This window comes from Arthrobacter sp. SX1312 (genome assembly GCF_002929295.1).
In the GTDB taxonomy this organism is placed as follows: Bacteria; Actinomycetota; Actinomycetes; order Actinomycetales; family Micrococcaceae; genus Arthrobacter_D.
In genome coordinates this window covers 929,768-984,908 of the sequence record NZ_PJIM01000002.1, presented here as the reverse complement: position 1 = coordinate 984,908, position 55,141 = coordinate 929,768, and the positions used below count along the sequence as shown (strand labels likewise).

The 55,141-nt window shown below is 68.7% G+C and carries 54 protein-coding genes, 1 tRNA gene, 2 pseudogenes and 2 riboswitches (2 of these 59 cut by a window edge); of the genes and pseudogenes, 37 read left to right on the top strand and 20 right to left on the bottom strand.

The window, feature by feature from the left end; all coding sequences use genetic code 11:
- Positions 1–1,764 carry the 5' portion of an efflux RND transporter permease subunit gene (locus CXQ92_RS12175; protein ID WP_104167960.1) on the bottom strand. 390 nt of this gene lie to the left of the window's left edge, so 1,764 of the gene's 2,154 nt are visible here — the first part of the coding sequence; the start codon lies at positions 1,762–1,764; its stop codon lies beyond the left edge, outside the window.
- 102 nt (positions 1,765–1,866) lie between these two features.
- On the opposite strand from CXQ92_RS12175, the gene CXQ92_RS12170 reads away from it, so the two are divergent.
- The 6 genes from CXQ92_RS12170 to CXQ92_RS12145 all read left to right on the top strand — a co-directional run bounded on the left by CXQ92_RS12170 (position 1,867) and on the right by CXQ92_RS12145 (position 8,341).
- Entirely contained in the window at positions 1,867–2,355 is a 489-nt protein-coding gene (locus tag CXQ92_RS12170) for a MarR family winged helix-turn-helix transcriptional regulator (RefSeq protein WP_104167959.1), read from the top strand.
- A 10-nt stretch (positions 2,356–2,365) separates the two neighbouring features.
- Positions 2,366–3,163 (top strand): methyltransferase domain-containing protein, encoded by a 798-nt coding sequence (locus tag CXQ92_RS12165; RefSeq protein WP_104167958.1) that lies wholly within the window; start codon positions 2,366–2,368, stop codon positions 3,161–3,163.
- A 25-nt stretch (positions 3,164–3,188) separates the two neighbouring features.
- On the top strand, positions 3,189–3,683 hold the full coding sequence (locus CXQ92_RS12160) for a low molecular weight protein-tyrosine-phosphatase (protein ID WP_104167957.1): 495 nt from the start codon (positions 3,189–3,191) through the stop codon (positions 3,681–3,683).
- Positions 3,684–3,722: 39 nt separating this feature from the next.
- Positions 3,723–4,340: a LysE family transporter gene (locus tag CXQ92_RS12155; RefSeq protein WP_104167956.1), complete on the top strand. Its 618-nt coding sequence runs from the start codon at positions 3,723–3,725 to the stop codon at positions 4,338–4,340.
- A gap of 3 nt (positions 4,341–4,343) precedes the next feature.
- A complete protein-coding gene (pabB, locus tag CXQ92_RS12150; RefSeq protein WP_104167955.1) occupies positions 4,344–6,425 on the top strand; it encodes an aminodeoxychorismate synthase component I in 2,082 nt (693 codons plus the stop codon).
- A 278-nt stretch (positions 6,426–6,703) separates the two neighbouring features.
- Positions 6,704–8,341: a hypothetical protein gene (locus CXQ92_RS12145; RefSeq protein WP_104167954.1), complete on the top strand. Its 1,638-nt coding sequence runs from the start codon at positions 6,704–6,706 to the stop codon at positions 8,339–8,341.
- A gap of 47 nt (positions 8,342–8,388) precedes the next feature.
- Here the strand turns inward: CXQ92_RS12145 and CXQ92_RS12140 are convergent, their stop codons facing one another.
- Complete coding sequence (locus CXQ92_RS12140; protein WP_146067463.1) at positions 8,389–8,850, bottom strand: DUF1573 domain-containing protein; 462 nt, start codon at positions 8,848–8,850, stop codon at positions 8,389–8,391.
- Between the two features lie 349 nt (positions 8,851–9,199).
- Between CXQ92_RS12140 and CXQ92_RS12135 the strand changes: the two genes are divergently transcribed.
- From CXQ92_RS12135 to CXQ92_RS12090, 10 genes are all read left to right on the top strand, one after another.
- On the top strand, positions 9,200–10,543 hold the full coding sequence (locus CXQ92_RS12135) for a DUF2254 domain-containing protein (protein ID WP_219815716.1): 1,344 nt from the start codon (positions 9,200–9,202) through the stop codon (positions 10,541–10,543).
- A gap of 85 nt (positions 10,544–10,628) precedes the next feature.
- The gene (locus tag CXQ92_RS12130; protein WP_104167951.1) at positions 10,629–11,198 is read left to right on the top strand and encodes a cysteine hydrolase family protein; all 570 of its coding nucleotides are present in this window, start codon (positions 10,629–10,631) and stop codon (positions 11,196–11,198) included.
- A 538-nt stretch (positions 11,199–11,736) separates the two neighbouring features.
- Positions 11,737–12,714, top strand: coding sequence for an ABC transporter substrate-binding protein (locus CXQ92_RS12125; RefSeq protein ID WP_104167950.1), 978 nt, complete (start codon positions 11,737–11,739; stop codon positions 12,712–12,714).
- Between the two features lie 96 nt (positions 12,715–12,810).
- Positions 12,811–14,334: a sugar ABC transporter ATP-binding protein gene (locus CXQ92_RS12120; protein WP_219815715.1), complete on the top strand. Its 1,524-nt coding sequence runs from the start codon at positions 12,811–12,813 to the stop codon at positions 14,332–14,334.
- The gene (locus CXQ92_RS12115) at positions 14,331–15,362 is read left to right on the top strand and encodes an ABC transporter permease (RefSeq protein ID WP_104167949.1); all 1,032 of its coding nucleotides are present in this window, start codon (positions 14,331–14,333) and stop codon (positions 15,360–15,362) included. The genes CXQ92_RS12120 and CXQ92_RS12115 overlap by 4 nt, the downstream gene beginning before the upstream one ends.
- Entirely contained in the window at positions 15,362–16,375 is a 1,014-nt protein-coding gene (gene yjfF / locus CXQ92_RS12110) for a galactofuranose ABC transporter, permease protein YjfF (protein ID WP_104167948.1), read from the top strand. Before CXQ92_RS12115 ends, yjfF begins: the two co-directional genes overlap by 1 nt.
- Positions 16,376–16,408: 33 nt before the next feature.
- On the top strand, positions 16,409–17,287 hold the full coding sequence (locus CXQ92_RS12105) for an aminodeoxychorismate lyase (protein WP_104167947.1): 879 nt from the start codon (positions 16,409–16,411) through the stop codon (positions 17,285–17,287).
- Between the two features lie 107 nt (positions 17,288–17,394).
- Positions 17,395–17,512: riboswitch (SAM riboswitch) on the top strand.
- A gap of 170 nt (positions 17,513–17,682) precedes the next feature.
- Entirely contained in the window at positions 17,683–18,597 is a 915-nt protein-coding gene (locus CXQ92_RS12100; RefSeq protein WP_104167946.1) for an ABC transporter substrate-binding protein, read from the top strand.
- Between the two features lie 10 nt (positions 18,598–18,607).
- Positions 18,608–19,372 carry an amino acid ABC transporter permease gene (locus CXQ92_RS12095; RefSeq protein ID WP_104167945.1) on the top strand — a complete coding sequence of 255 codons (765 nt, stop codon included), beginning with the start codon at positions 18,608–18,610 and terminating at the stop codon, positions 19,370–19,372.
- On the top strand, positions 19,369–20,106 hold the full coding sequence (locus tag CXQ92_RS12090; protein WP_104167944.1) for an amino acid ABC transporter ATP-binding protein: 738 nt from the start codon (positions 19,369–19,371) through the stop codon (positions 20,104–20,106). Before CXQ92_RS12095 ends, CXQ92_RS12090 begins: the two co-directional genes overlap by 4 nt.
- Before the next feature lie 127 nt (positions 20,107–20,233).
- Here CXQ92_RS12090 and CXQ92_RS12085 read toward each other — a convergent pair whose 3' ends face one another.
- The 3 genes from CXQ92_RS12085 to CXQ92_RS12075 are packed head-to-tail and all read right to left on the bottom strand — an operon-like array spanning position 20,234 to position 23,123.
- Entirely contained in the window at positions 20,234–21,031 is a 798-nt protein-coding gene (locus tag CXQ92_RS12085) for an energy-coupling factor transporter transmembrane protein EcfT (RefSeq protein ID WP_258069888.1), read from the bottom strand.
- Positions 21,028–22,518, bottom strand: a complete 1,491-nt coding sequence (locus tag CXQ92_RS12080) for an ABC transporter ATP-binding protein (RefSeq protein ID WP_258069887.1) — start codon at positions 22,516–22,518, stop codon at positions 21,028–21,030. Before CXQ92_RS12080 ends, CXQ92_RS12085 begins: the two co-directional genes overlap by 4 nt.
- Entirely contained in the window at positions 22,515–23,123 is a 609-nt protein-coding gene (locus CXQ92_RS12075) for an ECF transporter S component (RefSeq protein ID WP_104167942.1), read from the bottom strand. The genes CXQ92_RS12080 and CXQ92_RS12075 overlap by 4 nt, the downstream gene beginning before the upstream one ends.
- 47 nt (positions 23,124–23,170) lie before the next feature.
- Positions 23,171–23,295: riboswitch (TPP riboswitch) on the bottom strand.
- 137 nt (positions 23,296–23,432) lie between these two features.
- On the opposite strand from CXQ92_RS12075, the gene CXQ92_RS12070 reads away from it, so the two are divergent.
- Complete coding sequence (locus CXQ92_RS12070; RefSeq protein WP_104167941.1) at positions 23,433–23,693, top strand: DUF4235 domain-containing protein; 261 nt, start codon at positions 23,433–23,435, stop codon at positions 23,691–23,693.
- 54 nt (positions 23,694–23,747) lie between these two features.
- Here the strand turns inward: CXQ92_RS12070 and CXQ92_RS12065 are convergent, their stop codons facing one another.
- The gene (locus CXQ92_RS12065; RefSeq protein WP_104167940.1) at positions 23,748–24,875 is read right to left on the bottom strand and encodes an aromatic acid exporter family protein; all 1,128 of its coding nucleotides are present in this window, start codon (positions 24,873–24,875) and stop codon (positions 23,748–23,750) included.
- Positions 24,876–24,942: 67 nt separating this feature from the next.
- On the opposite strand from CXQ92_RS12065, the gene CXQ92_RS12060 reads away from it, so the two are divergent.
- The 6 genes and pseudogenes from CXQ92_RS12060 to CXQ92_RS12035 all read left to right on the top strand — a co-directional run.
- Positions 24,943–25,590, top strand: coding sequence for a 4a-hydroxytetrahydrobiopterin dehydratase (locus CXQ92_RS12060; protein WP_104167939.1), 648 nt, complete (start codon positions 24,943–24,945; stop codon positions 25,588–25,590).
- A gap of 21 nt (positions 25,591–25,611) precedes the next feature.
- On the top strand, positions 25,612–27,183 hold the full coding sequence (locus CXQ92_RS12055) for an FAD-dependent monooxygenase (RefSeq protein ID WP_104167938.1): 1,572 nt from the start codon (positions 25,612–25,614) through the stop codon (positions 27,181–27,183).
- Complete coding sequence (locus CXQ92_RS12050) at positions 27,180–27,521, top strand: UBP-type zinc finger domain-containing protein (protein WP_104167937.1); 342 nt, start codon at positions 27,180–27,182, stop codon at positions 27,519–27,521. Before CXQ92_RS12055 ends, CXQ92_RS12050 begins: the two co-directional genes overlap by 4 nt.
- A gap of 133 nt (positions 27,522–27,654) precedes the next feature.
- Positions 27,655–28,947 carry a glycosyltransferase 87 family protein gene (locus tag CXQ92_RS12045; protein WP_104167936.1) on the top strand — a complete coding sequence of 431 codons (1,293 nt, stop codon included), beginning with the start codon at positions 27,655–27,657 and terminating at the stop codon, positions 28,945–28,947.
- Between the two features lie 202 nt (positions 28,948–29,149).
- On the top strand, positions 29,150–29,506 hold the full coding sequence (locus CXQ92_RS12040) for a LexA family transcriptional regulator (protein WP_258069931.1): 357 nt from the start codon (positions 29,150–29,152) through the stop codon (positions 29,504–29,506).
- A pseudogene (locus CXQ92_RS12035) lies at positions 29,499–29,810 on the top strand (DNA polymerase V subunit UmuC); the annotation flags it as partial. The gene CXQ92_RS12040 and the pseudogene CXQ92_RS12035, both read left to right, overlap by 8 nt.
- Before the next feature lie 683 nt (positions 29,811–30,493).
- Here the strand turns inward: CXQ92_RS12035 and CXQ92_RS12030 are convergent.
- From CXQ92_RS12030 to CXQ92_RS12025, 3 genes are all read right to left on the bottom strand, one after another.
- The gene (locus tag CXQ92_RS12030; RefSeq protein WP_104167933.1) at positions 30,494–31,060 is read right to left on the bottom strand and encodes a hypothetical protein; all 567 of its coding nucleotides are present in this window, start codon (positions 31,058–31,060) and stop codon (positions 30,494–30,496) included.
- A gap of 890 nt (positions 31,061–31,950) precedes the next feature.
- Positions 31,951–32,280: a hypothetical protein gene (locus CXQ92_RS17865; protein WP_181033645.1), complete on the bottom strand. Its 330-nt coding sequence runs from the start codon at positions 32,278–32,280 to the stop codon at positions 31,951–31,953.
- A 258-nt stretch (positions 32,281–32,538) separates the two neighbouring features.
- Positions 32,539–32,886, bottom strand: a complete 348-nt coding sequence (locus CXQ92_RS12025) for a TetR/AcrR family transcriptional regulator (RefSeq protein WP_181033644.1) — start codon at positions 32,884–32,886, stop codon at positions 32,539–32,541.
- 172 nt (positions 32,887–33,058) lie between these two features.
- Here CXQ92_RS12025 and CXQ92_RS12020 point away from each other — a divergent pair, with 172 nt between their 5' ends.
- The 7 genes from CXQ92_RS12020 (at position 33,059) to CXQ92_RS11985 (ending at position 39,358) form a co-directional block, all read left to right on the top strand.
- A complete protein-coding gene (locus tag CXQ92_RS12020; protein ID WP_104167931.1) occupies positions 33,059–34,027 on the top strand; it encodes an NAD(P)-dependent alcohol dehydrogenase in 969 nt (322 codons plus the stop codon).
- Positions 34,028–34,400: 373 nt separating this feature from the next.
- Positions 34,401–35,150, top strand: coding sequence for a DUF2306 domain-containing protein (locus CXQ92_RS12015; protein WP_104167930.1), 750 nt, complete (start codon positions 34,401–34,403; stop codon positions 35,148–35,150).
- 54 nt (positions 35,151–35,204) lie between these two features.
- Entirely contained in the window at positions 35,205–35,669 is a 465-nt protein-coding gene (locus CXQ92_RS12010; protein WP_104167929.1) for a hypothetical protein, read from the top strand.
- 122 nt (positions 35,670–35,791) lie between these two features.
- On the top strand, positions 35,792–36,460 hold the full coding sequence (locus CXQ92_RS12005; protein WP_258069886.1) for a DUF4386 domain-containing protein: 669 nt from the start codon (positions 35,792–35,794) through the stop codon (positions 36,458–36,460).
- Positions 36,457–37,464: an NAD(P)-dependent alcohol dehydrogenase gene (locus CXQ92_RS12000; protein WP_104167927.1), complete on the top strand. Its 1,008-nt coding sequence runs from the start codon at positions 36,457–36,459 to the stop codon at positions 37,462–37,464. The genes CXQ92_RS12005 and CXQ92_RS12000 overlap by 4 nt, the downstream gene beginning before the upstream one ends.
- A gap of 225 nt (positions 37,465–37,689) precedes the next feature.
- Positions 37,690–38,412, top strand: coding sequence for a DUF305 domain-containing protein (locus tag CXQ92_RS11995; protein WP_104167926.1), 723 nt, complete (start codon positions 37,690–37,692; stop codon positions 38,410–38,412).
- 754 nt (positions 38,413–39,166) lie between these two features.
- The gene (locus CXQ92_RS11985; protein ID WP_219815714.1) at positions 39,167–39,358 is read left to right on the top strand and encodes a hypothetical protein; all 192 of its coding nucleotides are present in this window, start codon (positions 39,167–39,169) and stop codon (positions 39,356–39,358) included.
- 298 nt (positions 39,359–39,656) lie between these two features.
- Here the strand turns inward: CXQ92_RS11985 and CXQ92_RS11980 are convergent, their stop codons facing one another.
- From CXQ92_RS11980 to CXQ92_RS11945, 9 genes and pseudogenes are all read right to left on the bottom strand, one after another.
- Positions 39,657–40,031, bottom strand: a complete 375-nt coding sequence (locus tag CXQ92_RS11980; RefSeq protein WP_181033642.1) for a response regulator transcription factor — start codon at positions 40,029–40,031, stop codon at positions 39,657–39,659.
- 150 nt (positions 40,032–40,181) lie between these two features.
- Positions 40,182–40,331 carry a BBE domain-containing protein gene (locus tag CXQ92_RS18815; protein WP_306738621.1) on the bottom strand — a complete coding sequence of 50 codons (150 nt, stop codon included), beginning with the start codon at positions 40,329–40,331 and terminating at the stop codon, positions 40,182–40,184.
- Between the two features lie 729 nt (positions 40,332–41,060).
- Positions 41,061–41,468: pseudogene (locus CXQ92_RS18810) on the bottom strand (FAD-binding oxidoreductase); the annotation flags it as partial.
- Between the two features lie 297 nt (positions 41,469–41,765).
- Entirely contained in the window at positions 41,766–42,170 is a 405-nt protein-coding gene (gene mnhG, locus CXQ92_RS11970; RefSeq protein ID WP_104167922.1) for a monovalent cation/H(+) antiporter subunit G, read from the bottom strand.
- 4 nt (positions 42,171–42,174) lie between these two features.
- Positions 42,175–42,432: a monovalent cation/H+ antiporter complex subunit F gene (locus CXQ92_RS11965; RefSeq protein WP_104167921.1), complete on the bottom strand. Its 258-nt coding sequence runs from the start codon at positions 42,430–42,432 to the stop codon at positions 42,175–42,177.
- A complete protein-coding gene (locus CXQ92_RS11960) occupies positions 42,429–42,977 on the bottom strand; it encodes a Na+/H+ antiporter subunit E (RefSeq protein ID WP_104167920.1) in 549 nt (182 codons plus the stop codon). Before CXQ92_RS11960 ends, CXQ92_RS11965 begins: the two co-directional genes overlap by 4 nt.
- On the bottom strand, positions 42,974–44,584 hold the full coding sequence (locus tag CXQ92_RS11955; protein WP_104167919.1) for a Na+/H+ antiporter subunit D: 1,611 nt from the start codon (positions 44,582–44,584) through the stop codon (positions 42,974–42,976). Before CXQ92_RS11955 ends, CXQ92_RS11960 begins: the two co-directional genes overlap by 4 nt.
- On the bottom strand, positions 44,581–45,126 hold the full coding sequence (locus CXQ92_RS11950) for a Na(+)/H(+) antiporter subunit C (protein ID WP_104167918.1): 546 nt from the start codon (positions 45,124–45,126) through the stop codon (positions 44,581–44,583). Before CXQ92_RS11950 ends, CXQ92_RS11955 begins: the two co-directional genes overlap by 4 nt.
- A complete protein-coding gene (locus CXQ92_RS11945) occupies positions 45,123–48,119 on the bottom strand; it encodes a Na+/H+ antiporter subunit A (protein ID WP_104167917.1) in 2,997 nt (998 codons plus the stop codon). Before CXQ92_RS11945 ends, CXQ92_RS11950 begins: the two co-directional genes overlap by 4 nt.
- 153 nt (positions 48,120–48,272) lie before the next feature.
- On the opposite strand from CXQ92_RS11945, the gene CXQ92_RS11940 reads away from it, so the two are divergent.
- Positions 48,273–49,667: an MFS transporter gene (locus CXQ92_RS11940; RefSeq protein WP_104167916.1), complete on the top strand. Its 1,395-nt coding sequence runs from the start codon at positions 48,273–48,275 to the stop codon at positions 49,665–49,667.
- A 9-nt stretch (positions 49,668–49,676) separates the two neighbouring features.
- On the opposite strand, the gene dcd is transcribed toward CXQ92_RS11940, so the two are convergent.
- Complete coding sequence (gene dcd, locus CXQ92_RS11935) at positions 49,677–50,252, bottom strand: dCTP deaminase (protein WP_104167915.1); 576 nt, start codon at positions 50,250–50,252, stop codon at positions 49,677–49,679.
- Positions 50,253–50,296: 44 nt separating this feature from the next.
- Positions 50,297–51,151, bottom strand: a complete 855-nt coding sequence (locus CXQ92_RS11930) for a tryptophan 2,3-dioxygenase (protein ID WP_104167914.1) — start codon at positions 51,149–51,151, stop codon at positions 50,297–50,299.
- A gap of 77 nt (positions 51,152–51,228) precedes the next feature.
- On the opposite strand from CXQ92_RS11930, the gene CXQ92_RS11925 reads away from it, so the two are divergent.
- The 6 genes from CXQ92_RS11925 to CXQ92_RS11900 form a co-directional block, all read left to right on the top strand.
- The gene (locus CXQ92_RS11925; protein ID WP_181033641.1) at positions 51,229–52,290 is read left to right on the top strand and encodes a M4 family metallopeptidase; all 1,062 of its coding nucleotides are present in this window, start codon (positions 51,229–51,231) and stop codon (positions 52,288–52,290) included.
- On the top strand, positions 52,287–52,652 hold the full coding sequence (locus CXQ92_RS11920; protein ID WP_104167913.1) for a protealysin inhibitor emfourin: 366 nt from the start codon (positions 52,287–52,289) through the stop codon (positions 52,650–52,652). The genes CXQ92_RS11925 and CXQ92_RS11920 overlap by 4 nt, the downstream gene beginning before the upstream one ends.
- Positions 52,653–52,678: 26 nt before the next feature.
- Positions 52,679–52,749: transfer RNA gene (locus tag CXQ92_RS11915), tRNA-Gly, on the top strand.
- 99 nt (positions 52,750–52,848) lie between these two features.
- Positions 52,849–53,280, top strand: a complete 432-nt coding sequence (gene panD / locus CXQ92_RS11910) for an aspartate 1-decarboxylase (protein ID WP_181033640.1) — start codon at positions 52,849–52,851, stop codon at positions 53,278–53,280.
- A gap of 247 nt (positions 53,281–53,527) precedes the next feature.
- On the top strand, positions 53,528–54,766 hold the full coding sequence (locus CXQ92_RS11905) for an extracellular solute-binding protein (protein ID WP_258069930.1): 1,239 nt from the start codon (positions 53,528–53,530) through the stop codon (positions 54,764–54,766).
- A 56-nt stretch (positions 54,767–54,822) separates the two neighbouring features.
- Positions 54,823–55,141, top strand: partial view of a carbohydrate ABC transporter permease gene (locus tag CXQ92_RS11900; RefSeq protein ID WP_306738619.1) — the 5' portion only. Its footprint extends 629 nt past the window's final position; the window shows 319 of its 948 coding nt (coding positions 1–319); its start codon is at positions 54,823–54,825; the stop codon falls past the right edge of the window.

Genomic DNA, 55,141 nt, shown 5'->3' with positions numbered 1-55,141 from the left:
GAACACCACCGCCGAGACGCCGAGCGCCGTGGCATAGGAGAGCGCAACGCTGGCCACGAGGAGTACCGGCGCGAGCACGGAACGGAGCAGGATGATCAGCACCACGAGGATGACCGCCAGGACGATCGGGATGATCTTGACGAGGTCGGCGAGCGCGGTGTCGTTCGTGTCGATCGCCACCGCCGTGACGCCGCCCACCAGCGCGTCTCCTCCGCCGACGTCGTCGAGCGCGGTCCGCAGCCCGCGGACGACGTCCTCCGCCTGTTCGGAGTCGGCCTGGTACTCGAGCGTGCCGCTGATGAGGACCTGCCCGTCCTCGACGACGGCGGCGCCGCTCGGGTCAGCGGTCACGGCGGCGTCGGAGATGCCCTCCTGCGCCGAGACGACGTCGAGCGCGGCCTCCTGGTCGGCCTCCGGGGCGACGACGTAGACGGGGCTCCCGGAGCCGGCGTCGAAGTGGCGGGCGAGGGCCTCCTGGCCGTCGACCGCGTTGGACGGCGTCAGGATCAGGGCGGACTGCGGGACGCCGTTGGCCTGCAGCTGGGTCAGCCCGAGGGCGCCCGCCACCAGGACGAGCAGCGACGCGATCCACAGCACGCGCGGGCGGCGGCCCACGAGCAGGGCCACGCGCCGCCAGAGTCCCTTCAGCCGTTCGAGCCCGGTCTCCGGCCCGGCGCCGGTCGCCGCGGCGTGCCTGCCGTGGTGCGGGGCGACGACGGCGGCCGACGCGGGGTTGTAGCGCGGGAGCAGGGGCCAGAAGGCCGCCCTGCCGAACAGGAGGAGGAACGCGGGGAGGAGCGTGAGCGCCGCGGCGAGCGAGAAGGCGATGCCGATGGCGGCGATCGGCCCGAGGCTCTGGTTCGAGTTGAGATCCGAGAAGAGCAGGCAGAGCAGGCCGAGGATCACGGTGGCGCCGGAGGCGAGGATCGGCTCGATCGAACCGCGGTAGGCCACGCGCATGGCCTGCCACTTCGTCTCGTTCTCCGTGAGCGCCTCCCGGAACCGGGCGACGAGCAGCAGCGCGTAGTCCGTGGCGGCGCCGATCACGAGGATCGAGAGGATGCCCTGGCTCTGGCCGCTGAGCTGGATCACGTCGAGCGTCGCGAGCCAGAAGATCAGCAGGATCGACGTCGCGAGCGCGAACACCGAGGTCAGCAGGACGAGGAACGGCAGCACGATGGACCGGTAGACGACGAGGAGGATGAGGAACACCGCGCCGAGGGCGACGGCGAGCAGGATGCCGTCGATCCCGCCGAAGGCCTCGACGAGGTTGTTGGTGAACCCGGCCGGGCCGGTCACGTAGCCGGTGACGCCCTCGGGCAGGTCGTCGTCGAGGATGGTGCGCAGCTCGCCGACCACCTCCGCGAGTTCCGCGTCGGAGGAGACGAAGCCGATGTACTGGACGGCGAACCCGTCCTCCGACGGGATGGGACCGGCAACCGCCGGCGCCCCCTCGGCCGGGGATTCGAGGCCGTCGACACCGCCGAGCGTCGCGCCGAGCTCCTCGTAGGCGCCGAGGTCCCGCGGATCGATCGCGGTGTCCGATTCCGCCACGATCACGGCGGGAACGGCGTCCGAGTCACTGAACCTCTGCTGCAGTTCCCCGGCTTCCGTCGACTCGGCGCCGGCAGGCAGGAAGGACGCCTGGTCGTTGCTCGAGACCTCCTCGAGCCGCCCGAAGGTCGGGCCGCCCACCGCCGCTCCGATCAGCCAGATCAGGACCACCACGACGGGCAGCAGCACCCTCAGCCATCTGTTCTTCATCGCACTCCACACCTCTCCAGGGGTATCTCTACAGCAAAGTATATCTATGATGGAGATAGTTGGGAACGGGCCTAAGCTGGGAGGGACAGGAGGCGAGGATCCATGGCCACGAGGGACGAACTCATGGCACTCATGCGGCAGTTCACCATCGAGACCGAGCGCTACGTGGAGGCCGCCAGTGAGCGCGACAGCCTGTACCGCACCGATCTCCATGCCCTGAGCATCATGATGGGCGCTGCACGGGCCGGCCTCACCGTCACCCCCGGCCTGCTGCGCGAGGAGCTGAACCTGAGCTCGCCGGCCACCACGGCCCTGGTCGACCGCCTCGATTCCGCCGGCCACGTCACACGGCGACGCAGTGAGGTCGACCGGCGGCAGGTCCACCTCCAGCTGACCGAGAAGGCCCTCAGCACCGGCGCGATGCTGTTCGCCCCGCTCGCCCGCCACATCAACGGCGTCTTCGACCAGTACACGGACGAGCAGCTGTCACTGCTGCGCGACATGATGCAGAAGATCACCGACGCCACGGTCGCCGCGAAGGACGACGCCCGGGACGGCGTCGGGCTGGCTGCGGACCGGTCCGCCGGTTAGCCTTCCAGGCATGAACAACGAGGTCTATTCCCACGGACACCACCCGAGCGTGACGGCTGCACATGCGATGCGCACGGTGACGTCGTCGGCCGCCTACCTCGAGCCCTTCCTCGAGGCCGGCATGGACCTGCTGGACATCGGGTGCGGACCGGGCAGCATCACCGCGGGGTTCGCGGATCTCGTGGCCCCCGGATGGGTGACCGGCATCGACCGGTCGGCCGACGTCGTCGCGCAGGCGTCCGCCACCCACGCGGACGTGGCCAACGTGGAGTTCCGCGAGGGCAACGTGTACGACCTCGACGTCCCCGACGAATCGTTCGACGTCGTGCACGCGCACCAGGTGCTGCAGCACCTCGCGGACCCGGTGGCTGCGCTCCGGGAGATGCGGCGCGTCGTGCGGCCGGGGGGCATCGTGGCCGCCCGCGAGGCGGACTTCGGCGCGATGACCTGGTACCCGGCGGTCGGCGAGCTCGACGAGTGGCGGGAGCTGTACGGGGAGCTGGCCCGCGGGAACGGCGGTGAGCCCGACGCCGGCCGGCGATTGCCGGGGTGGGCGGCCGCGGCCGGCTTCGCGGACGTCGAGGTGTCGTCGTCGAACTGGGTGTACGCCACTGCCGCGGACAGGCGTGCGCATGCGGAGTCCTGGGCCGAGCGCGTGGAGCACTCCGCCTTCGCCGAGCAGACCATCGAGCGGGGACTCGCCGACCGGCAGACCCTGCAGCGCCTGGCCGAGGGCTGGCGCAGGTGGGGGCGTGCCGAGGACGCCGTGTTCCTCATGCCGAGCGTCGAGATTCTCGCCCGCGCCTGAGCCGGTGCGCCGATAGGCTGGCGGGATGTACCGCATCGTCACCGTCTGCACGGGCAACATCTGCCGCTCGCCCATGGCGGAGCTCATGCTCGCGCACGCCTTCAGGCAGGCGGGACTGCAGCAGTACGTCGCCGTCGATTCCGCGGGGACCACCGACTGGGAGGCCGGGAAGCCCATCGACGAGCGGGCGGCCGCGAAGCTGGCGGAACTCGGCATCGAGAGCCACCTGCACCGTGCCCGACGCTTCGAGGCCGTCTGGTACCGGGAGCGGGACCTCATCCTCGCCCTGGACCTCGACCACTACCGGGAGCTGCGCCGGGACGCCCCGGACGGTGACGCACGGGACAGGATCCACCTCCTGCGCGAGTTCGATCCGACGACGACGGACGCCGACCTCGAGGATCTCGGGATCTACGACCCCTGGTACGGCGACGCCAGCGACTTCGAAGCCACCTGGCGGATGGTCCACGGCGCGGTGGAGGGCGTCGTCCGGTTCGTGCGCCACGAACTCGACGCCTGACGTTCCCGCGCCCCGACCGGCAATGCTTACCATGAACGGGTGAACCCCTCCCTCTGGCTGGCGCTGCTCGGCGCCGGGACCCTGATCAGCTTCGTGCCCGGGGCGGGTGCCGTGAACACCATGAGCAACGCGCTGACCGTCGGTTTCCGCCGCTCCATCTGGGGGATCCTCGGCCAGCAGGCGGCCCTCCTGGTACACATCGGTGTCGCGGCGGCGGGCGTGGGGCTGCTCGTGACCAACTCGCCGCTGGCGTTCGACGTCATCCGGTACACCGGCGCCGCGTACCTCGTGTACCTGGGCGTGCGGAAGTTCCTGCAGAAGCCCGAGCACGACGAGGCCCGGGCCCGGCAGGGCACCGAGGGCGCGCTCTCCATGGTCCGCCGCGGCCTCTGGGTCAACCTGCTCAACCCGAAGGCCATCGTGTTCTTCCTCGCCCTGATCCCCCAGTTCATCCGCCCGGACCGCCCGCTGCTCGGCCAGTACGCCGTCCTGGCCGCGACCGTCGTCGTCATCGACGTGCTCGTCATGTGGTTCTTCTACGCCGGCGCCGCCCGCTCGTTCCGGCGCTTCACGCAGGACGACCGCGGGCAGGTGGTCCTCAACCGCACCTTCGGCTCGCTCTTCGTCGGCGTCGGCGCCCTGCTCGCCGTGGCCTGACCCGTGCCCTCCGACGCGCCCCTGCTCATCGCCGTCGACGGGCGGTCCGGGGCGGGCAAGACCACCCTCGCCGTCGAGCTCGCCGCCCTCCTCCGGGAGCACCACAGCGTCAGCCTCTTCCACCTCGAGGACATCTACCCGGGCTGGGACGGGCTCGACGACGGCATCGGCGCCTACGTGGAGCGCGTCCTCCTCCCCCTGCGGGACGGGCGGCCCGCACACTGGAACGCCTGGGACTGGGACCGCGGGCAGGACGGCGCCGAACGGACCACGGCGCCGGCCGAGATCGTGCTCCTGGAAGGGGTGGGCGCCGCGGCTGCTGCAGCGCGGCCCCACCTCGACGCGGTGATCTGGATCGAGGCGGACGCCGGGATCCGGCACCGGACCGCGATCGAACGCGACGGCGAGGCCTACGCGCCCTTCTGGCAGCGCTGGGCGGACCAGGAGGACGCCTGGCTGGCGGGCGACGATCCCTGCGCCGCCGCCGACGTCGTCGTGCAGGGCCACCGCGGGGTCCCGTCACCGCAGGCCGTCCGCCTCGCACTCACGGGACTGCCGGCGTGCGCGATCCTGCTCGCGCCGGAGCGCGCGGGCCGGCGCGGGCTCCGGCTGGACTGCGAGCGCATCGACGCGACGCCGGACACCGCGGCGCTGTTCTCCACCCTGTACGGCGCGTCCCCCGCCGCGGTCTGGCTGGACAGCTCCGACACCGGGACCACGACGGCCCGGCCGGAGGGGCGCAACCGCTTCAGCATCCTGGCGGACGCGTCCGGCGCCTTCGGGCAGCAGGCCCTGCACCGGGACGGCATCACGGAGATCACGGCGGGCCCGGTCACCACGCGCATCCGCGAACCCTTCTTCCGCTGGCTCGACGACGTCTGGGGACGCCGGGCGGTCCGCCCCCCGGAGGGCTTCGCCTGCGGGTTCGGCCTGGGGTGGCTGGGCTACCTCGGCTACGAGCTCAAGCGGGAGACGGGCGGCGCCTCCGTACCCACCCCGGCCGATGCCCTCCCGGACGCCGCCCTGATCTTCGCGGGCCGCGCCGTCGTCGTGGACCACGCCGAGGCGGCCGTGTTCCTGCTCACGCTCACGGACGGGCGGCGCGACCCGGACCGGGAGTCCTGGCTGACGGAGGCCCGCCACGCCGTCGCGGCGCCGTCCCCCGTCCCGCCGTCACCGCCGCCCCCGGCACCCCGGTTCGTTGCCCGGGACTCCCGCGAGGAGTACCTCGCGAAGACCCGGCGCGCGCAGGCCGAGATCGCCGACGGCAACACGTACGAGGTGTGCCTGACGACGTCGCTCTCAGCCCGCGTGGAACGCCTCGATCCGCTGGCGACGTATCTCCGCCTGCGGGCCGCGAGTCCGGCGCCCTTCGCGCACTACCTCCGCTTCCCGGGCTTCGCCGTCGCCAGCACCTCGCCCGAACGCTTCCTGAAGCTCACACAGGACGGCTTCATGCAGGCGGAACCGATCAAGGGCACGCGCGGTCGATCGGCGGATCCGACGGAGGACGCCGGCCTGCTCGAGGACCTCCGGACCTCGGAGAAGGACCGGGCGGAGAACATCATGATCGTGGACCTGCTCCGCAACGACCTCTCCCACCACGCGGTCCCGGGCTCGGTCACCGTCAGCCGGCTGTGCGACATCGAGTCCTATGCCACCGTGCACCAGATGGTGAGCAGCATCGACGCCCGGCTGCGGCCGGGTAGCGCACGCGCCGGGGTGATCGGGTCCGCCTTCCCTGCCGGCTCGATGACGGGCGCGCCGAAGATCAGCACCATGGCCATCCTCGACCGCCTGGAGCAGGGTCCGCGCGGCCCCTACTCGGGTGTCGCCGGGTACTTCAGCCTGACCGGCGCCACGGACCTCGCCGTCGTGATCCGCACCCTCGTGCTGGCGGAGGACGGCGACGCGACACGTCTCACGCTGGGCGTCGGCGGGGCGATCACGGCCGACTCGGACCCGGCCGAGGAGTGGGCCGAGGTGCGGACGAAGGCGCGCGGCGTGCTGTCCGCCCTGGGCTCCGGCTTCCCGGCCGACGACGGGCACCCTGCAGCCCTGCGCGGCGCCGGGGTCGGACCGTGACGGCCCTCCACCCCACCAGGAACAGGAGGTCGTGCACCGCTGGCTTCCCTGACCGGCGCCATCTGCTCGAGATACGCTGCGCCGGCTGCTCCCCGGAGCGGAAGGGGAGGGGATAGAGTCGTGGCAGCCCCTGACGAAAGCAGACTCTGATCTTCCGCCGTACTGCACCCAGCATTGTCCCCCTGGCGATCGCGGTCCTCCTTGCGGCTGCCGGCTGCACCCCGGGAGGGCCTCCGGCGCCGACTGCTGCCGAGTCGGCGCCGGAGACCCTCCCCTCGGTGCTCCTTGCAGACCCCCACGCCGGCGTGCGCCGTGTCCTGGCCGGCACTGAAGCGCAGTCGTCCGTCGCGATGAGCGGGATGCTGTTCGACACCAGCCCTGCAGCCGTGGTGTTCGCCCGTCAGTTGGAGACGGGACTCGATCTCACCGACGCCGACCTGACCGTGGCTTCGAGTGCTGCTGTAGGTCTGCAGGTCCCCCTGCTGGTCGTCGGGCCGGGCGGGTCCGACGGTGCGACGGTCGACGCCGAGCTCACCAGGCTCGGAGTCGAGACGGTCATCGGGTACGGTGACCCGGCAGCGGACTGGGCCGCCCTGATCGGACAGCGGGCCCTCGTCGTCGGCCCCACCGAGGCGGCCGACTTCGATGGCGTCCTCGATGTATCGACCACACCCGAGGCCGTACCGGAAAGCGACGTCGCCGCCTCGATCGGAAGGCTGAGTGCGGACGACGCACGCCTGCTCACGCTGGAACCCGCCCCGGCAGCAACGCCGACCCCATCGGACCCCGGACCGGCGACACCCGGTCCCGCGTCCACGACCTCCACCGACTCGGTGCTGGCGGACACCGCCACTGCAGCGCGGGTCCCACCCTTCACGCCCGCCGGTGAGCCGATCGATGCGCTGGTCCTGGCGACCCCGTCCTCGGCGCCGGCGCCTCTTGCGACAGCCCGGGCTGCCGGAATCGACGTCGAACTGGTCGCGGACGCGGACCCACGGTCCACCAGCACGGCCGTGGACGCCGTGCGGTCCCGCGCCGACGGTGCAGTACTTGCGGTCGGCGCCGCTTTCGGCGCGCAGGAGGTCTTCGCGCAGCGGGTCCAGGTGGCGGCAACAGCCCCTCAGTTGCCGGGAGGTGGCCAGACCGTCTTCCCCGGCCGCCGTATGGTGGCCCTGTACGGGCACCCCAGCGGACCGTCCCTCGGGGCGCTGGGGGAACAGGGCATCGACGAGACGATCGCCCGGGTCAAGGGTCTTGCTGCCCGGTACCAGCCGTTCAGTGACGAGCCCGTCGTCCCCGCCCTCGACCTCATTGCCACGATCGCCAGCGCGGAACCCGGTACCGACGGCGACTACTCGAGCGAGACCCCGATCGACGTCCTTCGGCCCTGGGTCGATGCCGCCGAGGAACAGGGCGTGTACGTCGTCCTCGACCTGCAATCCGGACGATCCGACTTCCTGTCCCAGGCCAGGCTGTACGAGGAACTCCTCACCCGCCCGACCGTCGGTCTCGCCCTGGACCCCGAATGGCGGCTCCTGCCCGGCGAGCGGCCACTCCAGCAGATCGGCAGCGTCAGCGCCGCCGAGATCAATGCCACCACTGCCTGGCTCGCGGACCTCACACGGGACCGGGCCCTGCCCCAGAAGCTCGTGATGGTCCACCAGTTCCGGATCGACATGATCAGCTACCGTGCGGATCTCGACGTCTCACGCAGCGAACTGGCGGTGACGCTGCACGCCGACGGCCACGGGACGCCCGGGCAGAAACTCGACACCTGGTCCGCGCTGCAGGGCGTCTCTCCCGCAGGGACGTGGCCGTCGTGGAAGAACTTCCACGACGAGGACCAGCCCATGCTGACGCCCGAGCAGACCTACTCGCTCGTCGACCCGAAGCCGTGGCTGGTGACCTACCAGTAAGCGGCCCTGGATCTGCGGTGCCGGAGAGTCGACCGCGGGTCCGGTGCTCAATCAGGGAGATACGGTTCGTACTGGTCGAGGGTGCCGTCGAGCACCGGCACGTCGAGCGTGACGGAGTCCGACGGCGTCGTCAGGGTGATCTCCGTCAGCGCGCCGGGGGGCTCCTCGACGGTGCTGAGGATCTCTTCATTGGTGTCCAGCGGGTACTGACCGTTCGCCGGCACGGTTACCTCCACCTGATCGTCCGCGTCGCTGACCGTGACCTCAATGGCGGCGGAGGACTCGTTGTCGAGCGTCCCCAGGAGGCGGCCGGGCATCCCTTCTTCTGCAGAGACGACGAGCATGCTGCGCAGTTTCACGACCCCGACCTGCCCGTCCTCGCCGGTGGCGATCGCGTCCCTGGTTTCCTCGGGAGTGCTGCAGCCGGTCACCGCCAATACGGCAATCACTGTCAGGGCGGCTGAACCCCGGGCCAGGGACTGGCGACGACCGTGCTGGATGCGGTGCATGAGAGCTCCTTCGGATGTGGCCAGGCGTTCCTGGCATGCAGTGGATGACCCGCAGGAGAGTGGAGGAAGGATGCGTATCTCTTCCGATGAATCCGTCGTGGATGGGGATCGACGTCTCTTGCCCGGTCTCAGGAGCCGCGGGTGCGTGTTGCGCTCCGAGCAATCGTAAGCAGGCTGTCTTTACGTGATCAAGCAGCGGGGCTGTCGTCCGCCGGACCGTTGCGGAATCGCAACGACCCTGGATCCGGGTTCGCCCAGGGAGTAGCTGCCCGTGTCGGCAAGGATCAAGTGGGCAGCCGGCCACCGACGTGCCATCGGCTCAGGGTGCGGGTAGGCCAGAATGAGCGGCATGGATACGAGCAAAGAGTCCGTGCGTGAGTCCCTGCGTGTCCAGCTGTGGCCCGTTCCCCTGATCGCCGTCATCATCGCGCTCGTCCTGGGACAGGCTCTTCCGTACCTCGATCGGCAGTTAGACGACAGCATGCCGCCGGTGGTGTCCGGGATCCTGTTCGGCGGGGGGCCCGAAGCGGCGCGGTCACTGCTGGAGACGATCGCCAGTTCCACCATCACCGTCACGTCGCTGACCTTCTCACTGACGGTCGTCACGTTGCAGCTCGCGAGCAGCCAGTTCTCCCCGCGCCTCCTGCGCACCTTCACACGGGACCGTTTCGTCCACAACACACTCGCCCTGTTCCTTGCGACGTTCGTCTTCGCTCTCACGGTGCTGCGCAGTATCCGGGTGGAAACCAGTGCCGGGCCGGCGTTCGTCCCCGAGATCGCCGTGACCACGGCCTTCGCGCTGACCATCAGCAGCGTCGTCGGCCTCGTCCTCTTCCTGGCCTACCTGGCACGGCAGATCCGCGTCGAGACCATGTTGCGTGATGTGCATCGTGAGACCGACAAGACCCTCGAACGGGTTTTTCCGGAGCACGACTCACGAAGGCCGAGCGTCCGGACGCCGGAAGGCCGGCCGGATGCGGTCCGCGCGCCGTCCTCGGGTTTCCTCACCCGCATCGACACCGGAGCCCTGCTGTCGGCTGCAGAGCGACTCGACGCCTTCGTGTCCGTCGACGTGGCACCCGGAGCCTCCCTCGTCGCCGGAGTGCCGGTCGCCCGAGTATGGGATGCGCAGGCGGTTCCACTCGACGGCGACCGACTGGCGGAGCTGACCGAGACGGTGTCCCGGTCGCTGAGAACCGACTTCGAGCGCACCTCCACGCAGGACCCGTCGTTCGGCCTGCAACAACTCCTCGATGTCACCGACAAGGCTCTCTCGCCCGGCGTCAACGACCCCACGACCGCCGTCCATGCACTCAGTCACATCTCCGCGATCCTGTGCTCCCTCACCGATCGGACCACCGGGCCCGTCACGCTCTACGACTCGAACGATCGGGCCCGACTGAACCTCACACTTCCTTCCTTCGCCCAGCTCCTCGATCTCGTCATGGACCAACTCATCACCTACGCCTTCACGGACCCTCGAACAGCGGGTCGGAGCATCGCCATGCTGTCCGAGATCACGATCAGCGCATCCCGCGCCGGAACGCTGCCGACACATACGTCGGCCCTGAGCGGACATCAGGCGCGCGTCCGGACGGCGGTCGAAGCCTCGACGCTCGATGCGGTGATTCGCGCCGATCTCGCCTCCCAGCTGAACGACGTCGAACGGCAGCATCGTCGGCCAGGCGCTTGATCGGCCGTGCTGCTGCGTACCCGTCGCGCGGGCCCGGGAATCCCGTGCACCCCCGTTCGGACGTGCCGAGTGCTACTGTCCATCGATGAGCACACCTCGCATCCACCTGGATCGACCCGCGCTCCTGGTGATCGACGTCCAGCAGGGCTTCGATGACTCCGCGTTCTGGGGCGAGAGGGACAACCCCGCGTGCGAGGACAACATCGCCGCGCTGGTCACGCACTGGCGCCGCCAGGACTGGCCCGTGGTCTTCGTCCAGCACGACTCCGACAACCCGGACTCGCCCCTGTCCCCCTCCCGGCCCGGTCACGCCTTCAAGGACATACTCACGGGGACCCCCGACCTCCTCGTCCACAAGAGTGTGAACTCGAGCTTCTACGGGACCCCGGATCTGCACGGGTGGCTGCAGGCCGAGGACATCGCGCAGGTCGTCATCTGCGGGATCACCACCAACCACTGCTGTGAGACCACGGCCCGCATGGCCGGCAACCTCGGTTACGACACCTACTTCGCCATCGACGCAACGCACACCTTCGATCGAAGGACACCGGACGGAGACCCTGTCCCTGCCGAGACACTCTCGATCGTGACGGCGACGAACCTCCACGACGAGTTCGCCACGGTACTGACCACGTCAGCACTCCTCGACCACTGAGACACCTCCTCGGACTCCCTCCCCTGACAGCGCTGCACCTGATCAGGCACACTCCACAGGCCACCGGCGCCCCCTTCTTCCGGGCGGATGTCAACCGGATCCTGCCGGTACCGCTGACCCGTCCGAGAGGCGGACGATGAACAGGTCAGACCGCGGCAGCCCACGGCGGGCCGCGGACCCGTTCGGCTGAAAGTGGACTCTATGGCGGACAGTGGTGGAATGGCCGACAAGGCCGAAGACTATGCACAGGACAATCCCGAGAAGGTGGACCAGGCCGAGGACAAGGCCAGGGAGACCCTCGACGGGAAGGACGGCGATCAGAAGTAACTGATCCCCTACCGAGGCCGGGCCGCGATCGAGCGGCCCGGCCTTCTTGCTGCCGGAGCGGCCCCGTCCGCGTCGAATCGCCGACGAATGGTGGTCCCGATCCCTTGACCCGCCTTTTGTTACCGTTCACAATTGCCGCAGGGCTCCCCGCCCATGCAGCAACGACGGTGCAGATACCCCTTGCTGTGGTTCCGATTCCAAGGAGGCAGCAGTGTTCAGGAAATCCTTCGTGGCGGTCATCGCCGCTACAACCCTCGCCCTCACCGCCTGCGGCGGTCAGTCCGAAGCCGGCGGAGAGGGCGGTTCCGATGACACCATCACCATGGGCTTCGCCCAGGTCGGCGCCGAGAGCGGCTGGCGTACCGCCAACACCAAGTCGGTCCAGGAAGCCGCGGAAGCGGCAGGCGTCGACCTCAAGTTCTCCGACGCGCAGCAGAAGCAGGAGAACCAGATCAAGGCGATCCGGTCCTACATCCAGCAGCAGGTGGACGTCATCGCCTTCTCCCCGGTGGTCGAATCGGGCTGGGACACCGTCCTGAAGGAAGCCAAGGACGCGGACATCCCCGTGATCCTCACCGACCGGGCGGTCGACTCCACCGACACCTCGCTGTACAGGACCTTCCTCGGCTCGGACTTCGTCGAGGAGGGCAAGAAGGCCGGGGAATGGCTCGTCGAGGACTCGGCCTCGACCGAGGGCCCGGTGAACATCGTGGAACTGCAGGGCACCACGGGGGCGGCTCCGGCCATCGACCGGAAGGAAGGATTCGAGGCGGCCATCGCGGCCGATCCCGACCTCGAGATCGTCCAGTCGCAGACCGGCGACTTCACCCGGAGCGGCGGCAAGCAGGTGATGGAGGCGTTCCTGAAGAACACCCCCGACATCGACGTGGTCTATGCCCACAACGACGACATGGGGCTGGGCGCCATCGAGGCCATCGAGGCCGCAGGGAAGGTGCCCGGCAAGGACATCAAGATCATCACCGTGGACGCCGTGAAGGACGGCATGACCGCTCTCGCGGAGGGGAAGATCAACTTCATCGTCGAGTGCAACCCGCTCCTCGGCGATCAGCTCATGGACCTGGCTGCCAAGGTGGTCGCGGGCGAGGAGGTCCCGGCCCGCGTGGTGACCGAGGAAACCACCTTCACGCCCGAGCAGGCCAAGGAAGCCCTCCCGAGCCGCGAGTACTAGGAACCGGACGCGGCCGCCCGCGAGGACGGCCGCGTCACCAGGAGAGAGGGATGCGGCGGGCCCGGCCCGCCGCATCCGGAGCACAGGAGGCAGGACATGGGCGGGACCGCTCCCGTGGTGGACATGCAGGGCATCTCCATCGCCTTCCCGGGCGTGAGAGCGCTCGACGGCGTCGACTTCCGGCTGTTCCCCGGGGAGGTCCACGCCCTCCTGGGCGAGAACGGCGCCGGGAAGTCCACCCTCATCAAGGCCCTGACGGGGGTCTACGCGATCGACGACGGCACCATCACCGTGCTGGGGGCCCGGACGAGCTTCGGCACGCCGGCCGAGGCGCAGGCGTCCGGGATCAGCACGGTCTACCAGGAGGTGAACCTCTGCCCCAACCTCTCCGTCGAGGAGAACATCCTGCTCGGCCGCGAACCGCGCAGGCGCGGCGCCATCCACTGGCGGGAGGTCCGCCGGAAGGCGGAGGAGGTCCTCGACCAGCTGCAGCTGGGGCACATCGACCCTCGCTCCGTCCTGTCCTCGCACTCCATCGCCATCCAGCAGCTCGTGGCCATCGCGCGTGCCATGCAGATCGAGGCAAGGGTGCTCATCCTCGACGAGCCCACCTCCAGCCTCGACGCCGACGAGGTGCAGCAGCTGTTCTCGGTCATCCGCACGCTGCGGGACCGGGGCGTCGCCATCCTCTTCGTCTCCCACTTCCTCGAGCAGGTGTACGAGGTCTCGGACCGCATGACGGTGCTCCGCAACGGCAGGCTGGTGGGCGAGTACCTGACGGCCGAACTGCCGCGCATGGGCCTGATCTCCAAGATGATCGGCAAGGAACTGGACGCCCTGGCCGAGCTCGAGGAGGCCGAGAGCCGACGGCAGCCGGACCGCACGGACCAGACGCTGTTCCTGCAGGCGGAGGGCCTGGGCAGGAAGGGCTCGGTCCAGGAGGTGACCTTCACCGTCCACGACGGCGAGATCCTCGGCCTCGCCGGCCTGCTCGGGTCCGGCCGCACCGAGACGGCGAGGCTGCTCTTCGGAGCCGACAGGGCCGATCAGGGACAGCTGACCATCCGCGGCACGAGCCGCGCCCTGCGCAGCCCCCGGTCCGCCATCGATCGGGGCATCGCGTTCTCCTCCGAGAACCGCAAGGAGGAGGGACTGATCGGCGATCTGTCCGTCCGCGACAACCTGATCCTGGCGCTGCAGGCAGGCAAGGGCTGGTGGCGGCGCGTCCCGCGTGCCACCCAGGACGAGCTGGCGGATCGGTACATCAAGGCCCTCGACATCCGCCCGTCCGGCAAGGACACGCTCATCCGGGATCTCAGCGGAGGCAACCAGCAGAAAGTGCTGCTGGCGCGCTGGCTCATCACCGATCCGCGCCTGCTCATCCTGGACGAACCGACCCGGGGCATCGACATCGGCGCCAAGACCCAGATCCAGAAACTCATCAGCAGCCTCGCAGCGGACGGCATGTCCGTCATCTTCATCTCGGCCGAGCTCGAGGAAGTGCTGCGGATCAGCGACCGGATCGCCGTCCTCAAGGACCGGCGGATGGTCGCGGACATACCCAACGACAACATCACCATGGAAGACGTCATGACGGTCATCGCGGGAACGAACGCATGAGTGCGCTGCTGAGGCACCGCCTCACCTGGCCCGTCCTCGCCCTCGTCCTCCTGCTCCTGCTCAATCAGCTCTTCCGTGCGGACTTCCTCTCGGTCCGGGTGCAGGACGGCCACCTCTACGGCAGCCTGATCGACATCCTCCGCAACGGAGCACCCACCATCCTGATCGCCCTCGGCATGACGCTCGTCATCGCCTCGCGGGGCATCGACCTGTCGGTGGGGGCGGTCGCGGCCATCGCCGGTGCCGTCTCCTGCATGTACATCTACAGCTCCCCCGAACCGGCCTCCCTGCAGACCGCCGCGACCGGGGTGGCGATCGCTGTCGTCGCGGGCCTCGCCCTCGGGGCGTGGAACGGTTTCCTGGTCTCGGTCATCGGGATCCAGCCGATCATCGCCACCCTCGTGCTCATGACCGCAGGCCGCGGACTGGCCCAGCTGGTCACCGACGGGCAGATCATCTCCGTGTCCAACGACTCCTACCAGGCGATCGGTGCCGGATACTTCCTGGGCCTGCCCATCTCGATCCTCATCGCGGCAGCCGCCTTCGGGATCACCGGCCTGCTGACGCGCCGGACGGCCCTCGGCACGCTCATCGAGTCGGTGGGCATCAATCCGGTGGCGAGCAGGCTTTCAGGGCTCGACGCGCGGACCATCACCTGGACCGTCTACGTCTTCAGCGGGCTGTGCGCGGCGGTCGCCGGCCTCATGATCAGCTCCAACGTCACGGCGGCGGACGCCAACAACGCCGGCCTGTACATCGAGATGGACGCCATCCTCGCCGTCGTCATCGGCGGCACCTCGCTGGCCGGGGGCCGGTACAGCCTGGTCGGCACCCTCGTCGGGGCGCTGATCATCCAGACCCTCACCACCACCGTCTACACGCTCGGCGTCCCGCCCGAAGCCACCCTGGTCTTCAAGGCGCTCGTCGTGATCATCGTGTGCCTCCTGCAGTCCAGCAGGGCGCGCACCCTCCTCAGCCGACGACGGCGGCCCGTGACCGAGCCGTCCCGACCGAAGGTGGCCGCCTGATGTCCGTGCTCACCCGCACCCCGGCACCGCTCGACCGCCCCCGCATGACCCGGCTGCGGGGCAAGGCGCGGTACGCCCCCACCCTCGCGACGATGGGCCTCTTCCTCGCCATGTTCGCCGCCGGCGCCGTCATGTACCCGGGGTTCCTGTCCGGGCAGGTCTTCCTCAACCTCCTGATCGACAACACGTTCCTGATCGTCCTCGCCGTCGGCATGACGTTCGTGATCCTCACCGGGGGCATCGACCTCTCCGTCGGCTCCGTCGTCGCGCTGTCCATGATGATCGCCGCCGCCCTCCTCCAGGCCGGCTGGAACCCCGCCGCGGTCATCGCCCTCGTCCTCCTGACCGGTGCCACCTTCGGCCTGCTCATGGGACTCGTGATCCAGGTCTTCGAGATCCAGCCCTTCATCGTCACCCTTGCGGGCCTGTTCCTGGCGCGGGGCCTCTGCTACGTCATCAGCGTCGATTCCATCACCGTGACCGACCCCTTCTTCACCTCCATGGCGCAGGCGAGGATCCCGCTGGTGGGGACGCTGTTCGTCTCCCCCGGCGTCGTGATCGCCCTCGTCGTGGTCGCCGTCGCGTTCTACGTGCTGCATCAGACGCGGTTCGGGCGGACCGTGTACGCGATCGGTGGCGGAGAGTCCTCGGCGCTGCTCATGGGCCTCGCCGTCCCGCGCACCAAGGTCCTCGTGTACGGGATCAGCGGACTGTGCTCCTCGATCGCCGGGATCCTCTTCTCGTTCTACAGCCTCTCGGGCTACAGCCTGGCGGCCACCGGGCTGGAACTCGACGCCATCGCGGCGGTCGTGGTGGGCGGGACGCTGCTGACGGGAGGCTACGGGTACGTGCTCGGCTCCCTCACGGGGGTGCTCGTGCTCGGTATCGTCCAGACGTTCATCTCCTACGAGGGCACGCTGAGCTCCTGGTGGACGCGCATCGTGATCGGCGCCCTGCTCCTCGTCTTCATCCTGCTGCAGAAACTCTTCACCCGGAAGGTCAGACTCACCTGAGGCCGCGGGGTTCCGGCGGCTACGCTGTGGCCCATGACTGTTCTCGTGTTCCTGGACCCGGCCCATGACGACGGCAGGGTGGCCGACGCGTCCCAGCCGCAGCTGATGGCCACCGACCTCGGCGCCACCCGCGGGGACGGCCTCTTCGAATCCCTGCTCGCCGTCGACGGAGCCCCCCGCAAGGAGCAGGCGCACCTGGCGCGCCTCGCGGCGTCGGCCGACGCCCTGGATCTGACCGTGCCCGACGCCGAGGCGTGGAGCCGCGCGATCCGCACCGGCCTGCGCGAGTTCGCGGCAGCGGAACCGGACCAGGGACACGCCGTCGTGAAGCTGATCGCCACGCGCGGCGTCGAGGGCGCCGGGCGGGCCACGGCCTGGGTGCAGGTTTCCCGCGTGCCCGAGGCCACCCTCCGGCAGCGCGAGACGGGCCTGAAGGTCCTCTTCCTCGAGCGCGGGTACGACAGCACCGTCGCCCAGCGCGCGCCCTGGCTGCTCCTGGGGGCGAAGACCCTCTCCTACGCCGTCAACATGGCCGCCGTCCGCTACGCGAAGGCGCACGGGGCGGACGACGTCATCTTCACCTCCTCCGACGGCAAGGTGCTGGAAGGCCCGACGTCGACCGTCCTCCTCGCCTACGACCGCGACGGCCGGAAGACCCTCCTCACGCCGCAGCTCGAGAGCGGCATCCTCGCAGGGACCTCACAGAGCGCGCTGTTCGCCGCGGCGAAGGAACAGGGGTGGGAGCTCGGCTACGGACCGCTGGAACCGCACCACCTGCTCGAGGCCGACGCCGTGTGGCTGATCTCGAGTATCCGGCTCCTCGCGCCGGTGCTCTCGCTGGACGGCCAGGACCTCCGCACCTCGAGCGCGCTGACCGCCGAACTCACCGACCTCGTGGACCGCTTCGTGTAATCTCCGCCACAAAACGGCCCCTGAAGGCCCTTCTGCTACGTCAAGCGTCGGTTTTCGGCCCTCTCGTTTTGACCCGGTGCTTCGTGCTGCCCTAGCGTTTTGCCTGCAATCAAGAGTTCCAGCCCTCGGCCCTGGCCGGCTGGACAGCAACCCTCTCCCGTAGTGGGGTGCTCCAGGTGAAGATTCGGCCGCCGGGACAAGTCCCCCGGTTGGCAAGTACGGCGTCGTGCGGCCTGTCCCGGACCATTCCTCCGTGACGGCACCCGCACCCGCGCACATCCCAGAACAGTGAGCGTGTCACCCAGCAGCCTGTCCCCTCCTCGCCGTGACCCGGCGTCCCCCGCACCATCCCCGTTCCCCGCGCCTCCATCCGGGCCGGCACCTCGAAGGACATCATGAACATCTCCCGCAAGGTCCTGGCGGCATTCGCCGTCCCCTTCCTCGCCCTGACCGTCTCCTGCGGCAGCGGCAGCAGCGAGCCCACCGAGACCACGGACGCCCTGGCCGGCAGCGACCAGCAGTCGCTCGACCAGTACACGACCGAGACCACGACGCCGATCGACGAGATCGACACGGCCGAGCTCGGCCTCATCACCGACGGCACGCTGCGCGTCGGCACGCTCTCGGACGCCCCGCCGAACATCTTCCTCGAGGACGGCGTCTTCACCGGCTACGACAACGAGCTGCTGCGCGCCATCGGCGACAAGCTGGGCCTGGAGGTCGAGTTCGCGTCCACGGACTTCTCCGCGCTCCTCGCCCAGGTGCAGAACAAGCAGTTCGACGTCGGATCCTCCTCGATCTCCACCACCGCGGAGCGCCGCGAGAACGTGGGCTTCACCAACGGCTACGACTTCGGCTACATGGCCGTCGTCACGAAGAACGGCTCCTCGGTCACAGGCTTCGACTCGCTCTCGGAGAGCACCCGCATCGGCGTGGTCCAGGGCACCGTCCAGGACGACTACGTCTCCAACACCCTCGGTCTCGAGCCGGTGCGCTTCCCCGACTACAACACCGTCTACGCGAACGTGAAGAACGGGCAGGTGGACGCCTGGGTGGCCCCGTCGCAGCAGGCCACCGGTCAGGTGAAGGAGGGCGACGACACGACGATCGCCGAGACCATCATCAACACCGAGAACTTCACCGCGTACGCCGTGAACAGCGACAACCAGCCGCTCATCGACGCCCTCAATGCGGGCCTCGACGCCGTCGTCGCCGACGGCACGTGGACCGAGCTCACCGAGGAGTGGTACCCGGACCGCGAGATGCCCTCCGACTGGAAGCCCGGCAGCAAAGCCGTGGAAGTAAAGTAGCGGTCCCTGCATGGATGCCCTCGAACAGCTCGGGAAGACGTTCTTCGACTGGGAGGCGATGGCGGCTGTCCTGCCGGACCTCCTGACCGTCGGCCTGCCGAACACCATCATGCTCGCCCTGGCGTCGGGGATCATCGGGACGATCGTCGGGATGATCCTCGCCGTCATGGGGATCTCACGCAACCGCGTGCTGCGGTGGATCGCCCGCGTCTACACGGACATCTTCCGCGGGCTGCCCGCCGTCGTGATCATCCTGCTCATCGGCCTCGGGCTCGGCCCGATCCTCCGGGAGATCACGGGCAGCACGAGCCCGTACCCGCTGGGCATCCTCGCCCTCTCGCTGATCGCCTCGGCCTACATCGGTGAGATCTTCCGCTCCGGCATCCAGAGCGTGGAGAAGGGACAGCTGGAGGCGTCGCGTGCCCTCGGCTTCAGCTACAGCTCGTCGATGCAGCTCGTCGTGATCCCCCAGGGCGTGCGGCGCGTGCTGCCGGCCCTGGTGAACCAGTTCATCTCGCTCATCAAGGAGTCCTCGCTCATCTACTTCATCGGCCTCGTGGCCAGTGAGCGCGAACTCTTCCGGGTGGGCAACGACGCCGCGAGCAACACCGGCAACCTGTCACCGCTCATCGCTGCCGGCGTGCTCTACCTGTGCCTGACCATCCCGCTCACGCACCTGGTCAACTTCATCGACAACCGGCTGCGCGTGGGCAGGAAGCAGAAGCCCGAACCGGATGAACTGGCCGCAAGGATCGGCGAAGGAGCGAAGGCGTGAAGACACAAGAATCAGGGACCCTGACGGGCAGGAACCTGCACCTGTCCTTCGGCTCCAACCACGTGCTGCGGGGGATCGACCTGCACGTGGAGCAGGGCACGACGGCGTCGGTCATCGGCCCCTCCGGGTCCGGCAAGTCCACCCTCCTGCGCGTCCTGAACCGGCTGATCGAACCTGATCAGGGGGACATCCTGCTGGACGGCCGGTCCGTCCTGAAGGACAACCCGGACGAGCTGCGCCGGCGCATCGGCATGGTGTTCCAGCAGTTCAACCTGTTCCCGCACAAGAGCGTGCTGGACAACGTCTCGCTGGCCCTGCGCAAGCTCCGGAAGATGTCGGCGGACGAGGCGCGGAGCAAGGCCCTCGCCCAACTGGACCTCGTGGGACTGAAGCACAAGGCCGACGTGCGCCCCGGCAACCTCTCGGGCGGGCAGCAGCAGCGTGTCGCGATCGCCCGCGCGCTGGCCATGGACCCCGAGGTCATGTTCTTCGACGAGGCCACCTCCGCCCTGGACCCCGAGCTCGTCAAGGGCGTCCTGGCGCTCATGGCGGACCTCGCGACGGCGGGCATGACCATGGTCGTGGTCACCCACGAGATGGGCTTCTCGCGCAACGTCTCGGACACCGTGACGTTCATGGACGGCGGCGTCGTGGTGGAGTCCGGCCCCCCGGCCGCGATCTTCGACGACGCCCAGACGCCCCGCCTGAGGTCGTTCCTCTCGGACGTGCTCTAGGCACCTCGTCCTACCTGGTCGACCGGCACCGGGGGTCCGCTCCAGCGGGCCCCCGGTTCCGTGTCCGGGGACTTCCGGTCCGGGATCGGGCCCCGGCGATCGAGCCCCGGCGATCGAGCCCCGGCGATCACGACAGGATGAAGTTCCAGGTCCCGGCGAGCACGGCCGCCGTCGTCGCCCCCGCCGCGATGACGAGTCCGACGCCGGCCACGCCGACGTCGAGCGCCGTGAACGTGCTCGTCCGCGCCCAGGTGCGCGTCCCGCCGCCGAAGCCGCGCGCCTCCATGGCCGTCGCCAGGCGGGTGGCGCGCCGGATGGCCTGCACGATCAGGCCGAACGACTGCCCCAGCAGGTTCCGGGTCCGGGCGACGAGCGAGCCGTCCGAACCGATGCCGCGGGCGTGCCGCGCGAGCCCGAGCATCTCCCACTGCTCCACGAGCAGGCCCACGAGCCGCAGCGACGCCAGCGCCCCGAGGACGAAGCGGTGCGGGAGATGGAGTTTCTGCGCCAGCGCGTCCGCCAGGTCGGTGGGGTCCGTGGTCAGGAGGATGAAGATCCCCGGCAGGGCGAGCGCCAGCCCGCGCAGCCCGACGGCGATCCCCGCGGCGACGGAGCCCTCGGTGAACAGGAACGGCCCGACGTCGAGCAGCACGCCGCCGGTCTTCTCGGCGAGCAGCGCCGTCCCGTAGGCACCGAGCAGGGCGGCGACCAGCAGGGGCCAGATCCGCCGGGCGAGCCCGACCACGCTGATGCCCAGCAGCGGCATGAGGGCGAGCTCGCAGCCGAGGACCACCGCGGCGCTGACCCAGTCGATGCTCGCCAGGAGCGCGAGGGTGATGACGACGGCGGCGAACAGCTTGGACACCGGGTTCGCCCGGAGGAGGGTCCGGCCGGTGAGGACCGGCGTCAGGTGGTCGCCGCTCACGGGGACACCAGCCGTCCCGCCCCGCCCGCGACGTGCAGGGTCGCGCCGCCGAGGGCCGCGATGAAGTCGGCGTCGTGGGTGACGGAGACGACCGCGACGCCGTCCTCGATCAGCTCCCGCAGGAGCGTCACGAGTTCGGCCCAGGTGAGGGCGTCCTGGCCGAACGTCGGCTCGTCGAGGACCAGGATGCGCGGCGCCGTGGCGAGCATCGTCGCCACGGACAGGCGCCGCTTCTCCCCGCCGGACAGCGTGAACGGGTTGGCGCCCAGCAGGTGGGTGAGCCGCAGCCGCTCCGCGATCTCCCCGGTGCGGCGGGGGTCCGCGGTGCCGCCGACCCTCCGCGGCCCGAACGCGAGCTCCTCCCCCACGCTCGGGGTGAGGAACTGGTGCTCGGGTTCCTGGAAGACGGTGCCGATGCGCTGCACGAGCTGCGCCGAGCGCCAGCGGAAGGGATCGGTTCCCGCGGCACCGGCGAGCTCCGGTGATGCCTCGAGCCGTCCCGCGCGGGGGCGCAGCAGGCCGCCGAGCGTGAGGGCGGCCGTGGACTTCCCGGCGCCGTTGGGCCCGGTGACGCTCAGCGCCTGCCCGGCGCGGACGTCCAGCGCGAGGTGTTCGACGGCGGCCGGGCCCCGCTTCGTCCGCGCGACCGTGAGGTCCCGCGCGGACAGCAGCACCTCCCCGCCGCCGCCGGGTACGGGCCCGCCGACGGCGGGCGGCCGGCCCGGGACCCACACGCCCGCCTCCGCGAGCCGGGCGCGCGTGCCCTCCTGGCCCAGGACCGCGCCCGGGGCGCCGTCGGCGAGGACGCCTCCGGCGGCGTCGAGCACGATCACGCGGTCGACGACGTCCGCCCAGACGGCGACCCGGTGTTCGACGACGACGAGCGTCGCGCCCGTGCGGTCGAGGACGCGGACGACGGCGTCCCGGACCTCCAGCACCCCGTCGGGGTCGAGGTTCGCGGTCGGCTCGTCGAGCAGGAGCAGGCCCGGCTCCATGGCGAGCACCGCGGCGAGGGCGAGGCGCTGCTTCTGGCCGCCCGAGAGCGCCGTGGTGGGGTGGTCTAGCGGGAGGTCGAGCCCGACGTCGTCGAGCGCGCGGTGCACCCGCTGCCAGATCTCCTCCCGCGGCACCGCGAGGTTCTCGGCGGCGAACGCCACCTCGTCGCCGACGCGCGCGAGGACCACCTGGGTCTCCGGGTCCTGCAGCACCAGGCCGGCGCGGCCGCGGGCATCGGCGGGGCGGATGCCGTCGAGCAGGAGTGCGCCCTCCTGCTCGCCCTCGTCCTGGCTGCCGAGCAGTCCCGCCAGCCCGTGCAGCACGGTGGACTTGCCGGCACCGGACGCGCCGAGGAGCAGGACGCGCTCACCGGCCCGGAGGTCGAGGTCGAGGTGGCGGGCGGCAAAGGCCTTCCGGCCGGCGTGGCGCCAGCCCCATCCCCGGGCGCTGACGGAGGCAGCTCCCGGGGACGGCGCCTGCGCTGGTGTCACACGTCCGCCGTGCGGCCGGCGGCGAAGGAGGACAGCACGCCCGTCCTCGCGAGTCCGCGCATGGCCAGCCAGGACAGCAGGCCGGCGATGACGACGCCGGAGAGCCCGGCGAACACGGTGTACAGGAGCTTGAACTCGAAGCTCCAGAGCGCGTTGTAGAGGATGTTCTCACTGATCGCCAGCGCCAGGCCCGCGCCGAGTCCGGCGAGGAGGGCGACCGGCAGGTTCCACCTCCGGTAGAGGAAGAGCAGGAACACGAGTTCGGCCCCTGCTCCCTGGATGGCGCCGGAGATGAGGACGCCGATACCCCACTGGGTGCCGATCAGGGCGGAGACCGCCGCGGCGAGGACCTCGCAGTAGATCGCGGCGCCCGGTTTCCGGATGATCAGCCCGCCGAGCACGCCGGCGATGAGCCAGCCGCCGGAATACAGGCCCGCGAGCGGCGGGAAGCCGGCGGTGAGCACGCTGATGCCCGAATAGCCCGCGGACCAGACGAAGAACAGCACGCCGACGGCGACGGCGATGACCGAGGCCACCACGATGTCGACGACGCGCCACTGGCCGGTGCGGGGAGAAAGGCCCTTCAGGGCCGTCGATGATGCCATGCTGATTCCTCCTGGGTTGCAGGAGGGGAGGGTGCACGGTTGCCGGACACCCTGAGAACTCGACTCCCTTCGCCGGTACTAACCGGATCAGGTTCGAGGGTCTGCGGCGGTCCGCACTCTCAGCGCCCGGTCCGGCAGCATGCTGCGGATCGGCGCTCCCCTGTCGTGTGTTACTTGAGCGCTCCCGATCCTACACCGGCGGATCGGGTTGCCGCCTGCCGGTCTTTGCCGCTCCGCGACCCGCACCCGCAGAGGGTGCGGAGCCCGACTAGGCTAGCTGCAGGACTATTCGGATGAGAAGGAGAAACCATGACTGTGGTGTTCAAGTTGCTCGGTGTCGGCATGAGCGTCGGCGCGGGCTTCGTAGGGACGAAGCTCGTCGACTTCCTGTGGGAGAAGATCACCGGTGAGGCGCCGCCCAAGAGCAAGGACGGCCTGGAGAACACGCTCCGCTCCGCGCTGGTGTTCGCCATCATCTCGGGTGCGGTCAGCACCACCATCCAGGTGCTGACCAACCGGTCCACGCAGAAGGCCATCGAGCGGTTCGCCAAGACCCGCGATCTCACCTGAGCCGCATGGGATCGGGGAAGGGCGCTCTTCGGGGCGCCCTTCCCCGCGTCCGGGTCAGGACTGCGCCGTGCTGCGCAACTCCGGCTTGACGGTCTGCAGGATGCGGTGCAGGTTCATGCCGATCGCGGCGGCCGACCCGAAGGGGACGGTCTCGGACGAGGACTCGTAGGCCGCGGTCTCGAGGACCTTCAGGATCCGCTCGGCCTCGCCGAGGGCCTCGTCGTCGTTCTCGTCGACCGTCCACAGGTCCAGCACGTTCCCGGTCGCGGTGAAGGCCGCCTGCAGGGGCACGCGGACCGACTCCGGGAGGGGTTGCTCGGTCGCCGTCCCGTGGAGACCGTCCTGCAGCATGTTGGTGATGTTCAGGGTGTGCGAGGCGACGATCTCCAGGACCTCGACGTGGCGGTAGTCGCCGCGCAGGTCCCGGGGGTGGAAGCGCCGCCGGACGTTGCCCTTCCGGCTCTCGTTCGCGTACTGGAGGGCGCTCCGCGCGTTCCGGACGGACGCCGTGAGGGCGTCGCGGCGTTCCGCCCACCGCAGGTCGTCGCCCGCCCAGTCCTCCTCGAGCGCCTCGCCCATCTCCTGGAGCTGGCGTGCCGCCGTCCTGCGCAGGCTGCTCATCCGGCCGACCGCGTCATTGAGGTGGAGCGGGGGCAGGATGAGCGCACTGACCGCGAGGCCCACGCCCACGCCCACGAGGGTCTGGACCAGATACCCCAGCGAGTACCCCAGGTTCTCGTTCCCGATGACGAGCACGAACAATCCCGCGGAGGCGATGCCCGACCCGCCGCCGGCCGTTCTCTTGAGCACCCCGCTGAGGAGCACGCCGATCCCGACGACGAAGGCGATGGTCAGCCAGTTCGGATCTCCCGCCCACACCGCGACGTACGCGAGGAGGATCCCGATCGTGAGCCCGATGACGGTCTGCAGGCCGAGCTTGACGGTGCCGGCCACCGTCGGGTAGATCGCCAGCAGGGCGCCCAGCGGGGCGTAGTACGGGTACTCGGCGGGCGTCCCGGGAATGGCCTGGGCGATCGTCCAGGCGAGTGACGCGGCGAGGGCCGCCTTGGCCGCCAGGAGGAGCTGCGGGTTGACCACGGCGGCCCGCAGCCGCTCCCTGAGGTCGCCGTCGAAGCGGGTGGCGAGCACGCCGAGGCCCGGGTGGATCCTGAGGGTGGGCATCCTGCAGTATGGCAGCCCAACCTTGGGGTCCCTTCTCCCGGATGCGGTCACGCGGCATACTGGCCGCATGACCCTCCTCACCACGCAGCAGATCCTCGATGCGGGCCTGGTCGACTGGCGCAAGCTCGCGCAGGCACTGCACGCCCGCTTCCTGACGCGCGACTTCGCCTCGGGCCTCGCGCTCGTCTCGGCCATCGGCGAACTCGCGGAGGACGCAGGCCACCACCCCGACGTCGTCCTGACCTACCCGCACGTCGACGTGAAGCTCCTGAGCCATGACGCGTCCGGGGTGACGGAGCGGGACGTGGACCTCGCCCGCCGGATCAGCGCAGCCGCCGCCGAGCGGGGCGTCGCGGCCGATCCCGCGGCGCCCGCCGTCGTCGAGCTCGCCCTCGACACGGCCGACGTGGCCGCCATCGGTCCGTTCTGGGCGGCCCTGCTGACCGGCGACGCCGGCGCGGTGGACGGGGACGACGTCGCGGACCCGGGAGGGCGGGTGCCGCTCCTGTGGTTCCAGCACACGGATGCGCACGAGACCCCGCGGCAGCGCTTCCACCTCGATGTGTGGGTGCCGCACGACGCCGCGGACGTTCGCATCGCCGCCGCCGTCGCCGCCGGGGGCACCGTGGTCGATGACGACGCGGCGCCAGCCTTCACGGTGCTGGCGGACGCCGAGGGCAACCGGGCGTGTGTCTGCACCATGCTCGAACGCTGAACGGATCACCGGGAGACGACCATGACGCACGAGGGCGCAGCTCAGGAGAACGTCGACGTGCTCGTGGTCGGCGCGGGTCCCACGGGCCTGATGCTGGCGAACTGGCTGGTGAAGCTGGGGGTGCGCATCGCGGTGGTCGACGGCAAGGACGGACCGACCGTGGAGTCCCGGGCCCTCGGGGTGCATTCACGGTCGATGGAGATCTACGACCAGCTCGGCGTCGTCGACCGCGTGCTGGCCGAGGCCGTGCGCGTGCAGTCCATCCGGCAGGGCTTCGAGCATGCCTCCTTCGCGGCCGTCCCGCTCGCGAGGCTGGGCCGGGGCATCACGCCGTACCCCGGCATCTACATCCTGGAGCAGAGCGCCAATGAGCGCATCCTCGGCGACAACCTGCGCGCACTCGGTGGATCCGTGCGGTGGCGGCACCGGCTGTCCTCCCTGGAGCAGGCCGACGGCAGCGTCCACGCCGTCGTCGACGGTCCTGACGGGTCCTCGACGATCCGCGCGCGCTTCGCCGTCGGCTGCGACGGGGCGTCCTCCACCGTCCGGTCCCTGTGCGGCACGGCCTTCGAGGGGACGACCAGCCGGCAGAGCTTCTACCTCGTGGACGCGGTGAGCGTCGGCGGGCTGATCCCCGCGTCCATCAATGTCCGCCTGGGCGCCACCGCATTCCTCCTCGCGTTCCCCATGCGGCCCGCCGATGACGGCAGGACCGGGCAGCGCCTGATCGGTATCGCCGGCGATGACGACGCCCCGGCCATCACCGAGGACTTCGCACGCCGCCGCATGGCCGAGGTCTTCGGCGTCACGTACGAGGATTCCCGCTGGTTCTCCACCTACCGTGTGCACCACCGGATCGCAGCGCACTTCCGGACCGGCGCGGTGTTCCTCGCCGGCGACGCGGCCCACGTCCATTCCCCGGTCGGCGCGCAGGGCATGAACACGGGGCTCCAGGACGCCCACAACCTCGCGTTCAAGCTCGACGACGTCGTGTCCGGGCGTGCCCCCGAGCCACTCCTCGACCGCTACGAGGCCGAGCGCCGGCCGGTGGCCGTGCGCCTCCTGCAGACGACGGACACCGTCTTCCGCGGGGTCACGTCCACGTCGGGGACGGCGGTCCTGGTGCGCCGCTTCGTGCCGCGGGTGGTGGTGCCCGTCGCGGTCGCCGTCCTGCCCCGCCTGCCGATCGGCCGTCGCCTCGCAGGGTACCTCGGCCAGGTGCGCATCCACTACCGCATGGACGGTTCTCCCCCGGGCCGGCGGGGCCGCCGCGACGCCGTCGTCGGCCGCCGCCTGCCCTGGACCGGTGACAACGTCGAGGCGCTCCGGTCCTCCACCTGGCAACTGCACCTGTACGCGGCGGACGACGCTGCGGCGCGGGAAGCCGGCGTCGCGGCCGACGAGTTGGGACTTCCCCTCCACACGTTTGCAGCGACCGGATCCACTCCGCTCAGGGCAGGCCTGCTCTACCTCGTGCGACCCGACGGGTTCGTGGCCGCCGCGGCCGCTCCCGCGGAGGCGGTTCCCGCCTTCGAAGCGACGCGGGCGTACTCCCCCACTGCCCGTCCGGTCGAGAAGGAAGGACGATCATGACGGACGCCATCGATACGAGCGCGGTCCCCTCCGGCACCGGCTGCAGGGAGTGCGACGCCGCAGGCGGCTGGTGGGTCCACCTGCGCCGGTGCGCCGCCTGCGGGCAGGTGGGGTGCTGCGACAGTTCCCCGTCCCGGCACGCTTCCGCGCATGCGGCAGCGGCGGGGCATCCGGTGGCCACGTCCTTCGAGCCGGGCGAGGACTGGTTCTGGGACTACCGGACGCAGGAGTTCGTCGACGGCCCGGCACTGGCCGAGCCCACCAGCCGCCCGGCGGACCAGCCGGTGCCCGGACCGGCAGGACGCGTCCCTGCGGACTGGCGAAGCCGCCTGCGCTGACCGCGTGGTCCTCGGGCCACTTGTCGGCTCGACCTCCTCGGGTGATGGCCCGCGTGCGACTCCTCCTCCAGGCCGACGCGGACCGGCTGCTATCGTGGTGCAGCCCGGTCGTTATCAGCAGGAAGCTCCCCCCATGACCCCGCCACGCCCGGACCTCACCGCACGGTGGGCCCGGAGGTCCTCGGTGCTCGCGGTCTTCACCGCAGTCCACATCCTCTCCTTCGCCCTGCTCCTTCCCCGGATCATCGCCGGCGAGACCTACGGCGATGTGATCCTGTACCGCCACTGGGCGTTCCACGGCTTCAGCACGGGCATCTGGCTGGGAATCGATGATGCCTGGGTGTACCCGGCCGCCGCGATGCTCCCGATGATCGTGTCCGGCCTGCTCGGGCACCAGCTCTACATGCTCGGGTGGTTCCTGCTGTGCCTGGTGCTCAACCTGACCGCCGTGCTGGCACTGCTGACCAGCAGCTCCACGCGCTACGGGTGGCAGGCCGCCTATCTCTGGATGTCCCTCACCGCGATCCTCGGGCCGGTCGCCTTCTCCCGCGTGGACGGTGTCACGGGCCCTCTCGTCGTCGTCGGGCTGGTCCTCGCGGCCGCGTACCCGGTCGTCGCGTCCTCCGTCCTGTCGCTGGCGACCTGGATCAAGGTCTGGCCCGCAGCGGCCGTGCTGGCGCTGCTCATGACGGCGAAGGCGAGGGTGCGGGTCCTCCTTGCAGGCCTCCTGGTGTCCGGGGTGATCGTCGGAACCGCCGCGTCCAGGGGCGGAGTCGGAAACGTCTTCGGTTTCCTGTCGACGCAGGGCGAGCGGGGGATGCAGCTCGAGGCACCCCTCGCGACACCCGGCCTCTGGCAGGCGATTCTCGCCGGCGCGACCACCGTGGAGTTCAACGCCGAGATCCACACCCTGGAGATCCGCGGCTCCCTCGCGGAACCCCTGGCCGCCTGGATGGACGCCTTCCTGTGCCTCGCGGTGGCGTCCATCGCCCTGCTCATGGTGGCCGCGCTGAAGAAAGGGGCCGACCGTGCTGAGCTTCTCGCCACCGGCACCCTCGCCGTCGTCGGCGCCCTGATCGTCTTCAACAAGGTAGGTTCCCCCCAGTTCATGATCTGGCTGGTCGCCGTGGTCTCGGTGGGCGTCGCCCTGAACGGCCGTCGATGGATCGTCCCGAGCGCCCTGATGGTCCTGATCGCCGTCCTGACCACCCTCGTGTACCCGATCTTCTACACGCAGCTCCATGAGGCGCTGGACCCCGGCGTCGCGCTTCTCCTCTCGGCACGCAACCTTCTCGTCGTCGTCGTCTTCGCATGGGCTGTGCGGCAGCTCCGACTGCTCCGGAACAACGTGCCCGGGACAGCACCCCTGACCCCGCTGAGCCATGGGCCCGGCGGCGTCGGTGGCAGCGTCGGTGGCACCGCCTAGGCTTCGAAGACGGGCATGGTCCCGACGGGCCGGCGACGCGTCGGCGGGCAACCGACGGCGGGCAACCGACGGCGGGCAGCCGACGGCGGGACGACGGCGGGGAGGAGCCGACGGCGGGACGACGGCGGGGAGGAGCAGGGAGATGGATGGTTCCGGGGCGGCGCTGGGCCGACCGGTCGGCAGGGCCGAGGACGGCTCGCTCATGCCGTCGGGATACGCCTCTCCCGCACAGGACTGGTTCGAGGACCGGATCGACCTCAACCTGCACCTCATCAGGGACATCACGAGCACGTACATCGTCCGGGTGTCCGGGAACGCCATGGACGGCGCCGGGATCTCCGACGGCGACGAGCTGATCGTCGACCGCGCCCTGCGCCCGCGGGACGGCTCGGTGGTCATCGCCGTGCTCGACGGCGAGCTCGTCATCCGGCGGATCCGCATCGCATCCTCCGGGGTGTCGCTCGTCGCCGCGAGCCCGGACCACCGGCCCATCCCCGTCCCCGATCCCGATTCCCTGGTGATCTGGGGCGTCGCCACCCGGTGCCTGCACCGTGTCTGAGCGCGGCCGCAGTATCGCGCTCGTCGACGTCAACAACTTCTACGTCTCCGCCGAGCGGGCGTTCGACCCGTCGCTCGACGGCCGCCCCCTGGTGGTGCTCTCGAACAACGACGGCTGCGTGATCACGCGGAGTCCGGAGGCGAAGGCCCTCGGCATCACGATGGGCACGCCGTGGTTCAGTATCGCCGGCCAGGCGCGCGCGTGGGGCCTGCAGGTGCGCTCGAGCAACTACGAACTCTACGGCGATCTGAGCGCCCGCGTCATGGAGCTGCTCGGCCGCTACACCGGGAACCTCGAGATGTACTTTCTGTACCCCAAAACCTGTTGTTGCTCAACCTGACCACCCGCACATCGCTAGCCCTTGCGCCACGATCGAGGCCAACCCTTTGTGACACGTCCATGGACTTGCCGTGAAATGGGGAATCATGGGGTGCAGTGAAAGCCTCCTCGCAAAGGACCCCCCGAGAACGTCTCCGTCCCTCAGAACAACATCCCCGATCTGGTCGTCGAACTCGCTTTGCTGCCCAACGAGACAGAGTGGGTCGAGTTCCGGGAGCAGGACCGCTCTCGAGCGGCCCGGGACCGTTCCCGGAAGGGCCGGCACGCCAATCCCTCAGCTTTCCGCTGGCGGCGTCGGCCGCGCCCAGTCCGTTGAGCTGCGCACAGCCCTCCTCGAGCACGGATGGAACGAGCCGATCATCCGGCCCCTACTCACCGGCATCGACTCAGAAGCACCCATCCTCTTCTGACAAGCCTGCGCCTTTAGGCTTGTGTGGCCGGTATCGCCGACCTCCTCGGCCACGTCGGCAGATTCAGCGCCGGTAGCGACCGCGCGGTCATGGACTGGGAGTACCTCCTTGTCCCTGTGCGTCGCGATTGAGGGGATACGTCCGACGTTCCGCTGCCAGCACGCTCGGCAGGTCGGCAACAACGAGGAGAACGGCGGCGTTCCCCTGATGGAGAACGCCGCCGCTTCCGATTACAGCGTCAGTGAGTCTTCTCCTTCGGGCAGCTGATGCTCGGGTTCCACGGCGCGAACTTCCCTTCCGGGTTGTACTTCCAGACCCACGCATGCAGGCTGTGCTTGAACGGCCTCGTCGAACCAGCCGGTTCCGAGTCGAACTTCACTCCTCCGAGCACCGGTGCCTCGAGTGCCGTGGACAGGAACTCCACCGCAACGAGGCGGTAGCGCGTGTACTTGCCCTCCCTATCCAGCTTTCGGGGCATGTACACCAGTGCTTCCGGCTTCGACGCGTCGATGCGCTCGTCCAGCAGGGACCCCTTGACGAAGTGCACGCCCATTGCTCCCAGGCCCGGAGCCTCGACGCATTCGACGGGCTGGGTGGTCACATACCCATCACGGATGGCTTTTTCCATCGACCGGTACCGTTCGGTGGACTCGCGGATCTCGTACACCACTTCCCGGCTGGACTCGTGCTCCGATGAGCCTGAATCGCCCGAACCACCATGCGCGAAAGCCGCGCTGGGGGTCAACCCTGCAGCGAGGACAGCGGTGGCCAGTACCGCAGTGATCTTCGCTCTTGTTCTGTTCATTACCTGCTCCAACCTTGGTTCCCGATACTTCGAAGCGGAAAGAAGGCGCTGCAGGGAGGACCGACAGAGTCCGGCCAGCATGTCGATAATTTGCCGGGAATCGCCGCAACGTGTACCGGGCGGCCGTCATTTCCGCGCTATGTCTGCTGCCTCCACCGTTCCAGGCATCCTCGCTGGGGCGAGGTTGCCAGGAACGGCCGGTGACCGTGCAACCTGCATTACCACGGTTGCACGTTCGACGTGTCCAGGGGGTCGACAAGGCGATCAGAAGGACGTTCCCACCGCGTGGGGGTTCAGATTATGCCTCGGCCTGGAGAGGGGTCAAGAGTTGGTGGAGTTTTTTCTCCCGGGCTTCCTCGACCGACCCGAATTAGTTCATTAACCATTTCCTGCTTTACACCTTTTCTTCACTTTTCGATGTTCTTCCAAACCGAAGCATCCGCGCGGTCACTGATGAACACGCTCTTCTTATTTGAGGTGGGGTGGCTGAGCGACACGGTGTGAGTGCTTGAGGGGAAAGAGGCTCGAGGTCTTCCAAGATCGGCAGTGACCAAGCCGCTCGATCCCGAAGGCTTCGACAATGTTTGAACCTACGGCGTGTGACCGCGCGCGCCTACGTTCTGCACCATCGAGTAGCTGCCCTCGTTGTGATCTGCTCGCGGGTTTGGAGGAATTTCACGTCGTCGACGTCAGCGAACACGCCGGCGTTGTCCGGATCGTCGTCGAATCACCTACCGGGCCGATGGGCTGCTACTCATGCGGTGTCGTTACGCACAGCCATGGCCGGCCGGACCTCAACCGTGCCAGTGGAATGGAAGTATAAGGGCACGTGCACGTAAGGGGGGCGGTCCAACTTGTCAGTTGAACCGCCTCTCATGGCTGGCGTGCGACTACGCGCCGAAGAGGATCCCGAGAAGGACAGGAACCAAAACGACGCCAACTGTCCACATAATTTCTTTGGTGAGCAAGTGATTGACTCGTTCGGCGGTGGGTTTCTCTCCGTCGCGATAGACCTGAACTGGCGGGAAATTTTGGCGCCAACGACTCCAGAGGACTCCGTGAACGACGACGACGACCACCACCACTGCCGTTACTACCCCTGAAACGGCCCAGGCATCGTTGCCCGTAGGTGATGTGAATCGATCGAGGAAGAACAGAGCAGAACTGATCGCGGCGACTGAGAGGGCGACGCTGGTGACCATCCCGAACCAGGTCGACACCATCCACTGTCTGGGAGGTCGCGTCGTGTCGAGTAGCTTCTCCAGTCGAGCGTAGGTTCCTTCGATGAACGCTCGATCGCTCGAGGTTATTGTGCCCGATACCCCTGTCGCTCGAACGTCGAGACTGACGGCGCGGCGTACTTCGCGTACAGGCGGCTTCTGTGATCAGTGGTGAGATCGAGCGAGACATTGCATGACCAGTCATGGCCGGGGAGAATCCTGCACCGCGCAAGCAGCCGATCGTGGCATAAAAATGTTCTAACGTTGCAGCCGTGGTGTGTTCCGCATGAGAGCTACTGCCCAGGGATGTCGGGCGAGAACGGCTCTGGAAGATCCTGCACGCTTCCGCAACGCCAATTTCCAACCATCCTCGGGGGAGCGCGGGGCAATTTCGTTGATGACAGCATCGGCGATGCGGTCGATGATGCCGTCCTTGCTCTTCACGTGGTAGTACAGCGACATCGCCTCGACGCCGAGTTCCTGGGCGATTCTGCGCATGCTCAGCGACTCCAGCCCGCCGGCGTCGGCAAGCCCAATAGCGACCTGAATCGCCCTGTCCCTAGTGACAGGTTTTCTGAGGGTTGACTTTGGTCTCGCTGGTGCCACACTGTTTCCATCGCGTATGAAAGCACGCCGGATTGAGAGTATTAAGCTGCCCGCAAATCGTACCTTACGGCGTATGGTAGCTTCACTCCTCAGCCTTATGTTGCCAAGGTATTCTTACCGATCGAGGCAAAGCATGAGCTCACAGACAAGCCCAAATGCAACGGTCGCGGCCATGAAAGCAGTGGTCCAGGACCGGTACGGCTCCACGGATGCACTTAGTTTCCAGGACATCGACAAGCCGACGATGGGGGACGGCGAGGTACTAGTGCGGGTCCGGGCGGCATCCATCAACCATGCTGACTGGGTCTACACCAGCGGCCGTCCCCTGATCGCGCGTTTGGCGTTCGGGGTACGCAAACCAAAACATATCGTGCGTGGCAAGGACCTCGCGGGACGTGTGGAGGAGGTGGGCGCCGATGTGACCGGGTTCCGTCCTGGTGACGAGGTATACGGTGAGGTCGAGGCCGGGGGTTTCGCTGAATTCGCCGCCGTACCGGCACAATTGCTGGCGCTGAAGCCGGCAAACCTGACCTTTGAGCAGGCCGCTACGGTGCCGTTGTCGGCCAGAACGGCCCTGCAGGGTTTGCGGGATGGCGGGAACATTCAGGCGGGGCAGAAGGTCCTGATCAATGGTGCGTCCGGCGGTGTCGGCACGTTCGCCGTGCAGATCGCCAAGGCTCTGGGGGCTGAGGTCACCGGTGTGTGCAGCACGAGGAACGTCGAGCTGGTGCGGTCGCTCGGCGCGGATCAGGTCATTGACTACACGCAGGAGAACTTCACGGAGAGTGAAGTGCTGTATGACCTGATTTTCGATTCCATCGGTAATCACCCGCTGTCGGCACTGCGACAGGTGCTCGCGCCCGACGGGACGCTCGTACTCTCAAGCGGTACCGGCGGTCGTGTCCTCGGGCCCATGGGACGCCTCCTAAGGGCACTGCTCCTGTCATTGTTCATCCGGCAGAACCTCCGCACCTTCAGCGCGAAGCCCGGCGGGGAGAGCCTGGACCTGTTGCGGGAGCTCATCGAATCAGGTCAGGTCACACCCACGATCGAGAAGACGTATCCCTTGGCCCAAGTCCCTGAGGCCATCCGCTCCTTCGTGGACGATCACGCCCGAGCGAAGATCGCCATCACCGTGTAATGCCCTCCGTTACCCACCATCAGCCCGAGAATGGCATCCAGTTCAGCTCACGTCGGCAATCAAGAGATCCAGGACAAGGATCATGACGACCCAACCGATTGAAGGTCTTTGGCACCTCCATCCTCTCCTCAAGACGATGAGACCCGCCTACGTGTTCGGGGTCGTCACGGGAGCCCTGCTGGCCGGAGGATCCCGCAGAGGTTTCGCAAACGCCGGCCCGCTGCTCCCGGGCCCGGCGCTGCTAGCGGCTGGACTCAGCCAGCGGAAATTGGGCCAGCGGGAATTTGGCCGGCAGGAATTGGGCCGACACCGTCACCGAACGACCACTATCGGATAGACGCCCCTCCTCGGTCCACCGAACAAGGGATCCCTAATGAAGTCCATCAGGAAGACTGCAGCCACACCTGACCCGCCAACCATCCCGCGGCGACATCCGCACCGGAATCCCCGCAACGTGCGTTGGACTCAGTGGCTCGTGCCCGCCGCCCTGATCTTCCTCAGTCTCGTCCCCTTGATCGCCGGGTCGGTGCGCTTGACCGAGTTGGCCGGAGGCACCGTCACACCGGACAATGCCCGGTTCTTTCACGCGCCGATCCCCGTGCTGATCCACATTCCAACTGTCACCGTGTACCTGCTGCTCGGGTCGTGCCAGTTCGTTCCCTCCCTCCGCCAAGGCAAACGCGGCAGGACCAGCTGGCACCGCATCGCCGGACGCATCCTCGTTCCCACCGGACTGCTCGCCGCCCTGTCCGGTTTATGGATGGCAGTTTTCTACGACCTTCCGCCCCTGGACGGACCGCTTCTACTGATTCTCCGGCTGATCTTCGGCACAGCCATGGTCATGAGCATCATCCTGGGCTACCTCGCGGTGCGGCGCAGGGACTACACCCGGCACAGCGAATGGATGACCCGGGCCTATGCCATCGGGATTGCCCAAGGAACCATCGTCGTAGTGACCATCCCCTGGATTCTGCTGGTCGGACCCGTTGACCAGCTCAGCCGGGCGCTACTCATAGGCGCCTCATGGGTGTTCAGCCTGGTGGTGGCAGAGTACGTCATCCACCGCCGCTCCCGAACAGCAATCCAGCCCGCCAGCGCGCCAGCCCACACGGACGGGGCATAAACCGGATCTGCCAATAATCCTCAGCTAACCGGGTAAGCGAACAAGGAGACTGCAATGTCATTGCCGGCAACGTCCAAGTCCAACCCGAAAACAGACTCCACGACTCCGGAGCAATTGTCCCTGCTACGTCTCTACCTGTTGCGTGCCGGCTACCTGTTGATGGCGCTCGGTCTGGCGCTCACGCGGTGGCCCCTGCTAATCGGGCACGATGCGTCCTGGGCACTGATGGACGGTGTGGTGGTGTGCATGCTCGTCGCGCAGTCCCTGCTGTTCTTCCTCGGTGTCCGCTACCCGGTGAAGATGATCCCGATCCTGCTGTTCGAAATGACTTGGAAGCTCATCTGGCTGAGCACTGTGGCGATGCCACTCTGGCTCGCCGGTGAACTCGACGACGCTACCACCCGTGTCGCGATCAGCTGCTCGCTTGTCGTGATCGTCCTCGTCATCCTTCCCTGGCCCTACCTGGTCCGCCAGTACGTGATTAAGCGCGGCGACCGCTGGCTGCCCACCGCCCGCTGACACCCGCATAGGCACCCGCACCCGTCCCTCGCCTCAGGAGACAGATCATCATGATTTCCTCAGAACCCGGACCCACGAAGGTCCGCCTGGTTTCCCACCGGAAGACCGCGCTGGCAGCCGGCGTGCTTTACCTCCTCACGTTCGTGTCGATCCCGACCCTCTTCCTGTATGGCCGCGTAAGAACCGACCCTGAATACATCACCGGTCCCGGCCCCGACACCCCTGTCATCATCGGTGGGCTCCTGGAAGTCATCGCCGCCTTGGCCTGCATCGGAACCAGCGTCGCACTGTATCCAGTGGTGAAGCGACAGAACGAAGGCGTCGCGCTCGGATTCGTCGGAGCGCGGATCTTGGAGGCAGGTGCCATCTTTGCCGGGGTCGTCGCTCTCATGTCGATCGTCACCCTCCGCCAGGCCGGTGCCGGCGACGAAGCGCTTCTTACCGGGCAGGCACTGCTGGCCCAGCACGCCTGGACCACACTGCTCGGACAAGGACTGATGCCCGCGTTCAACGCCCTGCTGCTCGGCTCGCTCATGTACAAGTCCCGTCTGCTGCCCCGGGTGCTGCCGGTGTTCGGATTCATCGGGGCACCGCTGCTCATCGCCGGGGCCGTCGGCATGCTCTTTGGCCTGTGGGGTCCGGTGTCGCCGCTGGCCGGAGTCGGCGCCCTTTTCCTGGCCATCTGGGAGTTCGGGATGGGCATCTGGCTGATCGTCAGAGGATTCAACCCCGACGCGGTAGCCGAGCTCACCGCGCCGGGTACCGGCACGAGCGGCGAGACCGGACGATGAGGGCCGCCGTATACCGCCGGTTCGGCGGCCCGGACGTAGTCCGTATCGAGGAACGACCCAAGCCCACCCCTCGACGCGGCGACGTGCTGGTCAAGGTAGAGGCAACCACTGTCAGCGCCGCTGACTACCGGGCCCGGACCAAACACATTCCGAAAGGACTGAAGCTTCTCAGCTCGGCCACCCTCGGGTTCACTGCCCCGCGCATCCCGGTTCTCGGCATGGACATCGCCGGTGTCATCGAATCCGTTGGCCCTGACGTCACACGCTTCAAGCCCGGTGACGAGGTGATCGCCATGCTGGGCGGAACGTTCGGCGGGCACGCCGAATACGTCACTGTCCCGCAGAATGGGGCCATCACCGAAAAGCCCACGAACCTGACGTCCGAGGAAGCTGCGGCGCTGGTCTTCGGCGGAATCACCGCCCACGCGTTCCTCGGCAGGACAAATCTTGGTCCGGGAACATCGGTGCTCGTCAACGGCGCCTCGGGCGCCGTCGGAACCGCGGCCGTGCAACTCGGGCACCTTGCAGGTGCCAGCGTGACGGCAGTATGCAGCGGCGCCAACGCCGACCTGGTTCGTTCCCTCGGCGCGGACACTGCCGTCGACTACACGAGGGAAGATTTCACCCAGGCAGCGGCGGCCTACGACGTGGTCGTGGACTGTGTCGGCAATGTACCGTTCCGGCAATTACGGCCACTGATCAAGCCCGGGGGAACGCTCCTGTCGATCATTGCCGGCCTCACCGGGATCCTGGCCGCAGGTCTGCGCTCACGCCGGACCCACACGCACATCATCGCCGGCAACGTACCGTTCACCGCCGCTGGTCTCGCCCACGTCGCACGACTCGCAGAGACAAACCAATTCCACCCCGTCATCGACCGCACCTTTACCCTCACCGACATCGCCCAGGCACACCGCTACGTCGATGCCGGCCGGAAACGAGGCAACGTCGTCGTGCAGGTCGTTGCCCCGTCCAAGCCCGAAGCCCCGCCCGAAACCAACTAACACTCCTCCAGTAGCTACTCCTGTTCGAATACCCAAACCACCTCGACGGGGCGAACCAACAAGCCCTTCCATCATGGAGGGTATCCTCCCGACGCTTCCGCAACTGCCGCGACCTGCCAGGACTGCGCCCGTACGCGCTCACCTGGTTCCCGTCATACCCGCCGTCTCGTGCGCGGTACGACCAGCTGACAAACCTCCATCTGAGTATTGAAGGATTTGACCACTATGAAGCGTTCTCTTTCCCTTGCGTCCCTGTCCCTTGCCGCCCTTATCACCCTGTCCGCCTGCGGCTCGTCCTCCGGCAGAGACATAGAGGGCATGGAGGGCATGGAAGGCATGGAAGGCATGAGCGAAAGCTCAGCAGCGGCGGCCCCCAGCGCCACTGCAGAAGCCACCACCGGAACCACCACTGATGCGACGTCGGGTGCGTCCGACGAGGCTATGGCCGAGCACAACGACGCGGACGTGATGTTCGCGCAGATGATGATTCCCCACCACAAGCAGGCCGTGGAAATGAGCGACATGATGCTCGCCAAGGAAGGCATCAGCCCGGAGATCACAGCCCTCGCGACGAAGATCAAGGACGCCCAGGGCCCCGAGATCGAAACCATGACCGGCTGGCTGGAGGCCTGGGGTGAGCCCATGGAGCCCGAAGGCGGCATGGAAAGCCACTCCATGAGCACTATGGGATCTGACATGGGCGGCTCTGGCTCGATGGAAGGCATGATGAGCGAGGACCAGATGGCCGAGCTCGAGGCCGCTGAGGGCACCGAGGCGTCCCGCATTTTTCTTGAGTCGATGACCGCCCACCACGAGGGCGCGGTCGGTATGGCGCAGGACGAAATCGACAACGGCCAGAACCCGGAAGCGATTGACATGGCCGAGATGATCATCGAGTCCCAGAACGCCGAGATCGCCGAGATGGAAGAGCTCCTCGCGGGCCTCTGACCCGCGCGAGCAACACCTCGAAATCGATCCCAGCACCGGACGTCGCACACCTGATCCACTGCGATGTGACCTGATCTGACGCGCTGCGGGAATGTGATTGCCCGATGACAGGTGCCGATGTGTGTGCCCCGTTCCATCCACATCGGCGCCGCCTTCATCACCAGCTCTTCATCACTAGTTCTGTCCGACTCTCGACTCCTCTAGGACGCCCATTGCTTTCGACCCTGTCCCGCATCACACGCCTGGGCACGATCGCGGCTCTCGCCGTGCTGCTCAGCGCCTGCACCACCCCGACCTCCACGATCCAGAACTCACCGATGGAACCGACGGCCTCGGCGGGGTACCCATCCGGGCATATCCATGGAATGAGCGTGGACCCAGGAACCAACCGCATCTTGCTTGCCACCCACGACGGATTGTTCGACGTCACCCAGACCCCCGCCCAGTACCTGCAGCGATCGCCGCAACATACGCAGCTGATAGCGCGCTCCGTATCTGGGTAGCCACCAACGAAGGTATCGAAGAGCTGGGGAAAGCGTGAGCGGCACAACTTCGGGCATGGTGAATTGCTCTGTTCTGCGTTGCCTGCGGGCCGCGTCGGGCCGGTTCGCGCTGATGCCGTACTCACCGCGTGAAGTGCCCGTATGCGAAGGATAAGACGAGCCTGGACAGCGGCGCCCTATGGATGGTCCACCCGAGCACAGACCTGGGAGTGCTCCGGGATGTTGTCACTGCCGCTGACATCACGATCATCATGGAAGAGGACATTCCTTCCCCGCCGCGCCTGATGAGCTTTGATCTCAGCCGAACGGTAGGTAACGAGATTGGCATCGCCGTGGACCTGACCATCGAAACCAGTGACGGCCCGCAGGAGGTCACGTTCTGGATGTCGCAGGAGGACGGTCAGCTGATCGGGATGTGGCTCGCCACATCACCACCCCGGTAAGCGCACAGCCGGAAACGGTTTGACGGGTAACGAGCGTTGATCAGTTGTTCGCACCTCCGAGAAGCATTCAGCGATCATCTCTGCTAAGTGCTTGACGTCGCGCCAAACAGGCGGATCCACTGAGACAGCACAGCACTCCCTATGTGGCGAATACGAACGTTTCCGCTACACACCGGGCCGACCCTCGTCGAAAGCTCCTCAAGACCCGTTTTCGCCCCACTACACGACGAAGTGGTCGGAGTTGCCCGTCGTCAGGGCCCGCTAGATGCTCGCGACGAGCGGCAGCGCCGTCCTCGTGCTACGCGGCGTCGAGGACGGGGAGGACGTCGTCGAGGTAGGCGCGGAGCGCGCGCGGGCTGAAGGGCTTCGCCATGAACTGGTCGGAACCCGCCGTCAGGCACTGCTCCTCGGTGAGCTGTGGGGGCCGCGCGGAGATCGTGAGGATGTGCGCGTCCGAATGGGCCCGAAGCCGAGGGCAGAGGTCGAGACCGTCCACGTCCGGCAGATTGAGGTCGAGCGTGATGAGATCGGGCTGGACCGCGTCGACGAGGCGTTGCCCCTCCGCTCCGGTGCCGGCCTCGTGAACCTCGAACTTCCGCCCGGACAGCACGATGACGAGCAACCGGCGGATGTCGGCGTCGTCCTCGATGACGACGGCGCTGCGCTGCAACATCCTGCCGGACCTCCCTCCCATGCCGTTCCCGAGTAATCATCAGCCACCTTACCGTTCCCTGGACCAGAGGGAGGCCCCGACGGACGGTCTCCCGGCGGCTCGACAAGCGGGGCCACGTCCCGTGGCCGGGGTCCGGCCCGGGACCATCCCTCAGCCGCGACTCGGTGGGATGTTGTGGTTGCGGCGGAAGAGGTTGAGCGGATCGTACCGGTCCTTCAGCTCCACCAATCGGTCGAAGGCGCCCGGGCCGTAGGTCTGCAGTGCGGCCTCCCGCGCGTCGATCCCGGCCTCGGCGCCCATGAAATTGACGTACTGTCCGTGCTCGTCGGAGGGCTGCATGAGCGAATAGGCCCTGCGCGTGAAGGCTGTCAGCCTCGCGTCCTCGCCCGGGTTCTGCCAGAAGCCGTAGATGTTGAACCAGTACCGGGCCGAGCGATTGGGGAAGGCCGTCGCGTCCTCGGGAACCCGGCCGAACGCCCCCTCCATCAGGTGGAGATCGATGCCGGTTCCCGTCCAGGCGATCTCGGAGAGGAAACCCACGAGGACGTCGATCACGTCGTCGTCCAGCCGGGAGAAGGACAGATTCTTGAAGTAGCCGCGGGAACCCCGAGGGAACACCCCGTCCATGGCCGCCTGCCACTCCAGCCACGTGGTGGCGCCCACCTCCTCCTCGTCCGGGGGCGCAGCGCCCCTCAGCTGCTCGACGAGGTCCAGACCGGGCCGATGGTCCTCGCCGGCCCACGCGAACCCGACGACCATCCACGCCTCGTCCCCCAGGCCGAACTCCGGCGGGAACACCAGGAAGGAGATGATGGGAGTCATCTCCTCCGGCAGGCCCGTCGCCCACCTGTCGAAGGCGCCCAGCGCCTCCTTCCAGCGCGGATGCCGGTAGAAGAAGTTGCCGCCCAGGATGGCCGGCGGCAGCCGCCGGGCGCGGAAGGTGAAAGCGGAGACCACGCCGAACTTCCCGCCCCCACCGCGAAGCCCCCAGAACAGCTCCGGGTTCTCCTGCTCACTGGCGCGCACGTGCTCCCCCTCCGCTGTGACGATCTCGGCGGAGACGAGGGCGTCGAGGGACAGGCCACAGGAGCGGGTCAACCAGCCCATACCCCCGCCCAGCGTCAGCCCGGCCACCCCGGTGCCACTGATCACCCCGAGTGGGACGGCGAGACCGTGGCCGACAGTGGCCCGATCCACGTCCGCCAGGGTCGCCCCGGGCTCGACCGTCACCAGGAGCCGCCGGGCATCGACCGTGATGCCCCGGAGTCCGCCCAGGTCCAGCACGAGTCAGCCGTCCGCGGTGCTGTGGCCCGCGATGTTGTGGCCGCCTCCTCGCAGGGCCAGGGGCAGCCCGGTGTCCCTGGCCGTGGCGAGGACGGCGTCGATGTCTGCCACCGAGCCCGCCCGGACGACGGCCCGGGGGTACAGATCGATCATTCCGTTCCAGATCTTCCGGGCGTCCTCGTAGAGCGGATCTTCCGGCTCGATGAGGGACCCGAGCAACTGGGCGCGCAGGGCGTTCAGGGCGTGGATGGTCCGCCGGCCCGCTTCGCTGTCATGGATCGTCGTCATCTCCGCACTACCTCCTTCGTGGGACTGCCCACGGGATTCGGCGACACGTCGATGCGCTACCGGATCGGGTGCAGGGACGCGGGGCGTCCATGGTATTCCTCCACGGCGCGGACAGCATCAGCCTGGAGGGAATTGACCTGAGTATGACCTCGGCCTGGCCGGTCAGGCCGTGCCGCCCCCGGCCTCCCGGCGTGTGGCCTCGGTGCGGTCCGGTCCCGCGGGGTCACCCTCGGCGGCTCGCGCGACGACGTCGTCGAGCTCGTCGAGGGTGAGCAGGTCCCGCCGCAGGTGCCGCGTGCGGTAGCCGGCCCGGCCTACCATGTGCGCCGACACGGGGCTGGTGAGCAGCTGGAAGATCCAGCACAGCACCAGCACCGGTACGAGCGGCCAGCTCTCGAACTCGACGGCGAGGGCGAGGAGGAACAGCAGCAGTCCGAGGACCTGCGGCTTGGTCGCGGCGTGCATGCGGGAGAGCAGATCCGGGAAGCGCACGAGGCCGATCCCCGCTGCCAGGGACATGAGCGCCCCGCCGACCAGGAGGACCGACACGATCACATCGTTGACCATGGCGTCACTTCCTGTCGGTGACGAAGCGGGCGACGGTGACGGAGCCGATGAACCCGATGAGCGAGATGGTGACGAGCAGCACGAGGTTGTCGAGGTGGCGGCCCGCCACCATGTTCAGGACCAGGCCCGCGCCCACGACCGCCAGGACGACGTCGAGCGCGAGCACGCGGTCGAGGATCGACGGCCCACGGACGGCCCGGTACAGGGCCAGCAGGACGGCGATCGCCAGTATTCCACCGGCGACATAGACGACGGTCGTCATCGGCGTGCCTCCTCTGCTGTGAGGGCGTCGAGGTCCGTCCGGCTCCCCATGAGCCGGATGAGCCAGACCTCCGTGGCCCGGACGTCCCGGCGGATGGCCTCGGCGTCCTCGTCGGACCGGATGTGGAGGCAGTGGAGGTAGAGGGTCGAGGTGGAGCGGTCGACCTCCAGGACGAGGGATCCGGGGATCAGTGAGATCGCGTGGCCCGTGGCCGTGACGAGGAAGTCCGAGCGGCTGCGGAGCTGCACGGCCACCACGGCACTCCTGAGGGAGGGCCCCCGCGTGACGGCCAGCCAGAACACCTCGGCACTCGCGACTACCAGCCGGTACAGGAACCGTCCGAGGAACGGGACGACCCACAGCACGTTGAACCGACCCGTCAGCTCGACCGGCGGCAGGTAGAAGAAGTTCACGACGGCGTACGCGATGATCGCCCCGAACACGAGGTTGCCCGGGCTGAAGTCCTGCCACAGCGCCCCCCAGACGAGGACGAGCCAGATGACGAGCGGCAGCTCCGTGACGAGGGGGATGCGCTGGCGGCTCATCCGTCCGCCCCCGGCCCGAGGACGGCCTCGATGTAGGGGGTCCGGTCGAGCATCTCCTGGGCGGCGTCGTCGCTCAGGGCGAAGAGCGGCCCGGCGAGGACCATCAGGCCGAGCCCGAGGGCGACGAGGCCGATCGTCGGGCCCGTCATGGTGCGCGGCAGGAGCGTCACGGGATCCTTGCCCGCGAAGCGACCGGTGTCCTCGCCCGTGACATGGCGTGAGGTGCCCACGCTGGAGCCGTCGGCCTTGCTCGCGAGCAGGATGGGATCCGGGTCCTCGGCGTCGTCCGGGCTGCGCCAGAACGCCCGGTTCCAGACCCGGGCCATGACCAGGAGGGTCAGCAGGCTCGTCAGCACTCCCCCGGCGACCAGCGCGTAGGCAAGCGGTGTCCCGAGCTCCACGCCGGCCTGGATGAGCCCGAGCTTGCCGAGGAAGCCCGAGAACGGAGGGATGCCGGCGAGGTTCATGGCCGGCAGGAAGAACAGGATGCCGAGGAGCGGTGAGAGCTTCGCCAGTCCCCCGAGGCGGTCGACGTTCGCCGTCCCGCCCCGACGCTCGATCAGTCCGGTGACGAGGAAGAGGCTCGTCTGCACGGTGATGTGGTGGGCCACGTAGTAGACCGCGGCCCCGAGGCCGATCCGTGAGGAGATCGCCAGCCCGAAGACCATGTAGCCGATATGGCTGACGAGGGTGAAAGACAGGAGCCGCTTGATGTCGGACTGGGCGAGCGCCCCGAGGATGCCCACCACCATCGTGAGCAGCGCGACGATCATCAGGAGCGAATTGATGCGGTCCCCGGGGAAGAGGAGCGTCTCGACCCGAACCATCGCGTAGACGCCCACCTTGGTCAGCAGGCCGGCGAACACGGCGGTCACCGGGGCGGGCGCGGTCGGATACGAGTCCGGCAGCCAGAAGGAGAGCGGGAAGACCGCAGCCTTGATGCCGAAGGCGACGAGCAGCATGAGGTGGAGCACCAGCTGCGTCGCCGGGTCCACCGTCTCCAGCTTCACCGCGAGATCCGCCATGTTGACCGTCCCGGTCGCCCCGTAGATCATCGCGATACTGATCAGGAACAGCATGGAGGACACCACGCTGACGACGACGTAGGTCACCCCGGCCCGGATGCGCGGCGCGGTGCCGCCCAGGGTCATGAGGACGTAGCTCGCGGTCAGCAGGATCTCGAAGCCGACGTACAGGTTGAACAGATCGCCCGTCAGGAAGGCGTTGGACACCCCGGCCACGAGGATCAGGTAGGTGGGGTGGAAGATCGAGACCGGCCCGTCCTCGTCGCCGTCGGCCATGCCCTGGCCTGCTGCGTAGATCAGCACCGCGAGGCTGATGGCGGAGGACACCACGAGCATCAGGGCGGAGAACTGGTCCACCACGAGCACGATGCCGAACGGCGGCTCCCACCCGCCGAGCCTCACTGCGTGGGTCCCCGTGGAGGGGGCGGCGAGCAGCATCAGCACCTCGATGATCAGGGTCACGGTGAGGGTCGAGATGCTGACGGCGCGCTGCGCCCGGGAGTGGCGGATGAGCAGGAAGGTGACCGCCGCTCCGAGGAACGGCAGGACGATCGCGAGGGGGGCCAGGTCGGCGGCGATCACCGGGGATCCCCCGGTCGGCGCGTCCGGGGCGCGGGATCATGCTCGCCCCGAGCGGCGCCCACGTCGAGCGTCGCCGCGCCGTCGCGGGCGGTGGATCCGCGACGGACGGTGGGGTCCGCGTCGTCGTCGTCGAAGAACTCCGAGGTCTCCGCGACGACGTCGGCGTCGTCCTCCCAGTCGTAGCTGCTCTGGTCCGCGACGCGGCGATCCTCGGGATCGTCCTGGACGTCGTCCTCGCGGCCGAGGACCCACGAACGGTAGATGATGCCGAGCATGAAGGCGGTGACCGCGAACGTGATGACGATCGCCGTCAGGATCAGGGCCTGCGGCAGGCTGTCCGTGTAGTCCTCCGTGGGGGTCCCCGCGACGTAGAGCGGCGACGTCCCGCCGCCCCCGCTCATGGCGAGCATCAGGATGTTCGCACCGTTGCCGAGGAGGATCAGGCCGAGCAGCACGCGGGTCAGGCTGCGTTCGAGCAGCAGGTAGATCCCGGCGGCGAAGAACGCCGCCATGAGCACGATCAGCGTGAGGTTGACGGTCACGGCTGGACTCCTTCGACGGCGGGCGGGACGGGCGCATCGGACCCGGAGGCCTCCCGGACGGGTTCCTCCGCCTCGCTGCGCTCGTCGATCTCCGAGCCGAGGCTGCGCAGGACGTCCAGGACCAGACCGACGACGATGATGTAGACCCCGATATCGAAGATGGTCGACGTCACGAACTTCACATCCCCGAAGACCGGCAGCCAGAACTCGAGGATGTAGCTCTCCAGCACCGCGCCGCCGACCAGCAGGGGCGCGGCCGCCGTGAGGGAGACGATCGCGAGCCCGATCCCCAGCAGCGCGCCGGCGCTGATCGGGCTGGCTTCGGCCAGCTCGAACCGGCCGCCCGCCAGGTAGCGGATGGCGAGGGCGAGCCCTGCGGTGAGCCCGCCGGCAAAGCCACCGCCCGGGAGGTTGTGGCCGGCGAGGAGCAGGTAGACGGACAGCACGATGATGGTGTGGAAGAGCAGCCGGGTGATGACCTCGAAGATGATGGACCGGCGCTCGGGCGCGAGGGTGCGGCCCGCCACGAGCCAGGGGTCGCGGGCGACGTCGGTGAACCGCGCCGCGAGCTCCCGGGCGGCGCCGGCCCGGCCGCCCGCGTCCAGCGGTTCCTGGCGCCGGTCCACCGAGCCGTCCTCCACGTCGTGGGCCCTGCGCCGGGTGTCGCCGCGCCCGCGGATGAAGATGAGGCTCGCGATCCCGGTCGCGGCGATCGCGAGGACGGTGATCTCGCCGAAGGTGTCCCACGCGCGGATGTCGACGAGCAGGACGTTGACCGCGTTGGCGCCGCCGCCGTCGTCGTAGGCCATCTCCGGGTAGGCGAGGGAGATGGGCGCCGCGTTGCGCGACGCCATGGCGGACATCGCGATCACGGCCATGATGCCGCCGAAGGCCAGACCGAGCCCGGCCCGCAGCACGCGGTGCCGGCTCCCGGCGCGGTTCCAGAGCCGGGCCGGCAGGGAGCGCAGGGCGAGGACGAAGGCGACGAGCACGATCGTCTCGACGAGCATCTGGGTGAGGGCGAGATCGGGAGCGCCGTGCAGCGCGAAGATCGCCGCCATGCCGTACCCGGTGATCCCGACCATCAGGACGGCCATGAACCGCTTCGTGGACCGGAGCGCGGCGATGATGCCCACGATGATGACCGCCGCCACGACGACCTGCGCCGGCGACTCCGCGATCCTGACGTCCGAGGGCAGCGGGGCGTCGAACAGGATGAGGGCGGCGAGCGGGGTGACGACGGCGGTCGTCAGGATGACGAAGAGGTAGAAGGACAGCGAGCCGCGCTGCGTGCGCCCCGTGATCCACACGGCGACGTCGTCGAGGACACCGATCAGCCCGCGGTAGACCACCTCGGCCTCCCTGACCTCCGGGAGACGCCCCTGCAGCCGTTCGAACGGCGCGCGCAGCAGGTACAGCGCGGTGCCTGCCGCGATCGTGACGGCCGAGAGCAGCAGGGGCAGGTTGAAGCCGTGCCACAGGGCCAGGTAGGGGGCCTCGCCGCCGGCCGGGAACAGGGTCGCATACGGCTGGATGACGGCGTCGAGCGGCGCGGGCCAGAGCCCGAACAGCACGGAGGCGACGGCGAGCACGGCGGGCGCCAGCAGGAAGGACGTGCGGACCCGCTTGAACGGGGTCCGCGGCTGGCCGTGCTTCAGCGCGAAGGCGCCCCACACGAAGCGCGCGCTGTAGGCGAAGGTGAGGATGGACCCGAGGACGATGCCGCCGAGCAGGAGGATGCCGGCGGTCCCGTCCCCGGCCCGGTGGACGAACGCCTCCAGGACCGACTCCTTGGCCACGAAGCCCAGCAGCGGCGGCACCCCGGCCATCGATCCGGCGGCGACGAGGGCGACGGCGAACAGGGCCGGCGAGGTGGCGCCCACCCCGGACAGGACCCGCAGGTCCCGCGTGCCGGACTGGTGGTCGATGATGCCGACCACCAGGAAGAGCGTGGCCTTGAAGAAACCGTGCGCCAGGAGCAGCGCGAGGCCGGCGACGGCGCCGTCGCGCCCTCCGAGGCCGACCACCATGGTCAGGAAGCCGAGCTGGCTCACCGTCCCGTAGGCCAGCACGAGCTTGAGGTCGAACTGCCGCAGTGCCCGCCAGCCCCCGAGCAGCATGGTGGCCATCCCGAGCCCGAAGATGACGGGGTACCAGAAGGCGGTCTCGGCGAACCCGGGCGCGAAGCGCGCCACGAGGAACACGCCGGCCTTGACCATGGCCGCCGCGTGCAGGTAGGCGCTGACGGGCGTGGGTGCGGCCATGGCCCCGGGCAGCCAGAAGTGGAAGGGGACGAGCGCCGACTTCGTGATGGCACCGACCAGCACGAGGCCGATCGCCACGTCGATGAGCAGGCCGCCGGCCGCGAGGGTCCCGGCATCGGCCAGGATCTCCGAGATGCGGTACGTCCCGGCCTCCTGCCCCAGGACGACCAGGCCCACCAGCATCGCCAGGCCACCGAACGTCGTCACGATCAGCGCCTGCAGGGCGGAGCGCCGGGCGGAGAGCCGCTGCCGCGAGTACCCGATGAGCAGGTAGGACAGGATGGTGGTCAGTTCCCAGAAGATGAACATGAGGATCAGGTCATCGGCGGTGACCAGCCCGAACATCGCCGCGGCGAAGGCGAGGAGCTGGGCGCCGAACGCGCCGACGTCCGGATCGTCGTTCTTGAAGTAGCGCGCGCAGTAGAACAGGACGAGGGCCCCGACGCCCAGGATCAGGATGCACAGGACCGCCGCGAGGGCATCGAGGCGGAAGGACAGCTCGATCTGGAGGCTGGGGATCCAGGGGATGGTGAGCGACGGCGGCGCACCGGGAGTGCCGTTGGGCGCTTCCTGGTCGGAGGCCAGGACCTGCGGGAGCTCGGTCAGGAGCCAGGCGAAACCGGCGGCGGGCGCAGCCGCGAGGACGAAGAAGGCCGATCGTCCGAACCGGGAGAAGATCAGGGGCGCCACGAGTGCCAGCGCGAACATCGCGATCAGCACGGTGAGCATGGGGTCTCGATCTTCCGCTGGGGGCAGGTCGGGCTCCCAGCAGTCTATCGGGGGAAATGCTGCACCATTCCCGTATTACTCGGCTTGCGCCGTCCCCCGCAGGGCCAGAGCGCCTCGGCGTGACGGGGATCATACGGCGTTAGCATTTCCCGTATGAGTACCCATGAGCCACTTCCGCTCCCGGCGGAGGCCCCTGTTGCCGCTCCCGCCCCCGCCCGCGGCTCCGGCCACATCTTCAGCCGGCCCGTCGTGGCGTGGGCGTCGTGGGACTGGGGGTCGGCCGCCTTCAACGCCGTGATGACCACGTTCGTGTTCACGGTGTACCTCACGTCGGACGCGTTCGGCGGCGAGGCGCGCGCGTCGCAGGTGCTCGGGTGGGGTCTGGCGGCGGCGGGCCTGCTCATCGCCCTGCTCGCCCCCGTCATCGGGCAGCGCTCCGACAGCGGTGGCCGCCGGAAGCTCTGGCTCGGGGTGAACAGCGCGATCGTCGCCGTCCTCACGGCCCTGTGCTACTTCGTCTTCCCCAGCCCGGAGATGCTCGTCCTCGGCGTCGCCCTCATCGCCGCGGCGAACATCTTCTTCGAGTTCGCGGGCGTCAACTACAACGCGATGCTGACGCAGGTCTCCACGCCGGCGACGATCGGGCGCGTCAGCGGGTTCGGCTGGGCCATGGGCTACGTGGGCGGCATCGTCGCGCTCGTGGTGGTCCTCGTGGTCTTCATCGAGCCCGTCGTCGACTGGCCGGGGGCCTCCGGCGAGGACGGACTGAACATCCGCCTCGTCGCCGTCTTCTCGGCGCTGTGGTTCGCGGCATTCGCCCTGCCCGTGATGTTCGCCGTGCCGGAGGTCCCCCGGAAGGCCGCGGCGGCCCAGGTGGCATTCTTCGCCTCCTACGGTCTGCTGGTGCGCCGCGTGAAGGCCATCTACCGCCAGAGCCCGCACACCATCTTCTTCCTGCTGGCCAGCGCCGTCTTCCGGGACGGGCTCGCGGCGGTCTTCACCTTCGGCGGCATCCTGGCGGCGGGGACCTTCGGCTTCTCGACGAGCATGGTGATCGTCTTCGCCATCGCGGCGAACGTGATCGCCGCGATCGGGGCGGTCGTCGGCGGGATCCTCGACGACCGCGTCGGGCCCAAGCGGGTCATCGTCGGCGCCCTGATTGGCCTGCTGGTGGCGGGGACGGCGATCCTCGTGCTCGGCACCGGATCGTATTCCTTCTTCGGCATGGGGTGGACCGCGGACACCACGTTCTGGGTCTTCGGCCTGCTGCTGACGCTCTTCGTCGGCCCGGCGCAGTCGTCCTCCCGCGGCTATCTCGCGCGCCTCGCCCCCGTCGGCGACGAAGGGGAGCTGTTCGGCCTCTATGCGACGACGGGCCGGGCCGTCAGCTTCCTGGCACCGGCGCTGTTCGCGCTGTGCATCGGGATCTTCGGTTCGCAGCTCTACGGCGTGGTCGGGATCCTCGTGGTCCTCCTCGCGGGGCTCCTGCTCCTGCTCCCCGTCAGGCCCCCGGCGCAGGTGACGCGCGCCGTCGTGCCGGAGACCTGAGCCTCCGGGTCAGATGCGGGTCCGGTGGAAGTTCAGGTGGCTGCGCGACGCCGTCGGGCCCCGCTGGCCCTGGTAGCGGTTCCCGTACTCGCCCGAGCCGTAGGGGTGCTCGGCGGGGGACGTGAGCCTGAAAAAGCACAGCTGGCCGATCTTGGAGCCCGGCCACAGCTTGATCGGCAGGGTGGCCATGTTGGACAGCTCGAGGGTCACGTGGCCGGAGAAGCCGGGGTCGATGAACCCGGCGGTGGAGTGGGTGAGCAGCCCGAGACGGCCGAGCGAGGACTTGCCCTCCAGGCGTGCGGCGATGTCGTCGGGCAGCGTGACCGTCTCGTAGGTGGAGCCGAGAACGAATTCGCCCGGGTGCAGGATGAACGGTTCGTCGGGGGCCACCTCGACCAGCCGCGTGAGCTCCGGCTGGTCCTCGGCGGGGTCGATGTGCGCGTACTTGTGGTTGTCGAAGAGCCGGAAGTAGCGGTCGATGCGGACGTCCACGCTGGAGGGCTGCACCATCGCGGGATCGAGCGGTTCGAGGACGATCCGCTGGGCTGCCAGTTCTGCTCGGATGTCGCGGTCGGAGATCAGCACCGTCCAAAGTTACCAGTCCGGCGTGCGTCGTCCTCCGCTGCGGATCAGCGTCCGATCTCCGTTCGGACGGCGAAGAGTTCGGGGAAGAACGTGAGTTCGAGCGCGCGCTGCAGGAAGCCGACACCCGAGGAGCCACCCGTCCCCGCCTTGAACCCGATGGTCCGCGCGACGGTCTTGAGGTGCCGGAAGCGCCACAGCTGGAAGTTGTCCTCGAGGTCGACGAGTTCCTCGCACGCCTCGTAGACGTCCCAGTGGCCCGCGGCATCCTCGTAGACCTGCTTGTAGACCGCGACGAGCGCGGGCGTGAACTCGTGGGCGAGACTGACGTCGCGGGCGAGCAGGTCCGCCGGGACGGCGTAGCCCCGCCGGGCCAGGAGGGCGATGAACTCGTCGTACACGCTGCTCGTCACCAGGAGTTCCGAGAGCAGGGCACGCGCCACCGGATCGGCGTCGAACACCCCGATCATCGCGGCGTTCTTGTTGCCGAGCAGGAACTCGACGGCGCGGTACTGGTAGGACTGGAACCCGCTCGAGGACCCCAGGTCGCCGCGGAACTCGGCGTACTCGGACGGCGTGAGGGTCGCCAGGACGGACCACTGCTCGGTCAGCGACCGCTGGATGTGCTTGATGCGGGCGATGCCCTTCATCGCGGCCCGCAGGTCGTCGGCCCGCAGGTGCAGGCGGACGGCGCGCAGTTCGTGAAGCACGAGCTTCAGCCACAGCTCGGAGGTCTGGTGCTGGATGATGAACAGCATCTCGTCGTGGTGCTCCGGCGAGCTGACGGGGTGCTGCGCGTCGAGCAGCCGGTCCAGCTCGAGGTACGAGCCGTAGCTCATCTTGTCCGAGAAGTCCCGCTCGATGCCCTGCTCCAGGTCCCGGGTGTTCCGCTCCACGCTCATGCGGCCCAGCCTACGTGCCGCGCGGTGCGGAATGTCGGCTTCCCGGTCTACTTTGGGGACCAGTCGAAGGAGGCTCCATGCCGAGAAGCCTGCAGCGCATCCCCTGCAGCATCGTCCCACCACACCTTCTCACGCGCCTCGCCGCCCTGCGGGACGCACGGCATGCCGTCGCGGCCGAGGCAGCACGCCACGCCCTGCAGGAACTGGATCCGCTGAGGCACGCCCGCGCCGAGGCACTGCGGGCGCCGGTGCGCCGCCGGCCCGCCGTCGTCGGGACGCTGATACGCCGCATCCGTGACGCCGGCGGCCGGGAGGAGCTCCCCGGCTCCCTCGTCCGGGGCGAGGGTGCCCCGGCGACGGGCGATCCCGCCGCCGACGAGGCCTACGACGGACTGGGGTCCACCTACCGGCTGTTCAGCGAGGTGTACGGGCGCTCCTCGATCGACGGCGCCGGTATGGCCCTCGATGCCACGGTGCATTACGGGACCGGGTACGACAACGCCTTCTGGGACGGCGAGCGCATGGTCTTCGGTGACGGCGACGGCGAGATCTTCGGCCGCTTCACGGCGTCCCTCACGGTCGTCAGCCACGAGCTCGCCCACGGGTTCACCCAGTACTCCACGAACCTCGAGTACCAGGGCCAGTCCGGCGCGCTGAACGAATCACTCTCGGACGTCTTCGGGGTGCTCGTGGAACAGCGGACGCTCGGCCAGGATGCGGCCTCGGCGTCCTGGCTCGTGGGCGCCGGCCTCTTCACCGCGGAGGTGCAGGGCGTCGCCCTGCGGTCGCTCAGGGCGCCGGGAACGGCGTACGACGACGACGTGCTGGGTAAGGACCCCCAGCCCGCGACGATGGCGGACTACGTCGAGACGGCGTCGGACAACGGCGGGGTGCACATCAACTCCGGGATCCCGAACCATGCCTTCTACCTCGCCGCCACCGCCGTGGGCGGCCCGGCCTGGGAGGGCGCCGGGCGGATCTGGTACGACGCCGTCCTCGGCGGGCACATCCCGCCGGACTGCGATTTCCGGACGTTCGCGGCCGCCACGACGGACGCCGCGAGCGCGCGGTTCGGGGCCGCCGGCCGCGAGGCCGGTGCTGTCGCCGACGCGTGGTCCGCGGTGGGCGTCCTGCCGTGAGGATCCAGATCACTCGCTCGGGAGGCGTCGGCGGGCTCACGCGGACGTGGAGCCTGGAGGTCAGCCGGGCGGAGGCCGAGCAGCGCTGGCTCCCGCTCGCCGAGGCGGAAGCGGAAGCATCACCCGGGGAGGGCGTGCGGCAGCCGGACGCCGCACGGGACCGTTTCACCTACCGCATCACGGTCGGCTACACCGAGGTGTCGGTGCCCGAGAGCCGGCTGGCGGAGCCGTGGCGTGAACTGATCGACCGGGCCCGCGCGGCTGCGCGGACCCCGCCCGCACCGGGCCGGGACGAGGGAGGCCCACCGGTCCCCGACGGCCCCGGCGGGGCCGAGCACGGCAAGCCGGAAGAACTGTTGTAAGGTGATGGAGCGGTTTCAACTGCCGTGCGGGCGTAGCTCAATGGTAGAGCGCTAGCTTCCCAAGCTCGATACGCGGGTTCGATTCCCGTCGCCCGCTCCGTTCTCCCCCGGTGGGGCCTCCGAGGCCCACCGGGTGTGCCCAAGGACACCCGGTGGCCTGCTCGTGCCCGGCCGGATCGGCAGTATCCTTGAGGCGATGAATCGCACAATGTTCGCGTCCAAGATCCACCGCGCCACGGTCACGCATGCCGATCTGCACTACGTCGGTTCGGTCACCGTGGATCTCGACCTGCTCGAAGCCGCGGACATCCTGCCCGGTGAACTCGTGTCGATCGTCGACATCACGAACGGCGCCCGTCTCGAGACCTACACCATCGCGGGCGCTCGGGGATCCGGGGTGGTCGGCATCAACGGCGCCGCGGCGCACCTCGTGCAGCGCGGCGATCTGGTCATCCTGATCGCCTACGCGCAGATGACCACCGAGGAAGCCCGCGCGTTCACCCCCACCATCGTCCATGTGGATGCGGACAACCGCATCGTCGACCTGGGGTCCGATCCGGCCGAGGCCGTCACCGAGGGTCTCGAGCGGCCCCCGTTCGCCCTGGACAACACCACCGTCGCCACCTGAGCCGCTTGCCCGGGGCGCCGCCGCGGACACGGACCTGTAACACCAAGCAGGCTGCCTAGCGCATCCCGCCCGCAGGGCTTAGGGTCGAAAAGCAAGCTTGCTTAGGCTGTCGATTCGCTCGAACCGTCAGCCGGGTTGTCTACGAGGATGTGGAGGCTCGGTACGAATGCCGACTAGTCGAAGAACGCGCAATGCCGTGAAGAGCCGACCGAAGGCCGCTGTCCTGGCTGGCCTGGTGATCGGCACGATGGCCATGAGCGGGTGCGGCCCCGGCGAGGCCGACAACAGCTTGACCTGGTACATCAACCCCGATGCCGGCGGGCAGGCCGCCATCGCCGAGAAATGCAGCGACGAGTCCGATGGCCGCTACCGCATCGAGACCTCGCTGCTCCCGAGCCAAGCCGCGTCGCAGCGCGAACAGCTCGCGCGACGCCTCGCCGCAGGGGACAAGTCGCTCGACATCATGAGCCTCGACCCTCCGTTCATCGCCGAGCTCGCCGAACCGGGCTTCCTCGCCCCGGTTCCCGATGACGTCGCTGCGGCCACCACCGAGAACGTCGTCGAGGGCGCCCTGACCGGGGCCACCTGGAAGGACGAACTCGTCACCGTCCCGTTCTGGGCCAACACGCAGATCCTGTGGTACCGGAAGTCGGTCGCGGAGGCCGCGGGCCTCGACATGTCGCAGCCGGTCACCTGGGAGCAGATCATGGAAGCGGCCCGGAGCCAGGACAAGAGCCTCGGGGTGCAGGGCCGCCAGGCCGAATCGATGACGGTGTGGGTGAACGCGCTCATCGAGTCGGCGGGCGGGTCCATCATCGTCGACCCCGAGGCGACGGCCGACACGATCGAACTCGGCCTGGACTCCGAGGCCGGCGTCGCCGCGGCCGAGGTGATCTCCACGATCGGCGAGGACGGCCTCGGCGGTCCCGGCCTCCCGACACAGGACGAGAACGATTCGCTCATCGCCTTCCAGGGCGATTCTGGCTCCTTCATGGTCAACTACCCGTTCGTCTGGCCCGCCACCAACGGGGCCGTCGAGGCGGGCACGCTGGACCAGGCGGTCCTGGACGACATCGGCTGGGGCATCTTCCCGCGGATGTCCGCGGACCAGGAGTCCGCGCCTCCGCTGGGCGGCATCAACCTCGGTGTCGGAGCCGAGAGCGACAACCCGGACCTGGCGTACGAAGCGATCCAGTGCATCGTCTCCGTGGAGAACCAGGCGGAGTACTTCGTGACGAACGGCAACCCGCCGGCGAACACGGAGGCCTACGAGGACCCGCGGATCGCGGAGTCCTTCCCCATGGCGGAGACGATCAGGGATTCCCTCCAGGTGGCGGCACCGCGCCCGCAGACACCCTTCTACAACGAGGTATCCACCGGCATCCAGCAGACCTGGGCGCCACCCGCAGGCGTCGATCCCGAGACCACCCCGGAGACGTCGAGCGACTTCATCACTTCGGTCCTCAGAGGGGAGCAACTCCTGTGACCTCCGCCATCCCTGCGAAGACAACGACGGCGTCGTCCACCGAGCCCGGTCCGCGACTGGACGTGGGCAAGGGCAACGGTAACGGCAAGAAGCCCCGGAAGCAGTACAGCGACCGCGCACGCGCGGAACGACGGCTCGGCTGGATGCTCGCCGGGCCGGCGTTCCTCGTCATGCTGGCCGTCACGCTGTACCCGATCCTCCAGGCCGTCTACGACTCGCTCTTCCAGTTCCGCCTCACAGCACCGGACGAGCGGGCCTTCATCGGCCTGCAGAACTACGCGGTGATCCTCACGGACCCCGTCTGGTGGACCGGGCTGAGGACCACGGTGTTCATCACCGTGGTCACCGTGATCGTCGAACTCGTGCTCGGCTTCG

What these genes read in the sequence shown, in the direction of transcription:
- CXQ92_RS12045 (WP_104167936.1), top strand. Translation starts at nt 27,655, where the DNA reads ATGACCCCGCCACGCCCGGACCTCACCGCACGGTGGGCCCGGAGGTCC.
- CXQ92_RS12015 (WP_104167930.1), top strand. Translation starts at nt 34,401, where the DNA reads ATGAAGTCCATCAGGAAGACTGCAGCCACACCTGACCCGCCAACCATC.
- CXQ92_RS12075 (WP_104167942.1), bottom strand. Translation starts at nt 23,123, where the DNA reads ATGGCATCATCGACGGCCCTGAAGGGCCTTTCTCCCCGCACCGGCCAG.
- mnhG (WP_104167922.1), bottom strand. Translation starts at nt 42,170, where the DNA reads ATGGTCAACGATGTGATCGTGTCGGTCCTCCTGGTCGGCGGGGCGCTC.
- CXQ92_RS12140 (WP_146067463.1), bottom strand. Translation starts at nt 8,850, where the DNA reads ATGCACCGCATCCAGCACGGTCGTCGCCAGTCCCTGGCCCGGGGTTCA.
- CXQ92_RS18815 (WP_306738621.1), bottom strand. Translation starts at nt 40,331, where the DNA reads ATGGGCGCCGAGGCCGGGATCGACGCGCGGGAGGCCGCACTGCAGACC.
- CXQ92_RS12010 (WP_104167929.1), top strand. Translation starts at nt 35,205, where the DNA reads ATGTCATTGCCGGCAACGTCCAAGTCCAACCCGAAAACAGACTCCACG.
- CXQ92_RS11985 (WP_219815714.1), top strand. Translation starts at nt 39,167, where the DNA reads ATGGAAGAGGACATTCCTTCCCCGCCGCGCCTGATGAGCTTTGATCTC.
- CXQ92_RS11960 (WP_104167920.1), bottom strand. Translation starts at nt 42,977, where the DNA reads ATGAGCCGCCAGCGCATCCCCCTCGTCACGGAGCTGCCGCTCGTCATC.
- CXQ92_RS11965 (WP_104167921.1), bottom strand. Translation starts at nt 42,432, where the DNA reads ATGACGACCGTCGTCTATGTCGCCGGTGGAATACTGGCGATCGCCGTC.
- CXQ92_RS12095 (WP_104167945.1), top strand. Translation starts at nt 18,608, where the DNA reads ATGGATGCCCTCGAACAGCTCGGGAAGACGTTCTTCGACTGGGAGGCG.
- CXQ92_RS11925 (WP_181033641.1), top strand. Translation starts at nt 51,229, where the DNA reads ATGCCGAGAAGCCTGCAGCGCATCCCCTGCAGCATCGTCCCACCACAC.
- CXQ92_RS12020 (WP_104167931.1), top strand. Translation starts at nt 33,059, where the DNA reads ATGAAAGCAGTGGTCCAGGACCGGTACGGCTCCACGGATGCACTTAGT.
- CXQ92_RS12000 (WP_104167927.1), top strand. Translation starts at nt 36,457, where the DNA reads ATGAGGGCCGCCGTATACCGCCGGTTCGGCGGCCCGGACGTAGTCCGT.
- CXQ92_RS12100 (WP_104167946.1), top strand. Translation starts at nt 17,683, where the DNA reads ATGAACATCTCCCGCAAGGTCCTGGCGGCATTCGCCGTCCCCTTCCTC.
- CXQ92_RS12030 (WP_104167933.1), bottom strand. Translation starts at nt 31,060, where the DNA reads ATGAACAGAACAAGAGCGAAGATCACTGCGGTACTGGCCACCGCTGTC.
- CXQ92_RS12170 (WP_104167959.1), top strand. Translation starts at nt 1,867, where the DNA reads ATGGCCACGAGGGACGAACTCATGGCACTCATGCGGCAGTTCACCATC.
- CXQ92_RS11930 (WP_104167914.1), bottom strand. Translation starts at nt 51,151, where the DNA reads ATGAGCGTGGAGCGGAACACCCGGGACCTGGAGCAGGGCATCGAGCGG.
- CXQ92_RS12050 (WP_104167937.1), top strand. Translation starts at nt 27,180, where the DNA reads ATGACGGACGCCATCGATACGAGCGCGGTCCCCTCCGGCACCGGCTGC.
- CXQ92_RS11940 (WP_104167916.1), top strand. Translation starts at nt 48,273, where the DNA reads ATGAGTACCCATGAGCCACTTCCGCTCCCGGCGGAGGCCCCTGTTGCC.
- CXQ92_RS12135 (WP_219815716.1), top strand. Translation starts at nt 9,200, where the DNA reads ATGGATACGAGCAAAGAGTCCGTGCGTGAGTCCCTGCGTGTCCAGCTG.
- panD (WP_181033640.1), top strand. Translation starts at nt 52,849, where the DNA reads ATGAATCGCACAATGTTCGCGTCCAAGATCCACCGCGCCACGGTCACG.
- CXQ92_RS12115 (WP_104167949.1), top strand. Translation starts at nt 14,331, where the DNA reads ATGAGTGCGCTGCTGAGGCACCGCCTCACCTGGCCCGTCCTCGCCCTC.
- CXQ92_RS12065 (WP_104167940.1), bottom strand. Translation starts at nt 24,875, where the DNA reads ATGCCCACCCTCAGGATCCACCCGGGCCTCGGCGTGCTCGCCACCCGC.
- CXQ92_RS12120 (WP_219815715.1), top strand. Translation starts at nt 12,811, where the DNA reads ATGGGCGGGACCGCTCCCGTGGTGGACATGCAGGGCATCTCCATCGCC.
- CXQ92_RS12130 (WP_104167951.1), top strand. Translation starts at nt 10,629, where the DNA reads ATGAGCACACCTCGCATCCACCTGGATCGACCCGCGCTCCTGGTGATC.
- CXQ92_RS12055 (WP_104167938.1), top strand. Translation starts at nt 25,612, where the DNA reads ATGACGCACGAGGGCGCAGCTCAGGAGAACGTCGACGTGCTCGTGGTC.
- CXQ92_RS12160 (WP_104167957.1), top strand. Translation starts at nt 3,189, where the DNA reads ATGTACCGCATCGTCACCGTCTGCACGGGCAACATCTGCCGCTCGCCC.
- CXQ92_RS12105 (WP_104167947.1), top strand. Translation starts at nt 16,409, where the DNA reads ATGACTGTTCTCGTGTTCCTGGACCCGGCCCATGACGACGGCAGGGTG.
- CXQ92_RS12040 (WP_258069931.1), top strand. Translation starts at nt 29,150, where the DNA reads ATGCCGTCGGGATACGCCTCTCCCGCACAGGACTGGTTCGAGGACCGG.
- CXQ92_RS12070 (WP_104167941.1), top strand. Translation starts at nt 23,433, where the DNA reads ATGACTGTGGTGTTCAAGTTGCTCGGTGTCGGCATGAGCGTCGGCGCG.
- CXQ92_RS11905 (WP_258069930.1), top strand. Translation starts at nt 53,528, where the DNA reads ATGGCCATGAGCGGGTGCGGCCCCGGCGAGGCCGACAACAGCTTGACC.
- CXQ92_RS11945 (WP_104167917.1), bottom strand. Translation starts at nt 48,119, where the DNA reads ATGCTCACCGTGCTGATCGCGATGTTCGCGCTGGCACTCGTGGCGCCC.
- CXQ92_RS12060 (WP_104167939.1), top strand. Translation starts at nt 24,943, where the DNA reads ATGACCCTCCTCACCACGCAGCAGATCCTCGATGCGGGCCTGGTCGAC.
- CXQ92_RS11995 (WP_104167926.1), top strand. Translation starts at nt 37,690, where the DNA reads ATGAAGCGTTCTCTTTCCCTTGCGTCCCTGTCCCTTGCCGCCCTTATC.
- yjfF (WP_104167948.1), top strand. Translation starts at nt 15,362, where the DNA reads ATGTCCGTGCTCACCCGCACCCCGGCACCGCTCGACCGCCCCCGCATG.
- CXQ92_RS11980 (WP_181033642.1), bottom strand. Translation starts at nt 40,031, where the DNA reads ATGTTGCAGCGCAGCGCCGTCGTCATCGAGGACGACGCCGACATCCGC.
- CXQ92_RS12165 (WP_104167958.1), top strand. Translation starts at nt 2,366, where the DNA reads ATGAACAACGAGGTCTATTCCCACGGACACCACCCGAGCGTGACGGCT.